Raw genomic sequence first — 57,671 nt, forward strand, 5'->3', positions numbered from 1 at the left:
TTCACACCAATGCAGCATATTCAGCGCATGACCTGATTCTACTTATCACCTCCGTTAAAAATGGGGGGATTACCATTCTGGATAAGACCGGATCGCCCGTTGCAAATCAACAAGAAAAGTCCTGGGTCCATCGCCTCCGTCCGGGCCAATTCTTGAGGCGCGGATCCCTATCCCGACAGAAAGCCTTTTCACCCGGCATCGGATTATGGAATACTGTCGACAATATTACGGTTAAAAGACCTCAGTACTCAGGATAATGGTTGGCTTATGTCTCAATCCAAAGATTCGTTTGCCGTGCTACGCACGGCGACCCTGTCGGGTTTGGTGCAGGAAGAAATTTTGCGACGGATTAAAACCCGGGAATTGGAAGCCGGCATGAAACTCAACGAGATGGAGCTGGCGGAGCATCTGCAAATAAGCCGCAGTCCGGTACGCGAGGCATTCCGCGCGTTGGAGGAAGCCGGCCTGGTTATTTTGGAAAAAAACAAAGGCGCCCGAATCCGCGATATTTCCGATGAAGAGGCGGCGGAGTTGTATGAAGTCAGGGCCGGATTGGACGAACTCGCCGGCCGTCGGCTGGCGTCAAGAATCACTGACGGCGAACTTCAGGAATTACAGAACATGCTGGTGCAACTGGAATCCAGTTCCTGTCACGATGATATCAACAACTATTTTTCGCTGAATATCGCTTTCCACGACCGGCTGGTGGAAATGGCCGGCAACGAGACCTTACTTTGTCTGTACCGCCAGGTCATCAATCGGATGCATCTTTTGCGCCGCCGGGGATTTTCCCTGGCGGGCAGTTCCCAATCCTCCCATACGGAGCATCGCATGATTCTGACGGCACTGGCCGCCCGCGATCCGGATTCCGTCGCGCGGATGATGCGCCAGCATGTACAGCAAGGCTATCAGCGCGCCTGCAACGCTCAGGATGTCGAAAAAGCGCCCCAGTTGACCATCCCGTTACGGGAAAAACCCTAACGCCGGCCCGGCAAGGTTTCGCTGGCGCGCCGGGGCGGGAGGGGAAACGGCGACTACAACGAGTGATTGTCCACTTCGAAAATGTCCCCGTGTTCCAGGCGAAATACGCGATTGCACAATGTTTTGATCAGACCATGGTCGTGCGAGGCAAACACGAAAATATCGGTCCCGGCGATCCAGTCGTTCATCCGCGCCTGGGCCTTTTTCTGAAAACTCTCATCGCCGGTGCCAAACATCTCATCTATCAATAAAATTTCCGGCCTGACGGAAGTCGCCACCGCGAACATCAATCGCATGGTCATGCCGGAAGAATAGGTACGCACCGGCAAATCCAGGAACCTTCCCAGCTCGCTGAAATCCTCGATATCCGGAATTTTGGCTTTGGCCTGTTTTAGGTTATGGCCCAATAGCAACAACATGCGCAGAATATTTTCATAACCTGATAATTCGGCATCCATGCCGGCTCCCAGTTCAAAAACGGTAGCCACTGTCCCCACACGCGCCACATTGCCCGATGTGGGGGGATAAATACCGGCCATGGCGCGCAGCAATGTGCTTTTCCCCGCGCCATTATGACCGATCAATCCTACGGCATCGCCGTCGCGCAGGGTGAAACTTACCCGATTTAGGGCGGTTACCGTCACAACGCCGCCGCCGCCGCCGATTCGGCCCCCCGATCCCATTCTAACCAATTGCCGGCGCAAGGATTGCGAACGGGCGTTATAAATGGGGTAGGCGATCGTCACTTCATTGAAAACAAGCTCGGCCATGGTCAAATCCAGAACGCCAGCCGAGGCGCATAACGGTTAAATAACCACAGCGTTAGCGCCCAACCCAATAAGGCGCTTATTATTGCTGCAAGATAAACAAAAGTGTCAGGCGCATGCCCGAATAACGGATCGCGCACCAGGGTAATGAAATAAGAGAAAGGATTCAGCCAAATGATGACCTGGCTAATACCCAGATGTCCGGCGCGATAAATGACTGGCGTCAAGAAAAACACAATCGGCATCAAAGATTGTACGATTTGTTCCACATCACGGAACCGGGCGCCTATCAGGCCAAATAATAATGTTATCCACAAAAGGTTCAGCATAACAATAATGAACCCCGCCAAACCGAGCAAGGTGAACCAACCCAGTGGCTGTGGATAGACCAGCCATACCGCCAGTAATACCAGTAAATTATGCGCCAAACATATCATTTGCCGCACAATCAATTGAATGGGATGAATTAACAAGGGTAAGCGCAAATTGCGGATAATCTTTGATTGACGGACGAATACGGCTGGGCTTTCCGTGACGCAGCCTGACATAAATTGCCATAATAACAGGCCCACCGTCAACGAAGGTATAAACTCCCGGCGATCCTGATGCAGCAGTTGGCTCCATACCAGCCCCAGCCCCGCCACGCCGATGGCGGCGCCCAGGGTCAACCAGAATGGCCCCAATATGCTGCGTTTATACCGCGCCTTGGTATCGCTGTAAGCCAGATGAAAAATAAGCGGCAAACAGCGAACACTGTTGAGCAGATCTCTCGACATAAAGTCCATTACAGCCACACGTCCTGAATTATCCCTTATTTGGCAGGCCGCCGATAGTCTAATGCGAATCGGACCTATAACGCCAGCCATTGCGCAGGCAGCAAGTCATTTATATCCTTGTTGTTATATCTCATCAGGGTAAATTTATTATTTCCATCATTATCGTGTTAATAACCTATTCCAGCCATGCCGGCGGTTTTCGCATACGCTAAAATAGCTTATCACCGGATTATACTCTAAATAATTCAAGTTGCATCGCGACGGCAAGTGAGTGACAAATTCGTCGGGGACGAATTTAAACCGCCCATGGCCGGCCCCCGGTGAGAGAAAGAATGTCTCTCATAACCCCCAAGGTATAGACGACGAGGTAACTGGGGTGAACGGACGCCGCCAACAAAGAGGCGACTTGAAGTATGACGCGTATAGCCAAATTCATGATCTTTCGATCACCTTTCATGCTATTTCGGGCCATTTGATTTTCGGCCGTTATTTTCTTTACGCCCACGCGTATAGACAGGAGCGCACTTGAACGTCTCGCACCCGCAAGCTCAATCAGGCATGAGCGTCGCTATCCTGATGGGGACATACAATGCCCAGCGTTTTCTGGCGATGCAGTTGGATTCTATCGCAGCCCAATGCTGGCCGAATTGGACTATCTGGATATCCGATGACGGCTCGCGGGATGCCAGTCTGGCCATTATCAAGGATTTCGCGCAAAAATGGGGACCGGAACGGGTCAAACTTTTATCCGGCCCGTGCCGTGGATTCGCTGAAAATTTTCTGTCGCTGGCCTGTAATCCGACGATTCAAGCCGATTATTACGCCTATGCCGATCAAGATGATATCTGGGAACCCGATAAGCTTCGTCGCGCGTTAACCATCCTGGAGGAGAACGGCCGTGAACAACCGATGTTATATTGTTCGCGTACCCGCCTTATTGATGAAAACAATCAGGAGCTGGGCCTCTCGCCACTGTTTCGCAGGAAGCCGAGTTTCGCCAACGCCTTGATCCAAAGCCTTGGCGGCGGTAATACCATGATTTTTAACCGGGCGGCCCGCAATCTGCTGCGGGAAGCCGGCTGCGTCAATATCATTTCCCACGATTGGTGGACCTATCTGGTGGTGACCGGCTGCGGCGGCAGCGCCGTATACGATGATTACCCATCCGTTCGCTACCGCCAGCATGCGGCCAACCTGATCGGCTGCAACCTGGGCCTGCGTAATCGTTTGGCCCGGCTCGGCCAATTATGGCGCGGCGATTTTAGGCGCTGGATAGATTGTAATGTATCGGCACTGCAACTTATCAGCCAAAAACTGAATCGGGAAAACAACCATCTGTTATTCAAATTTATTCGGGCACGCCGGGACTGGCTTTTGCCTCGGCTGTTGGTGCTAAAGCAGTCGGGAATATACCGGCAGACCCTGCTGGGTAATCTCGGCCTGTTATTCGCTGTAATTTTCAGGAAACTTTAAATGAGCATATTCGTCACCGGCGGGGCCGGTTTTATCGGCAGTAATTTCATACAGGATTGGCTGGTCGGCCACGATGAGATCATCATCAACCTGGACAAACTGACTTACGCCGGCAATCGGGATAATTTGGCGGCATTAGCCGGCGATGAGCGCCACATTTTTGTCCATGGCGATATCAATGACCGGAAGTTGATTGCCGATCTGCTGCGTGAGCATCGCCCGCGCGCCGTGATCCATTTTGCCGCCGAAAGCCATGTGGATCGGTCTATCGATCACCCCGATCCGTTCATCCAAACCAATGTGGTCGGAACATTCAACCTATTGGAAGCGGTCCGCCAATATTGGCTTGCCGCCAGCGGATCGCACCAGGCCGACTTCCGATTCGTCCATATCTCCACCGATGAAGTCTACGGTTCGCTGACCCCAGTCGGACCTGCCTTCCGCGAAACCGATCGTTACGAACCCAACAGTCCTTATTCCGCCAGTAAAGCCGCCAGTGATCATCTGGTGCGAGCCTATGGCCACACCTACGATTTACCTGTGATCACCACTCATTGTTCAAATAATTATGGCCCCTATCAGTTCCCGGAAAAATTGATTCCCCTGATTATTCATAACGCCTTGGCCGGCCAGCCCCTGCCTTTATACGGCGACGGCCGGCAAATACGCGACTGGCTGTATGTCAGGGATCACTGCGCGGCTATCCGTTGCGTGCTGGCGTCGGGCCGCATCCGGGAAAACTACAACATCGGCGGCTGGAATGAAAAATCCAATCTGGAAGTCGTTCAGACCCTTTGCTGCTTGCTGGATAAGCTGAGACCCCAGGCCAGCGGCGCCTCTTACCTGGACCAGATAACCTTTATCCGGGATCGCCCAGGCCACGATCGCCGCTATGCCCTGGATGCCTCCAAAATAGAACGGGAGCTTGGCTGGCAGCCGGCGGAAACATTTGAATCCGGCCTGGAAAAAACGTTGCAGTGGTATCTGGCGCATCCGGAATGGACCAATAACATCGCCAGCGGCGCTTACCGCCACTGGCTTGAGCTACACTACTCGTGATGCCCGCCCCGGATGGCCCGCGAAACCGGGGGCGGCGTTATTGCGCTTCGGACAGGCTGTCCTCCGTCGCCGGCGGTGCGAGATGAGACATGACATAATGATAGATATCGTTCATCTGGGATTCCCAACTTAACGTTTCCATGGTGGCCAGACCGCCGTTCGCCAGTTGTTGTCGCAACGAACCATTGTCATACAGACAGGTAAACGCCTCCAGCATGGCTTGCGGCGTCGGATCCGCCAGATAGGCATTACGGCCGTGCTGACAATGCCATTCCACATGCGGGCCGTTATTCGCGATCACCGGTACCCCGCAAGCCATCAGTTCGACCGGCAAATAGGAGAGGTTGGTGCCGGAAAAGGCCATGCCGATATCGCAGCTTCGATAAAGGTCGCCCGTGGCCTGAAGCGACAGATTGCCCATCAGCGTGGCGGGAAAAGGCGGCCGGGCTTTCAGATCCAGACCGGCGATGACAATTTCCACCATCGGGAATTTTTCGGCGATTTTCTTTAGCGATGCCATGCCGAGTTCAAAGCACCGGCGCTCGGTGGACGGTCGGCCATAGAAAAACAACCGCGTTACCTTTTGCCGTACCATGGCGTCGCGTCTGGCGGGGAAAAAGATCTTCCGGTCGGCGGCGAACAGATAGGGCCGCGCGCAACCGCCATGCGCTTCATAGCATCGTTTGAGCCAGCCGCCGCCGGTGATACCGATAAAACCGAAGCCATAGGTGGCGTTGGCCTGCATGGCGGTGGTGCCATAAGCATAAAACAGGCTTTCGTAATCCTGCATGAAGTAGAATTTTTTTTCGGTGAACGTGAAGGCCCGGACATGATAAGCCGACTGCCAGGTCGTGGCCAAGGCCGCGCGGGCGGCGGGCAGTCGGGCCGGATCGATGACAACCTCAAGCTTGCAGTCGGGCAACGCCGAGTCCAGATCTTTTTGTAAGTGCGCGCAAGTGGTATGCCGCCGGTTATCGTAGATGAAGATAAGGTTGCGCGTGCCAAACCCGGCGAAATGATTGGCGAACCGGAACAGCGTATAGTGACCACCGCCCCAAACATTGGTCCAGTCCGGTACAAACCAAATGAATACCGGCCGCTCGTCTTTGGCCGGCACAGGGGCGACAGCGCCGCCATAATCGCGCCAATGCCGGTAATCGAGCACCGTATCGCAGGTCATCGCCGAATCCAGTTGGGCCATTTCCGGCCATACCGTATTGGAACCGGGATTGACCCGATGATGCAACAAGACGAATAATCGCGGACGGCATTTATACATGGCGAAAATCAGGGCATTGCCCCAGCCATATTGTTTGGCGCAAAACCACAGTCGCTTGAAGTGATAAAGCATGATTACGTCAGTTATCCTGGAAAGTCGCCACATATTTTGCCAAATCCTCTTTCCAATAGCCGGGATTCAAGGATGCGTCCAGAGTGGAGAGGTATAGGGATTTGATGCCCTCGGAGAACGGCCGGGGAGCGGATAAGGGGAATAAGGAGGACTGTACCGGTACGATATTACCGCGGTAACGTAGTATTTCGCCGATTTCCCGGGCAATATCAAAACGGCTTATCGTACCGTTGCTGGCATAGTGGAAAGTACCGGTCTGCCGGTCATGCATCGCTCTGATGATAAATTCGCTGAGTTGCGCGGCATGGGTGATGCTGCCCAATCGATCATTTACCGCTTTCAGTTCCGTCGCGCCGGATTTGATTTGCCGTATGATTTTACCGACAAATTTATGATCTTTATTCGGGCCGCCGCCGATCATCCAGCCGGCACGCAAAATCAGATGTTTCTCCGGGCAATAGATCTTTACCGCCTCCTCGCCGTTCAGTTTCGAACGACCGTAATAATTGGTCGGCAAGGGAATATCCAGCTCGTTATAACTGATTTTCCCCTCGGCGCCGAACACATTGGAGGATGAGATGTACAATAACCAGGCGCTGCTTCCCTGAGCGGCTTTGGCGATCTGCTCCGTGGACAAATGATTATAAATACCGGCCCTGGCCGGTTCGCGCTCGCATAAATCCACATCGGTCTCGGCGGCGAAGTGCAGAATGATATCCGGTCTCAATTCAGAGATATACTGATACACGGAACAGGGATTGGCCAGATCGCAACGTCTGCGATCAGCCATCACAATGTCATAACGGCAATGGCTCAAGGCATGAGTGACATACATGCCGAGCATACCGGTGCCGCCGGTGATAACGATTTTTTGTGTCATGGAAATACCTCGGCGACCGCCAGAGTGGTTCCGGCGCTGTCTTTTCTGGAAATCAGAGGGGGAACGCTATCGGCGACATCCGCGGCCATATTTTTCCATTTCACCGCAATATCAGAGTCATCGTAACGGATACAGCGGTCATATTGCGCATACCAGTATTCAGTCACCATATACTGGATTTTCGCCCGTTCCGATATCACCTGAAAGCCATGGGCGAATCCTTCCGGGAGCCAAAGCTGACGCTGGTTCTCGTCGGACAGTAACGCGCCGGTCCATTGACCGAAAGTCGGTGATGAGCGGCGCAAGTCCACGGCGACATCGAATATCATGCCTTCCACGACCCGGACCAGTTTCCCCTGGGGCTTATCGACCTGATAATGCAGGCCGCGGATGACATGCCTTACCGACAAGGATTCATTATTTTGCACAAAGCGCAATTCCCGGCCGATTGCCTGACAAAATTTACCGAGATTGAAACTTTCGCAAAAATATCCGCGTTCGTCGCTAAATACCGGAGGTACTATCAATAGGATATCCGGGATCGAGAGACTTGATATTTTCATTGCACGTTCTCTTTAAGTAAAAATAGCAAATATTGCCCATAACTGTTTTTCACCAGTGGCCTGGCCAAATCAGCCAGTTGTTTATGGTCTATCCAGCGTTGCTTATAGGCGATTTCTTCCGGGCAGGATACTTTCAGCCCCTGTCGGCTTTCCAACGTGGCGATGAATTGACTGGCATCGAGTAGCGAGTTATGCGTACCCGCATCCAACCAGGTGAATCCCCGGCCCATGACCTGGACTTTCAATGATTCACGCTCAAGATAAAGTTTGTTAAGATCGGTGATTTCCAACTCACCGCGCGCGGACGGTTCTAATGTTTTAGCTAAACGGCAGACATGCCTGTCGTAAAAATAAAGGCCTGTTACCGCACAATTCGATTGCGGATGCGTCGGTTTTTCTTCAAGGCTAATGACCTGACCCTCGGCATTGAATTTCGCGACGCCATAACGTTCAGGATCCTGGACATGGTAGACAAAGATGCTGGCGCCATTTTCATGATGCATGGCGTTTCGTAATAATACCGGCAGATCATTTCCATAAAAAATATTATCACCAAGAATAAGAGCACAGGGGCTGTTATCCACAAAAGACTCGCCGAGAATAAATGCTTGCGCCAAACCATCCGGCGAAGGCTGAACACGGTAATGTAATGATATTCCCCATTGTTCCCCGCTGCCCAGCAATTGTTTAAACCGCGGGATATCCAGCTCGGTGGAGATAATGAGAATATCCCTGATCCCCGCCAGCATCAAGGTACTTAAGGGATAATAAATCATCGGTTTGTCGAATACCGGCAGCAATTGTTTGGAGACGGCCAATGTGGCGGGATGCAAACGGGTACCCGCTCCACCCGCCAAAATTATCCCTTTGCGTTTCATGAGTTTTTTCCTCTGGACGTCCCCTACTGACCGCAAACATGTAAAAGATCACCGCTTGACTCGCCAGCCACATCGCCGTTTTGTCTGCGGCATTTGCTCACCCAAATCACGAAATCGGTTTTACTCGCAACTCAATTATATAAGCCCAAGTTGCGGCGCAATGGCGGCTAACGCAGCCAACAAAGAGGCAGCTTGACGTATGATGAGCCAATGTAATAGATATATCTATTGTGCTGGACAAGTCATGTCATAATACCCGGCGCTGACTCAGCGGATTCATCATAACCCAAAATCTTTTTTTGACTATCGGAGAGATGGAAACATGTTTTTAATCATCTCCGTAGACCAGAGTCGACTCGGCGACGACAGACCTTGGCGATGAACCTGAAGACCACGGGTGCTAACCTAATAACCTATCTCGCAAGGCGTTACTGGCGCAGGCGGATTTGGACCCAATGGAATCCACCCATCAGGGGGGCATTAAGGATAGCGGGGACCGCGCTTGGGAAAACACTATGTCACCGGGGTATATATACTCTAAATAATTCAAATTGCATCGCGGCGGCAAGCGAGCAAGTTCCCAGGAGCATAGATAACTATGTGACTGGGGCGAGCATGTGTAGCCAAAAAAGAGGCAACGTGAAGTATGGCGAGTATAACGTTTTGGTGGATAAACATTCTTTAATAATATCCAAGGCAATAACCCCGCACCGCCCCTTGCGCAAGCCGTTAGTAAAGAAAAATTAATTAGAATAATAGGATAGACGCATCCTGCTTTTATTCGCTAACATAAGTAACCCCATTAAAGTAGAGCAACATAGATACATTAATGAAATTAATTTCTCACATCAATACGCTGGATTATTCACATTACCTCGCGGCGGTTAGCGAGCGATGTGCTTCGGACTATGAACGATAAATATCGTCAATATATTGGCTAATACTGTCGATTGCCATAGCGAAGTTAATTTTTAAGGAGAAACAAAGATGGCGCTGACTGATTATATAACAAAGGCACTGGGTTATACCGCCGCTTACGGGTGCCTGATATGGCTGTCACCGTCCGCCGCCTTGGCCGGATCAGCCCGGGATTATCTCAACGCACCCATCGACTCCTGGCTTACATTTTACAATGTGGGATACTCGACTTCGGTTACGCCGGAAGACGGTACCGATATCACATCCAGTGTCCGCGCCAATGTTCTGACACAATCCGTTATGGTGACGAGAACCATGGATTACTGGGGCAGAACCGGCGGCTTGTCGGTTGTTTTGCCCCATCGCTATCTGGAGGCCACCTCCGATGATTTTCGCGCTTCCGGGCGGGGCATTTCCGACGTCGGTTTTTTATGGCAGATGAATATGTTCGGCGCGCCGGCGCTGACCAGGGAACAATTTCATACCTTCACGCCCGGTCCTTTCTCGAGTTTTCATCTCTTCATCGGTACACCGCTTGGCACCTACGATGCCACGGATGCGATGAATCCCAGCAGCAACCGCTGGACCATCAGTCCTACCGTCAACTATAGCTATACCCCTGATCAGGGTTGGACCTGGTATGAAACCTATCTCACCGCGCGGTTTTTCACCGACAACAATGACTATCGGGTTGGCGGCGCCTCGCGGCTAAGTCAAAAACCCTTGTATACCCTTGAGGGACATGCCAGTCGCAATGTCACCCAGCGGTTATGGTTATCGGCCGATGCTTACTACAATTTCGGCGGCGAAACCCGCATTGATAATACCGATCAGGACAATCGGGCCAGCACTCTGCGGTTGGGTGTGGGTTTGGGTTTAAACGCCTGGGCAGGCGGCGATCTTATTTTCAATTACGAGGGCGTGGTGGCCAAACCTTCCGGTCAACCCGACGGTCAGACGGTTAGGTTGACCGTCAGGCAATTTTGGTAATTGCGGCCCACATTTTGCGGAGTGAATGCATTCTCCCCATGACCAGCCTTAAGCCTAAGATCATAAGGGGTATTTTAATAAAAAACCGGCGGCGGCCGACTTCCCGCATGGCTTTATATTCATCGCTCATGGCCGTGCCGGGTCAACGCGATGTGCGAGTGCCGTCGCCAGCCAGATTGCATTGTCCCAAGGTACGCACGGTATTGCCGTGGCGTCCAGGGCGCGCCGCCACCCGGCAAGCAAAGCCGTGGTAAACCTCGGGAAAAGGCTAAAACCCTTATCACATAGCGGATAAAATCCCATGCAGTATTTCGTGAGGGGAAAATTGATATTTACCCCTGTCACCCCTTTTTTTCATTCTCATGGGCGAATGCCGGCCAGCCGGCGCCGGAAGGCCATCGCAACAGAGTTGCTCTGTTGGAAAAGTGCAAAATCGATAGTTTGTCCTGAAAGTGAATATCATATTTATTTCCGGCCTATTCCGACTCCATTCAACCTGAAAAATAAAATGTATGATGATTAACGTTTTGAATAACAATAGTTTTTAAAATATCAACTTTATTTTTAGACCAGCAATGACATTAATTGACAAATGGATTCGAGACCATCACTCTATTAGGGATTTTTATTTTTTGTCACCTTATTAAATCAAGTTATTATAATGAATTTTTGGAGCCATTAAGAATGCCTACATTGCACAAGCCAGCTATTTATCTGCCGGAGCATATAATCACTCTTGAAGACACTATCGCTTTAGCCAGGAAAGACTTCAAGGATAACCCCAATTTAGACAAGGCCATTGAATTAATTACTAATACCGGCGTGAGAAAAAGGCACATCATCCAGCCTATTGAACTGGCCACATTACATCCCGGATTCGGCTATCGCAATGCAGTATTTGAATATGAATCCAAACGGCGAGTTCCTGCTGTTATCGAAGAAGCACTTGGGCATGCCGATATCACCGCCAAAGATGTTTCCGCCATCATATATGTGTCCTGTTCAGGATTTTTAATGCCCTCCCTGACCGCCTGGCTTATAAACAAAATGGGCATGCCCCTGAATACCGTCCAGATTCCCATCTCGCAATTAGGCTGCGCCGCCGGCGGCGCGGCAATTAATCGGGCTCATGATTTCATCCAGGCTCATCCGGGCAGCAATGTACTGATTGTCAGCTGTGAATTTTGCTCACTGAGTTATCAGCCCACCGACGGGGATATCGGCAGTCTGCTTTCCGACGGTTTGTTCGGCGACGCCATCACCTCGGCGGTGGTAACGTCGCGCGCTGGAAATGGGCTTGAGCTATTGAGGAACGCCAGCTACCTGATTCCCGATACGGATGAATGGATTCGTTATGCGGTTAAAGACACGGGCTTTCATTTTCGCCTGGACAAACGCGTACCAGGCACCATGAAACCGTTGGCGCCGGTAATGCAGGAGTTGGCGACGGCCCATCAATGGCAAATCGATAATTTGGATTACTATATTATTCACGCTGGCGGTCCTCGTATTCTTGACGATTTATGCAAATACCTTGGCGTTGCGCGAAATAAATTTTCCTATAGCCGCGATACGCTGGAAAATTGCGGCAACATCGCCAGCTCCGTGGTGTTCGAAGCGTATCGCCGCATGCATGAAGACAGCATCTTCAGGCCCGGGGGAAGAGGTATCATCGCCGGTTTCGGACCAGGCATTATCGCCGAGATGAACTTGTCCCAATGGGGCGACTACGACCTGAAACGGCTAACCGCCTGAGGGGTCTTCAGCCGCCGGCGGACAACCACGCCTAGGGCCGCTTATCCATACCGATATGGGGAATACCGTCTTCAACATACACATCGGTAACCGGCTGGAAACCGAAACGGCTATAGAATTTTTGCAGGTGCGCCTGGGCGGAAAGATGAATGATCCGCTCCGGCCAATTTGCGGCGCATACCGCCAGCGTCTGTTCCATCAGCCGATAACCCAGATTGCATCCTCGGGCGTGCGCCGCCACGATGACCCTTCCGATGACAAGATGCGGACCTTGGGTCAGAATCCGGGCGCAAGCCGCCAGCCGTCCATCCAGATAGCCCGCAACGTGACGATTATCACCGACCAGATCCTGTCCGTCGAGGTCCTGGTAAGGACAATTTTGCTCGACGACGAATACGGCGCACCGCAAAGCGAGGATGTCGTAAAGTTGCCGCGTCGTCAGCTCTTGATGACGCCAGTGGTGCCATACCAAGTTCATTGCGATGCCTTTGATGGAAATAAGCGATATCGAGATATCTACGTCGGCAGTCTATTACTTTTGGTTGCACGAGACAAAATCCTTTTAACCCGGGCAATGTCGTATTTATGCTTGATTCAGTCGCAATTGGTATGGCTCTCATTGCGCACTGTGCAAAGATGAAGTCACGACAACCCTTTTGCGCCGCGACCGAGAGACATACGATGAAAGTAATCGAAACAGCCTGGATTCCTTTACAGGACGGCAACCGCCTTGCGGCGCGAATTTGGTTGCCAGAGGGCGATCGGCCGTCGCCCGCCGTGCTGGAATATCTGCCCTACCGTCGACGGGATCGGCATCGCGGCGATGATGCCCTTTTACATCCCGGTCTGGCCGAATACGGCTATGTCGCCATCCGCGTGGATATGCGCGGTTCCGGGGATTCCGATGGCCTGATGAACGATGAGTATACCCCGCGGGAATGGAATGACGCCTGCGAAGTGATTGCCTGGATCGCCGCACAACCCTGGTGCTCCGGCGCGGTAGGCATGATCGGCATCTCATGGAGCGGTTTTAATTCCCTGCAAATCGCCGCATTACGGCCCCCGGCCTTGAAAGCCATCGTCACCGCCTGTTCCACTGATGATCGTTATGCCGACGATATGCATTACATGGGCGGCGTACTGCTTAACGACAATTTGCAATACGGCGCCACGTTGCTCACCTGGACCCCGACGCCGCCGGATCCCGCCGTGGTCGGCGACCGCTGGAAAACCATGTGGCTCGAGCGATTGCATGGGATGGAAATCCCCCCGGCGGGCCGCTGGATGTCTCATCCGACGCGCGACGCGTATTGGCGCAGCGGGTCGGTTTGTGAAGACTATGCCCTGATCGAGGCGCCGGTATTGGCGGTGGGCGGCTGGGCCGATGGCTATACCAATACCGTCCTGCGCCTGTTGGAAAATCTGCCCGGACCGCGCAAGGGCCTGATCGGCCCCTGGGGGCATGCGTTCCCCCATGTCGCCTCACCGGGGCCGCGTATTGATTTTATTCGTTATGTGGCGCGTTGGTTCGATCATTGGTTGAAGCACGAACCCACCGGTATCATGGACGAACCCATGCTGACCTATTGGCTGCAGGAAGCGGAACCGCCACGGGCGCGCTATACCGAGCGGCGAGGGCGGTGGGCCGCGGAACGGTACTGGCCTTCGCCGGCCATCGGTCCGCGTCTGTTTGCGTTGGCATCCGGGGGCCGATTACGGGAAGACGAAGCGGCGCCAGGGGATATTCTTCAGCAGAAAATATGCTCCCCCGCCGTTACCGGCCTCGCATCCGGCGAATGGTGCCCTTATGGCTGGGGACCGGATATGCCCGGCGATCAGCGGGAGGACGATGCCGGTTCCGCCTGTTTCGATGGACCGCCGCTGTCTGCACCGCTGTACATTGCCGGACGCCCCACCGTGCGGCTTAGGCTGTCGGCCGATCAGGTTGTGGCCATGGCCGCGGTGCGATTGAATGCCGTGGCGCCGGACGGCGTCTCGCTGCGTATCAGTTACGGCCTGCTGAATCTCACCCAGCGTAACGGCCATGACCGGCGCGAACCGCTGATCGCCGGCAAGGCCTACGATGTCGTTGTCCCGCTAAACGCCGTCGCATTCGCCTTACCGGCCGGATATCGCCTGCGAGTGGCGATATCCAGCGCCTACTGGCCACTGGCCGCCCCGCTGCCGGTACGCACCGTTCTCACGTTGTACAACGGCAGTTTGGCATTACCGGTACGCGATAGCCTGGTTGACGCCTGTCCGCCCCCGGATCTGGGCGCGTCGCAAGTTCCCCCCGCCGAGCCCGCCCGTGTCATCACACCACCGGCACGCGGACGTCTGCGTCTTAGCCGAGACATGAATGATGGCGATACCACGCTGGAAGTGGTACGCAACCTGGGCGCATTGTTTCTAAAGGAGACCGGTTTGCGCCTGGATGCATTGGGTCATGAGATTTATACAATCAACGCCCTTGACCCCCGGCGGGCCGACTCGCTGGCGGTGCGCAGCGCCGGCTTTCAACGCGGCGATTGGTGCGCCCGACTGGAAACCCGCAGCCGGCTGAGCGCCGATAACGGTGGCTGGCGGCTGGATTCCAGCCTGGAGGCTTTTGACGGCGACGACGCATTTTTCCACCGTCAGTGGTCTGATTATTATCCTTTTTTTGACGATGCGTTGCCGGAGAAACGCCAATGAAACTCGGCATTGCCCAGATAACCGGCGCTCCCGCCGACGAAACGGATATTGTCGAATGGGTGGCATCCGCCATGGCGGGCCTGCCGGACGCCGATTTGATTGTGCTGCCGGAATTGGCTTTGTGCGGCTATGACGACCCGGAACGCATCCGTCGGATGGCGCTGGACAAAAAGGGGCCGACGCTTCAGAGCCTGGGCGCGCTGGCCGGTAAAAAAAGGCAGGCGTTGGCGTTCGGATATGCTGAGCGCGACGCGGCCGCGAACACCCTACACAACGCGGTGCGGGTCATTGACGGCCAGGGCCGGATATTGGCTGATTATCGCAAAATACATCTCTGGTCAGGGTATGAAACCACCCTATTTGCACCGGGCGATGGGTTCGCCGGTTTTGCGCTGGGCGGCATGCGATTTGGGCTGGCCATTTGTTATGATCTTGATTTCCCGGAAATGACGCGTATCCAGGCCATAGACGGAATGGACTGTCTGTTGTGCGTGAGCGCGACCACCAAAGGCTATGATGTGGTGCCGCGGCATGTGGTGCCGGCCAGGGCTTACGAAAACGGCTGCTTTGTCATCTTCGCCAATCGCGGCGATAACACGGGTCTTTTCCCCTGCATCGGCCAAAGCCGAATCGCCGGACCCGATGGCGCGATTATCGCCGCGGTGCCGGGGGAAGGCGCCGCGCTGATCGCCGGTGATATTGATCCGGCCTTTCTGGCGAACTGGCGCCGGACCCACCCTTATCTGGCGGAGCGGCGAATCAGGTCTGATTTTTCGCCCGTCTGACCCGGCGCATGGCCGAAGGCAGGATACCGAAGGTACGGCGAAACCAGCCGGCGAAGTGCGATGTCGAACCGAAGCCCACCGATACCGCAATGTCGATGATCGATTGATCGGAGTAAATCAGCATTTCCCTGGCTTGTTCCAGCCGGAGTTCCAGATAGAACCGTTGCGGGGATTTGGCGAAATGCCGGGCGAACAACCGTTCGAGCTGACGCTTGCCGATACCGGCCCGCGCCGCGATATCCGGCAGCGTCAGCGGATCCTCGATATGCGCCTGCATAATGCCAATGGCGGCGGATAGCGGCGGCGGCATCGCCGCGACGGCCGGCCGGCCACCCCGTTGATCGTCGTCGGCGCTGCGTATCCGCTCATGGTGAAACTGGTTGGCGACCGCGGCGGCGTGATCGTCGCCATAGCGCTCGGCGATCAGATTGAGCATCATATCCATGGCCGCCGTTCCCCCCGAACACGTCAGCCGTCCCCGGTCGATTTCATAAATTTTGCGGGTACATTCGATATGCGGGTAGGTCTCCCGGAACGCCGAACGGCTTTCCCAATGAATGGTACAACGGTAGCCGTCAAGCAGGCCGCATTTGGCCAGCAAAAAGGTACCGGTGGAAAGCGATCCGATGAGGACGCCGGCTCGCGCCGCCTGACGCATGGCCTTTTGATAACCGCGTTCAAACTTCGGCGCCACCACCCGTTCGCCGCCACAAACGAACAGGTAATGGGAGCCCGCCATAATCTCATCAATCGCCCGGGTGGGAAAAGGGATGCCATTGGCGGCCGTCACCGGCTCGCCGGTCAGGCTGGCCAGATGCCAGACGAAAGCCTGCTTCTCGTAAAGCCGGTTATACGAGCGCAACGGCTCAATGGCCGACGCCAGACTCATCATGGAGAAATCCTGACCGAGCAGGAAGGTAAATACCGTGGGTTCGACAACCGGCATAGCAAATTTAATTCAGCTCATCACATAGATATAAACAATACCCTATTCGGCCGGGCCCGCGCCACTGGGTGGGCCCGGCCGTTCAGCGCCATGGGGCCGGAATGGCATCCCTAAGCCGGAATGAGGTTACGGCCATTGTCCCCAAAGAGCGCCCTTAATCCTCGGCGCCGGCAGACCGGGGGGGAAAACGATGCCGCCACTGGCGATGGAATATCTGTTGTTCATTTTCCCAGGCGGTGTAACGCGATATCAGTACCAGCGCCGTATCTTCCCAAAACAGGCGACTTTCGCTCTGCAAGCGGATATGCCAGCCGGGACGCTGGTAGCGTTGCGTTCGTTCGGCGGACCAACTGGCGGTTGCGGGCGTCGCGCCGATTTCGTGGATCTCGCGGCCGGCGCCATCAAAAGTCAACTCGCCGATACGCACCCGCTGACGCTGCGTTTCCATCGTGAGCCGATGTCGGTGGCGACCGGCATCCCAAACAACCTGCCGGGATGTCGTCTCCGGCGCCACTATTTCGTGTTCAAGGGGCGGCGCCGAGCGGGCCGGGCCGAAGGCATCGGGCACATCATGGCAATCCGCGCTACGCTGTGGTAACCGAAAAATGCCGCTGGCCGGCCAGATCCGCACAGGTCCCTGACCGGGCTCGGCCCAGGCCATTGGCCAGTAGGCGTTGGACAACGCCAACCGCAGACGGCGCCCGGCGGCAAAACGATAAGCGACGCCCTTGAGCGGCAACACCACCCTAAACGATTGACCGGCCGGCACATCCGGGCGGACCAGCCGATGAAGGCCGAAGGTCACCCGCGCGGAAAGGCCGTCTTCGTCCACTTCATTTAAGCGCAGCGCCAGCAACGCCGAAGGGCCGTCAAAAGCGATATCCACCGCCAATTGCGCCTTGCCGCAAAGGATAAGCGGCGCCTGCAGCGCCAGTGTATCAAAACAAACCGATAGACCGTCATCGGCACGCTGATCCGCTTGGAATTCGGGCGCCTGCCCGCCGCCGTCGAGCGGGCACCACTCCCCGCCCATCATGCCGCAATGCATCGGCGAATCCACAAGTAACGGGGAGTCATCCAACCCCGGTTTCTCGCTCAGCCGGCCGTCGGCCAGGAAAAAATCCCGCGTTTCGGCAGACGAAGACCATTGCCGCAGGGCGATCCAATGTCCATCAAGGCCCATCGCCGCGGGATCAGGCCGCAAATTTTCGCCTTGCCAGAGATGCAGCATGGGCTCATCCATAATACCGGTGGGTTCATCCAGCAACCATTGCCGCCAAAAACGCAGGCATTCGCCGAGAAAATCCATCGCCGGGCCGGGCGTGCCCCAATTGGGGTAGATATGGGTCCAAGGGCCGATCAGCGCTTTGCGCGGCACCTCCAGATGCGCCATCATACGCAAAATGGCGTCGCAATAGCCGTCGGTCCAGCCGCCGACCGCGTAAACCGGACAGCGGATCGCCGAATAATCCTCGCAAATCGAACCGTGGCGCCAGAACGCATCCCGTTCCGGATGCGCCAGCCACTGCGCCAAGGGCGGCGCCATGCCCTCAAGCCGGGTCAACCACTGATCGCGCCACGCCCCCCCCGCATAAGCCGGGTCCAGAGGGCGACCCAACTGGGTGAACAGTCCGCTGCCCCATTGCAGGCCGTCGGTCAGCAACGCGCCGCCCATGTAATGCACATCGTCGGTATAACGATCGTCGGTGGAACAACAGGTGATGATGGCTTTCAGCGCCGGCGGACGCCGGGCGGCGATTTGCAAGGCGGCAAAGCCCCCCCAGGAAATGCCGATCATACCGACATTGCCATTGCTCCAGCTCTGCCCGGCTATCCAGGCGATAACATCCACCGCGTCGTCCTGCTCCTGGGAAAGATACTCATCGCGCAGCAAACCTTGGGAATTGCCGCTGCCGCGCAAATCGATACGCATGGCGGCGATGCCGTGGGCGGCAAAATACCCATGAAGCATGGAATCCCCCACCGCGGTATTGTCCGACTGGCGGTAAGGGATCCATTCCAGCACCAGCGGCGCCCGGGCGCCGCCCTCAGGCAGCCATAAGCGGGCGGTCAGCAGCGTGCCGTCCGATAACGGTACGGTTATCTGGCGAAAAGCCGGAACCGCCAGCGAATAATCTATCGAATCAGACATATCGGACACCTTAGAATAAGTAATCAAGCACAGGGGGAGGCGGGATCATGCCGGCCGCCCCCCCATCCCCAACCGGCAATGGCCGCCGCGCCGGCCAGACAAATCAGGCCGCCGATGATCATGGTCAACGGTAACCCCATCAGTTGAGCCACCCCCCCGCAGACAATGGCGCCAATAGGCACCGTGCCTATCAGCATCATTGAATAAAAGGACATCACGCGGCCGCGCAGATGATTCGGTACCTGATGTTGCAATAAGGAATTGGATGTCAGGTTCTGTGTCAGGATGGCGTAACCTATCGGCGCGGCAATCAGCGCGCTCAGCCAAAACAGATGGGATAAACCCAGGCAAATCTGGGAGAGAGCCAGCATGATCGTCGCCCAAAGCGGCCAGGGGCGCATGGGTTCGATACCGCTGCTGTAGGCCAGGCGTAGCGCCGCCGCCAATGCGCCGACCCCGGTGATGCTCATCAGGATGCCGGAACCCGCCGGACCGCCATGCAATACCTGATCGGCCAACATGGGTAAAAACGAAAAGTACGGCACGCTGGTGAGGCTGCAAAGGCCGACCAGCAATAGAATGCGCAATGCGTTTGCATCCTGGCGCAGGAACCGCAAGCCCTCGACCATTTCCTTCAACACATTGCCGGCGCGCTCCGCCGGCGGGCGCTGTGGGATTCGCATGCCGGCCAGGAAAATGATTAACGGCACATAGGACGCGGCAATAAAGGCGAAACACCAGCCCTCGCCCACTTTATCCACTAATATACCGCCCAGGGCCGGGCCGATCAGTCGGGCGCCGTTGAAAATGACTGAATTAAGCGCCAACGCATTGCCCAAATCGGCATACTCCACCAGATCCACCACCAGCGACTGACGCCCCGGCAAATCAAAAGCGCTAATAAGCCCCAGGCCCAGGGCGACGGCAATGGCCGACTTATCGGTGATGAGATTGTTCAGGGTCAGGGCTGACAGCAACGCAACCAATAGGGTCAGACCGATTTGCGTGGCGAGTACCAGCCGGCGCCGATCGCAGCGATCGACAATCACGCCGGTGAACAGCCCGAACAGCAGGATGGGACCCTGGCTGCAAAACGCCAGCAAACCCAGCATAAACGGAGATGATACCCCCAGGCGCCAAATCAGCCAGCCCAGCGCGATGGTATGAATCCAGTTGCCGATGACCGATAGCAACTGGCCGCCGAAAAACCTGCGGTAATTAGGATGCCGCAATGCGCTGCCGGCGGACCGGAAACTTTTTTTGGGCGCAAGGGGAAGACGGGCAGTACTCAAGGGAGCTCCCATAGCATACCGGGCGCGATCAACGGCCGTGCCCGGCTATTTTCGTTCTGGATAAATCGACCCGGCGAAAACGGGCCGTAACCGGGAAATCAGACGGCGGATACCTCGCGGAATAACGGCCACTGACCATCGGGCGTCCAAGCGCCTTTGATATGATCGGGCGTTAACCACGCGTTGCTGCCGTGATAGAGGAAGACATAGGCGCCGGTTTCTTCCAGTTGATCCTGCAACTTGACATACATCGCCGCGCGTTTGGCCTGATCCAGCTCGACAGCCGCTGCGGCGCTTTGCTTATCCCAGTCTTTATCGCAAGTACGCTGGGTATTCCAAATCCCCACCTGGTTACAGGTAAACCAGGCGGTAACCCAGCTGGCGTCCGGCGCGGTGGTGAAGGTCGTGATACGCAGTTGGGAATCTTTCCAGGCGTCCCCTTCCGATTCCTGCCCGGCCGCCACAAAAGCCGCGCTGTCCATCTGATTGATTTTTAGAGAAATACCCACTTGAGCCAGTTGAGCCTGGATAACCTGCGCCACCGTGCCGCCATCGGTGGAGGAATTCAAATCCAACCGCAACTGCAGATTGGATACGCCGGCTTCTTTAAGAAGCTTTTCGGACGTCTGCGGCGAATACGGGTAAATATTCTTGCTGCGGGCGCCGGGCAACGGCGGCGGTACCAGACCGTAGGCCGGCTTGACCGCGCCGCCAAAGGCGGCATCCAGCACAGAGGGGACATCAATGGCTTGCTGAATGGCCCGGCGGACCCGCACATCCTTCAGCAACGGGTGATCGACATTCATGCCAAGCCAGGTATAGGCCAGCGCGGGACGAACGGTCAATGTGACGCCGGGTACGCCCTGCTGGTATTTGGGGATGGCGCTGATATTGATTTTGGTCATATCCAGATCCCCCGCCTCGAAAGCCATCTCGGCGGTGTTGAGATCACCGATAGGCATCAGTTGGATCTGGTCATAGTCACTGTGCGGGCCGGTCCAATGCTCGTTGCGCACCAGGGTAAGACGTTCGCGGGGTTGCCAATCGCCGATACGGTAGGGACCGGACGACGCCAGGGGATCGGTACCGATTTTTTTGTCTTTGGCGGCTTCCACTGCCTTTTTGCAGACGATCAATCCCGACGCATGAGGCAAGGTACTGGTAAATAGCGGCGCGAAAGGATGTTTTAGGTGAATAACGCCTTCATACGGCCCCTTCACTTCCACATGATCCAATGCTTCCCAATCGGAGGCATAGATGGCCGACAGTTTGGGATCCAGAAAACGCTCAAAAGAATATTTTACGTCCTCGGCGGTCAACTCGCCAAAATCGCCAGTCCATTTAATCCCCGGTTTCAGCCGAAAATGCACGGTCAGCGGGTCCACCTGTTCCAGCGACTCGGCGGCATCCAATTTCCATCCCCACTCGGTGCCGGCCTTGTACTGGCAAAGACCGGAATAAACGGCGAACATGACCATTTCGTCATACCAGCCGCTACGATTGGCGGGGTCGAGATTGGTGATATCCTGATCATTTTGCACTCGCAGTCGTTTATTTTTGTTATCGGCGGCGAACGCCAGGGTTTGTCCGCCGATCACCAGCGAACCGGAAACCCCAGCGGCAAGGATCGCCATTGTTTTCAATAGGTCACGTCTGTTCATCGAGGGGCCTTTCATGGATGTATTTCCTTTAGTGAAATTTGGCCGGACCGGGCCGGTAAGGGTGGGTTATCGGTTAACGGGGTATGGCAGCTCACCTGGCGCCCGTCCGCCAATCGCCGCAATTGCGGCGCGGCGCGGCGGCAAAGCTCGGTGGAAAACGGACAACGGGTATGGAATTCACAGCCGGCGGGGCGATGGGACAAGGTTGGAACTTCGCCGCGCAGTATCCCGGCGCCAGGTAGCGAATGGCGACGTTTGGCGCTCAGCAACGCTTGGGTATAAGGGTGTGCCGGATGGCGAAACAGCGTATCGGTCGGACCGGTTTCGACAATCCTCCCCAAGTACATAATGGCTATCCGATCGGTGACATGCCGGGTGATGGCCAGGTTATGGGTAATAATCAAATAACTTATCCCCAGTTCCCGTTGCAAAGCGGTGAGTAAGTTAAGCAATTCTCCCTGTACCGACAGATCCAGTCCCGCGGTGGGCTCGTCGGCGATAATCAGTTTCGGCCGCAACGCCAAAGCCCGCGCCACCGCCACCCGCCTGGCCTGGCCGCCGGAAAGCTGATGAGGATACCGGTCGAGAAATAACGCGGGCAGTCCCACCAGGTCCAGCAATTCGGTGGCCGCGCTGCGGCGCCGATACTCCCGCCCGTTGACCGCGAAGGGTTCGGTAATCAACCGCTCCACCGTCATCCGGGGATCGAGGGCCGCCATCGGATCCTGGAATATCAGCCCGGTTTCCCGGCGGATAGCCCGCCAGGACAAATCACTGGCATCCAGCGGCTCCCGGCCGTTGACCTGGATACTGCCGCGGGTGACCGGCGTCAGGCCAATCACCGCCCGGCCGAGGGTGGTTTTGCCGCTGCCGCTTTCACCGATAAGGCCCACGGTCTTACCCCGCGGCACTTGCAGGCTGACGCCGGCCAGAACATCCACATGACTTACCGCGCCCGGCAACATGCGGCTAAACAGATTGCCTGTCCTGTAACGCACCACTAAATCCCGGATGTCAAGCATGGGCGCCCACCTTATGGCAGCAGACCGTCCAACCGCCGCCGTCCAGTACGGTTTCCGGCGGCGTTTCGCTGCCACAGGGCGCGAACGCGAACCGACAACGCGGCTGGAAAGCACAACCGATCCGATGGACGCTGGGCAACGGCACCGACCCGGCGATAAACGGCAACTCCCGGGTAGCCGTTGCAATCCGCTCCGGATCGCAGGCCAGCAATGCTTGGGTATAAGGATGGGCCGGGCTAGTGAATATCTGTTCGGTGGGACCGGCCTCGACGATCTCGCCGGCGTACATGACCGCCACGTTATCGCACAGCGTGCCGACCAAATGCAGATCATGGGTGACGAAAATAATGGCGCCATCCACCAGCCGCCGGCTGGCCTTCAATACCTCGACCACCTGCATCTCCGTGGTGGCGTCCAGGGCGGTGGTGGGTTCATCGGCAATCAGCAGTTCCGGTTCGGTCAATAATGCCGCCGCGATGGCGATCCGCTGGCGGATGCCGCCGCTTAATTCATGGGGATATTGTTTTAGCCGGCCGGAAGGATCGGCGATACCAACCTGTGCCAGCATGTCCACGGCGCGCCGGATTTTCTCTGCTTTAGAACCGGGTTTATGGTGCTGGAAGGCCAGCAATTGCTTACCTATCGCGATGACCGGATTCAGTGCCGTAAACGGATCTTGGGAAACGGTGGCGATACCGTTGCCTCGCAACCGGCGTTTTTCCGCATCCGGCAGCGCCAGCAAATCCCGGCCGCGATAATATAACCGTCCCGAGGTCTGGGCATGAGACGGCAATAACGTCAGCATGGCGCCGATCAGCGTGGATTTTCCCGACCCGCTTTCGCCCACCAGTCCCAATACCTCGCCTTTTTCCACCCGCAGCGAGATATTGCGCACCGCATTAAGCGGTCCCTTGGCGGAAGCGTAGGTGACTGACACGTCGTCCATTTCCAGTAGCGCCATCATTCGTCCCTCCGCGTTTGCCGGGCGGTACGGGGATCGAGGGCATCCCGCAGGGCTTCGCCCAGGAAAGTAAAGCCCAACGTGGCGATGATGATGGGGATCCCGGCGGCGATGACGATATGCGGCGCCTGCCGGATAAAGGAATAACCGTCATTCAGCACCGTGCCCCAACTGGCATTGGGCGGCTGTACGCCTTGCCCGAGAAAACTCAATCCGGATTCAATGGCGATCACCGCCGGGATATCCATCGCCACCATCACCAGCAGCGTACCGGCCATGTTGGGAACCAGGTGGCGGAATACCACGCTCAAGGACGACGCGCCCATGGCGCGCGCGGCGACAATATACTCCATACGCTTTAGCACCCGGGTCTGGCTGCGCACCACCCGAAAATAACCCGGCACCATAAAGGTCACGATAATCAGAATGAGGGTGGCGACGCTTGACCCGACCAGCGTCACCACCGCCAAGGCAAAGAGAATCATCGGGATCGACATCAACGAATCACAAAACAGCATTAATAAGGTATCGAACATTCGTGGACCGTAACCGGCCAGCAGTCCAAGCAGCGAGCCGATGAGCAAGGCGCCGCCGGTGCCGAGAAAAGCCACCGTCATTGCGATGCGACTTCCGTAAATCAGGCGGGCAAGCACATCGCGGCCAAGCTGATCATTGCCTAACCAATAGGTCATGCTCGGTCCCTTCAGCCGTAGCGCCGCCTTGATGGCGTAAGGATCGTGCGGCGCCAGCCAGGGCGCGAACAACGCGCAGACAATAAGCGCGGTCACGCAAATCAGGGCGAAACGGCCCATACCGCTTGACCAGACCTGCCGCAAAACCCGGAAAGAGTCCGACCTGCGCGGATTGACGGTTTTGTTCTTACGCATTTCGGCGGGGGAAGTGGTTATCAGGGCCATGCTCATAGCTCCTGCCGCACACGCGGATCCAGTAGGGTATTGATAAGATCGGCGATAAGGTTGGCCAGCACGTAAAACCCGGAAGTGACCACCACCGTGCCCATCACCACCGGGAAATTACGGGAAATGACCGAATCAAACGCCAGCTTGCCCAAACCGGGACGGCCAAAGACGATTTCAGCCAGCACCGCCCCGGACAATAGCGAACCGATGCCCACTCCCAGCACCGACACCACCGGCACCACGGCAATGGGCAGGGCATAGCGCAATGCGATCAGGCGTTCGCCGATACCGAAAGCGCGATAAGTGCGGATATGGTTTTCTTTGAGGACTTCCAGCATCGATGCCCTGACCAGGCGGGAAAGATAGCCTATCCAGCTCAGCGCCACCGTCAGCGAGGGCAATACCAAGGCGTGAAGCTGCGAACCGATGTCGCCCTCCCGCCCCGCCCCAATGGCGGGAAACCAACGCAAGGTAACCGAAAATAACAGCAAGGCGTATATGGCCACCACAAATGCCGGCAAAGCGATCACACTGGTGGAAAGCAAACCTATCAGCCGATCGCGCCAGGTGTTGGGCCGCAACGCGGCCCAACAGCCCAACGGAATACCGAGCGCCATCGCCCAGGCGATGGCGCTCAACGCCAGCACAAGCGTATTGGGCAACGCTCGGGCGATAAGCTGCAACACTGGCCGGTGCGTCAGCACATCCTCGCCCAGATCGCCCGTGGCCACATGGGCGATAAAACGGCCGATTTGCACCACCGCGGGGCGGTCCAGGCCCATCTGTTCACGCAGCGCCTGCTTTTGCGCCTCGCTAGCCCGAGGACCGAGGGCCACCGAAGCCGGATCGCCCGGGACCAAAAACACCAGGGTAAACAGTATCAGTATGGCCGCCAGCATGACTGAAACCGCCAGCACCATTCGCCGAAGCAGATAAAAAAACATACGCGCAGCCTGTCTCGAAATCACTGATGGAGAAAAAGCGCCAATGTTTACCGTAACGGAGGAAATAGCGCCCACCCGGCGGCGGAGTTTTCCGCCCCTCCCCCGTCCGGCGCCGTTCTCAACCGACTCGGGACGATGCGCGGTCTGATTGCGCAACGGGAAACGTCAGCAAGATTGACAGCGTTTGCGCATGAGAAACGTCATAATTACGACATTTATTCTTGTCAAAACGACATATAAGAACGTCCTATGTTTCTGTATGAACCCGATGATTCGCATTATGCGGCACGGCAAAATGGAAGAATACGCTTAACTTCCTGATTCATGGCGAATTCCTCCTGAAATGACGTCTTCGTCTTTATTTTATAAAAAAGATAAACTATAAAAATCAATAAGATAAACAAAAAACATCATAGATAAACTGAACGTTAACAGCAGGGGTTATCGAATTTATTTTTTATTATTTTGCGGACAAAAACAGCAAAAAAAAATAAAGTCGGTATTCTCCTTCTCGAAATTTCGCAGCGAAATTCTTGATAAAACATCATCTTTTACTCATTACGATTATAGAATCGCACCACACATTGTACTTCTATCAATGGAATATAAAAATAATAAGATAAGATAAGATATCCCTGGGATAATATTTCAAAGATACATGCGTCTTTTTCTATTAGTCATGTTTCAAAATAGAAAATATTCATATAAACTGCTCTGGTAATGAGTTGTTTTTATTGTTTAACACCATCGCCGGCAAGGGTTCTATTAACGATTCCATTAATACAACCCACCACCATTATTCACCGCGGCTCTCGCTGCGCAGAAAAGGACGTTAACTACCGTTTGTTAAAATTATGTATTTCAGTTTTATAAAGAAGAAGCCGGATTATTTCCTTCGGCTTACCCTGAACCTGCTATCTGCTTGTATCGCGGCGACTGAAGTCGCCTTAATTTCGCAAGAGTAACGATATGGAAAAAGTAAAAGATATTGCCGACACTGTGGAATCCTTATCACGAATCTACCACCGTTTACGAAAAGAAGTGAACGGTCAATTGGTCGGCGAAGGCCTGTCATTGTCGAAAATGAAGATCCTGCAATTGATAACCCATGGCAAAACCAGCGCCACGGACATCAAAAATTATATGGGGTTTTCCTCTCGTACCGTGGTTACCGTGCTGGACGCATTGGAAAGAGATCAGTTGTTGCAGCGTCAGCAAAGCCCCACCGATAGGCGGGTCAAACATGTTTATATAACCGAAAAAGGTATCGACCGGCTGCGTATTGCCCAGCAAATCCATCGCAAGATCCTGGAGCGTCTTCTCGAACCTTTATCCGCCATACAAATGGAAAAACTTGGCGAAATCTGCAATATGCTGGAGCCTCGCCAGGAATAACGGCGATCGGTTTTCAGGAACAATAATTTAGTAGCAATAATAAACCTGATGAACCAGAAACGTAATGTATTCTGAACAGTCTTTACCCATACCCCGCCATGTCATGTCATGTTGCGGATAGACTTTCCCGATGCCTAGACATATCAAAAATATTTGATATACGCAGATGGAAGAAGTTTTTCAGGTGAATCAACTCAGCGTCATAATTAAGCAATTCTCACCGTGTCGTACTGGCAATTTATAGACTGCCAGTACGACCGTTCGCTTAATCCGCGGCGATCTCCGGCCGGAGACATCGGTACTCATTTATATTACTTAAGTTTTTTTTATGTATACCGGGCGACATCGAGTCGCCTCCGGGTCGGCTGCGCGCCCTCGCCACGAAGGCGTCCGAAAGGACATTGGCCGGCATAGCCTTTTCACCGCTGTCGCGTCATTGTACTGATGGGGACGCTATCAGCCCTGCCGAACGGCCCGGTGATGGGGCGAAAATGAAATTTAGGCGTTGCGCGCGGGTCGTGGAAGCTGCAACCATCGCCAATGCCGTGTATAATAGAAGCGTCGTCATCCCTATGCGCCTATTTCAACCACAGCCGAATATTTTCAGATGGTCCAAGGAACGCTTTACATTGTTTCCGCTCCCAGCGGCGCGGGCAAATCGAGCCTGATCCAGGCGTTGCTTAAAACCCAACCCCTTTACGATACCCAGGTTTCCATATCCCACACCACGCGGCCCATCCGCCCGGGCGAAAAGCACGGCGAACATTATTACTTCGTCTCCCAGGCCGAATTCGAGCGCATGATAAAAGAAGATGCCTTCCTGGAGTATGCCAACGTTTTCGGCAACTACTACGGTACCGCTCGCGAGACCATAGAACAGGTGCTTGCAACCGGCGTGGACATCTTTCTCGATATCGACTGGCAGGGGGCGCAGCAAATCCGGTCCAGAATGCCGCAATCGCGCAGTATTTTCATACTGCCGCCGTCCAGAGAGGAGCTTTTACGCCGGCTGCGCGGCCGCGGACAGGATAGCGAGGAGGTCATCGCGCGGCGCATGGCGCAGGCGGTGGCCGAAATGTCCCATTACGCCGAGTATGATTATCTGATAGTGAATGACGACTTCAATACGGCACTGACGGATCTGCAAACGATTATCCGTGCCGAACGCCTGCGTTTGTCGCGACAGAAATTGCGGCATGGCGCTTTAATCACCAAACTGTTGGCGGACTGAGACAACTTTCAGTATGATGCCCAGTCATTTCTTCATCTGTGGAGTAGCTCGCATATGGCACGCGTAACTGTACAAGACGCCGTTGAGAAAATTGGTAACCGTTTTGACCTGGTGCTGGTCGCTGCCCGGCGCGCGCGCCAACTGCAGGTCGGCGGCAAAGATCCCCTGGTCGCCGAAGAAAACGATAAATTCACCGTTATCGCCCTGCGCGAAATCGAGGAAGGTCTGATCACCAATCAGATCCTCGATCTGCGCGATCGTCAGGAACAGCAGGAGCAGGAAGCCGCGGAAATCCAGGCGGTCACCGCGATTGCTGAAGGCCGCCGCTAGTCGCGAAAACGGTTTGCAATTGTATCTGTTTGAAAGCCTGAATCTGCTGATTCAACGTTACCTGCCCGAGGACCAGATCAAACTTCTCCGGCAGGCGTATCTTGTCGCCCGTGACGCCCACGAGGGACAGACACGCTCCAGCGGCGAGCCGTATATCACCCATCCGGTCGCCGTGGCCTGCATTCTGGCGGAAATGCGCCTTGATCATGAGACGCTGATGGCGGCGCTACTGCATGACGTGATTGAAGATACTCCGGCCACCTACCAGGATATGGAGCAGTTGTTCGGCAAGAGCGTGGCCGAGTTGGTGGAAGGGGTTTCCAAGCTCGATAAGCTGAAATTCCGCGACAAGAAAGAAGCCCAGGCGGAAAACTTCCGCAAGATGATCATGGCCATGGTGCAGGATATCCGGGTTATCCTCATCAAGCTGGCGGACCGGACCCACAATATGCGGACCCTCGGCGCTCTGCGGCCCGATAAACGCCGCCGCATCGCCCGCGAAACCCTGGAAATCTATAGCCCACTTGCCCATCGCCTGGGCATTCATCATCTGAAAACAGAGCTGGAAGAGCTGGGTTTTGAGGCGTTGTACCCCAATCGCTACCGGGTTATCAAAGAGGTGGTGAAAGCGGCGCGCGGCAATCGCAAGGAGATGATCCAGAAAATCCTGGCGGAAATCGAGGGCCGATTGACCGAAGCCGGCATCCCCTGCCGGGTCAGCGGGCGGGAAAAGCACCTTTATTCCATTTATTGCAAGATGCACCTTAAGGAACAGCGCTTCCATTCCATCATGGATATTTACGCTTTCCGGGTGATTGTCGGCGAAGTGGATACCTGCTATCGGGTGCTGGGCCAAATGCATAGCCTGTATAAACCTCGCCCCGGCCGGGTGAAGGACTATATCGCCATTCCCAAAGCCAACGGTTATCAGTCGTTGCACACCTCCATGATTGGGCCGCACGGCGTCCCGGTCGAAGTGCAAATCCGCACCGAGGACATGGATCAGATGGCGGAGATGGGCGTGGCGGCCCATTGGGCCTACAAAGAGCAGGGCGAAACCGGCACCACGGCCCAGATCCGCGCGCAACGCTGGATGCAGAGCCTGCTGGAATTACAGCAGAGCGCTGGCAGTTCGTTTGAATTCATTGAAAGCGTGAAATCCGATCTGTTTCCGGACGAAATCTATGTGTTTACCCCGGAGGGACGTATCGTCGAGTTGCCGGCGGGCGCCACGCCGGTGGATTTCGCTTATGCGGTTCATACCGATATCGGCCATGCCTGCGTCGGCGCCCGGGTGGATCGACAGCCTTATCCCTTGTCGCAGCCGCTGACCAGCGGCCAGGCGGTGGAAATCATCACCGCGCCCGGCGCCCGGCCCAACGCCGCCTGGCTGAATTTTGTGGTCAGTTCCAAAGCCCGGGCGAAAATTCGCCAGATGCTGAAAAATCTCAAACGGGACGATTCCATCAGCCTGGGCCGGCGGTTGCTGAATCACGCGTTGGGCGGCAGCCGCAAACTGGCCGGCGTGCCGCCGGAAAATCTGCGGCGCGAGCTGGATCGGATGAAACTGGCCAGCTTGGACGATTTGCTGGCGGAGATCGGTCTGGGCAACGCCATGAGCGTGGTCATCGCCCGCAATCTGCAAGGCGAACAGTCCAACCTGGAGCAAACCGGGCCAAAAACCCTGCCCATCAAGGGGGCGGATGGCGTGCTTATCACTTTTGCCAAATGCTGCCGGCCTATCCCGGGCGACCCTATCATCGCCCATGTCAGCCCCGGCAAGGGGCTGGTGGTGCATCATGAATCCTGTCGAAATATCCGCGGCTACCAGAAAGAACCTGAAAAATTCATGGCAGTGGAATGGCAATTGGACACCGACCAGGAGTTCATCGCCGAAATCAAAGTGGACATGTTTAATCACCAGGGCGCGCTGGCCAATCTGACCGCGGCCATCAACGCCGCTGATTCCAATATCCAGAGCCTGAACACCGAGGAAAAGGACGGCCGGGTCTACAGCGCCTTCATCCGTCTTACCACCCGCGATCGTGTTCATTTGGCCAATATCATGCGCAAAATACGCGTCATGCCGGATGTCATTAAGGTGGCGCGCAACCGTAACTAGCCTGGCGCTTTCTTCTCTTCGCCCGGCAATCCATCAACGGATTGCCGGGCGATGGAAAGGGTGTTCATCGCCGGGGACACGACCGCCACGGAGTGCAAAATGCTGGAAGGCCAACTGCTCAATGCCATACCGCTCAGCTCGCTTTCCGGGGTCGGCCCCGCGCAGGCTGCCCGGCTGGCCCGGCTCGGCCTGGAAAACCTACAGGATATACTGCTGCACCTGCCCTTACGCTACGAAGATCGGACGAAACTGTACGCCATAGGCGATGTGCTGCCGGGTATGTTTGTTACCGTGGAGGGAGAAATCCTCGGTTGCGAGATAAGCTTCGGGCGGCGGCGTATGCTAACCTGCCGGATGCGCGACGACAGCGGCGTGCTCACCCTGCGGTTTTTCAATTTCAACGCCGGGATGAAAAACAGTCTGACCGCCGGGCGGCGCATCACGGCCTATGGCGAAATTCGTCGCGGGCAGCACAGCGCCGAGATCATACATCCCGAGTACCATATCCTCGGCGATGGGCGCGGCGTAGAGCTCGCGCCGGCGCTCACACCAGTTTATCCCGCCACCGAGGGGATACGCCAGGCAACCCTTCGCCATCTCACCGAGCAGGCGCTGGCGATGCTCAATGACCATCCCATCGCCGAATTGCTGCCGGACGAACTCATGCGCGGCTTACCTGGACTGGCCGATGCCTTGCGCACCTTGCACCGTCCCCCGCCGGATGTCTCCCTGGCGGACCTTGAGCAAGGAAAACACCCGGCGCAGCGGCGCCTGATTCTGGAAGAACTGCTGGCGCATAATCTCAGCATGCTGGCGGTCAGGGATGAGGTCCGAAAAGACCACGCCTTGGCGCTCGCATCGGATCCGCGATTAATAGAGCGGTTTCTCGCCACGCTCCCTTTCAGCCCCACCCATGCCCAGCAGCGGGTAGCGGCGGAAATTGAACGCGATCTGGCGCAGTCGGTGCCGATGATGCGGCTGGTGCAAGGCGACGTCGGTTCCGGCAAGACCCTGGTGGCGGCGCTGGCGGCGTTACGGGCCATCGGCCAGGGTAAACAGGTGGCGTTAATGGCGCCCACCGAGCTGTTGGCCGAACAGCATGCCATGACCTTCCGGACCTGGTTTGAGCCCTTGGGTATTGAAGTGGGCTGGCTGGCCGGCAAGCAGAAGGGCAAAGCGCGCCAGGCGCAGCAAACGGCCGTGGCCGAGGGCAATGTGGCGATGGTGGTGGGCACCCACGCGATTTTTCAGGAACAGGTGCGATTCGCCGGATTGGCGCTGGTTATTATCGACGAACAACACCGGTTCGGCGTACATCAGCGTCTGGCCTTATGGGAAAAGGGCCTGTCCCAGGGGTTTCATCCTCATCAGTTGATCATGACCGCCACCCCTATCCCCCGCACGCTGGCCATGACCGCCTACGCCGATTTGGATACCTCGATCATCGATGAACTGCCGCCGGGGCGCACGCCGGTGACCACAGTCGCCATACCCGACACCCGGCGAAAGGAAATTATTGCGCGGGTCAGCCAAGCCTGCCTACAGGAACAGCGGCAGGCGTATTGGGTTTGTACGTTGATTGAGGAATCCGATCAGTTGGAAGCCCAAGCGGCGCAAGCCACCTGGGAAGAACTGCAAGGGGCCTTGCCGGAGCTGCGGGTGGGCCTGGTGCATGGCCGGTTGAAAGCCACGGAGAAGCAGGCCGTTATGCAAGCGTTCAAGGACGGCGCAATCCACCTGTTGGTGGCCACCACCGTCATCGAAGTCGGGGTTGACGTGCCTAATGCCAGTTTGATGATCATTGAAAATCCCGAACGGCTGGGCCTGGCGCAACTCCATCAGTTGCGCGGCCGAGTCGGGCGCGGCGCCGTGGCGTCCCATTGTGTGCTGCTGTATAAATCCCCCCTCAGCAAAACGGCCCAGCGCCGGCTACAGGTACTGCGGGACAGCAACGACGGATTCGCCATTGCCCAGCAGGATCTGGAAATCCGTGGCCCGGGCGAACTGCTCGGCACACGCCAGACTGGCAACGCCGAATTCAAGGTGGCGGATCTGGTGCGTGATCAGGCCATGATTCCCGAAGTACAGCGTCTGGCCCGCCATATTCACCAGCGTTGGCCCGAATCCGCCCGTTTGCTGATAGCGCGTTGGATGCCGGAAAGAACGCGCTATACCCACGCCTGACGGTCGATAGCCGTTGTAGTGGCGATTGCGCGTTATGACTGTTCGCCCTTGCGGCGGAGTGACGCGAATTCGGCGGCGAAACGATGCGGTTGTCGCGGGCCGGACCGGGCAGTTGACTTATATCAAAAAGTGATGGCTATCACGCCAAGCAATCGATTGCTTTTCATTGCGCGATGATTAAAATGCCTTCTTTGCCTGCCGCCCAGGAAGACACCCCATCATGACCATACCCCGTTATGAATTCGACGAAGCGTCGGTTGCCGACGCCAAAAGCGAGCTTATTTATCGGCTCAATGACCGTCCGCCTCTGGCCGAGACCCTGTTCGCCGCTTGCCAGCATCTATTGGCCATGTTTGTCGCCGTTATCACTCCCGGCTTGCTGATTTGCCAGGCGCTGGGATTACCGGCACAGGATACGCAGCGGATCATCAGCATGTCGCTGTTTGCCTCCGGCGTGGCGTCGGTATTGCAAATCAAAACTTGGGGTCCGGTGGGGTCGGGTTTGCTCTCCATCCAAGGCACCAGTTTTAATTTCGTCACACCGCTTATTATGGGCGGACTGGCGTTGAAAAACGGCGGCGCCGATATCCCGACCATGATGGCGGCCTTGTTCGGCACCCTGATGGTGGCCTCTTGCACCGAAATCCTGTTATCCCGCGTATTGCATTTGGCCCGGCGCATTATCACGCCGCTGGTGTCCGGTATCGTGGTGATGATTATCGGTATTTCGCTTATTCAGGTTGGCCTCACCTCTATTGGCGGCGGTTTCGCCGCATTAAACAATCACACCTTTGGCGCGCCAAAAAATCTGCTATTGGCCGGCATCGTATTGGTGGTTATCATTTTGCTTAACCGCCAGCGTAATCCCTACTTGCGGGTGGCCTCATTAGTGATCGCCATGCTGGTGGGCTACCTGGCCGCTTGGCTGATGGGTATGTTGCCGCCGGCGGCCGTCGCCACGCATGCCCTGATCATGTTGCCGACCCCCCTTTATTACGGTCTGGGTTTTGACTGGAACTTGCTGGTGCCATTGATATTGGTGTTTATGGTCACGTCACTGGAGACTATCGGGGATATCACCGCCACATCGGATGTATCAGAACAGCCGGTACGCGGGCCGATATATATGCGCCGGCTCAAAGGCGGCGTGTTGGCCAACGGCCTGAATTCACTGGTATCGGCGGTATTCAACACGTTTCCCAACTCCTGTTTTGGCCAGAATAACGGCGTTATCCAACTGACTGGCGTCGCCAGCCGTTATGTGGGGTTCGTCGTGGCGCTGATGCTTATCGCGCTCGGCCTGTTTCCCGCAGTCAGCAGTGTTGTACAGCATATTCCGGAGCCGGTGCTGGGCGGCGCCACCATCGTCATGTTCGGTACCATCGCCGCGTCCGGGGTGCGTATTGTTTCGCGCGAACGTCTCAATCGGCGGGCAATTATGATCATCGCTTTATCTTTGGCGGTCGGTCTGGGCGTCTCGCAGCAGCCATTGATTTTGCAGTTCGCGCCGCAATGGTTAAAAACGTTACTGTCATCCGGTATCGCCGCCGGCGGTATCACCGCTATCGTGCTGAATTTTCTGTTCCCGCCGGAACACGATTAATTTTTCTGCATGATTACCGGGCCGCCGTTCCAATACGGCGGTTTTTTTTCGTCCCTGCGGCATTGCCTATTGAGAAGCGCGGCTAATTACGGCATAAAACACAGTAACCTTTATGACCGCGATGGATTGGGCGATGAAATTTATTGGAAAACTCCTGTTATCCATATTTTTGCTACTGCTTCTGCTTATCATCCTGATCTACGTTGTGTTGCAAACTTCCTGGGGCGCGGGCTGGGTCGGAAAATACATCACCGGACACAGCGGCTACCAGTTGACCCTTGGCAAAATCGACCACAATTGGACCTCGCCCAGCGAAATTTCACTGGATAACGTGACCTTTGGTTATAAAGGGCGGCCGCCCATCGTCGTCGCCAAACAACTGACGGCCGGCTTCAGCGCCCGCCAATTGACGGACCCCTTCCATTTTTATCGCATTCAGTTGCAAGACGGCACGCTGAATCTGAATTCGACCTCGCCAAGCCTGCCCTTCGCGGCGGACGTTCTGCAACTGAGCGGCATGGCGGTGCAATCTCCGCACGGCGGCTGGCGGCTCAATGGTCAAAATATCAATGGCGGCATTACCCCCTGGCAGCCGCAAGCCGATTACCCGCTGGGGCGCGATGCGCGTTTTCAGTTAAGCGCCAGTTCGCTGACGCTCAATGGTATTCCGGCCGAAAATGTACTGGTGCAAGGCGAGATCAATGATCATCGGCTGCGGCTGGATAATTTGGGCGCGGACATCTCGCAAGGGGAACTGACGGGCAATGCGCGCCGCGACGAGAACGGCGACTGGCAAGTGGACAATTTGCGGCTAAGCAACGTGCGTATGCAGACGGATAAAACCCTGGACGCGTTTCTACGCCAGGTTTCCCAGGTTCCCAAAATCACCATCAATCGCTTTGATCTGATCGATGCCCGTATGGAGGGCCAGAACTGGGCCTTCAACGACCTGGACCTGACGCTTAGGGATGTCACTTTCCAGGATGGCGACTGGTCATCCGATGACGGCTCTTTGTCATTCAACGCCACGGATTTAATCGACGGCGCAATACATCTGGACGACCCCATTGCCGATCTGGCATTTTCACCGCGCGGTATCGAAATTCGCCAATTTAGCGGACGCTGGGAGGGCGGATTGATGAGGACCTCCGGCCGCTGGCTGCGCGACGGCCGGCAATTGGCCCTGGACGAACTCATGGTCGCCGGGCTGGAGTATACCCTGCCGGCAAATTGGCGTGAAAGCTGGATGCAGCCTTTGCCGTCCTGGCTCGCCGGGGTATCGGTGGCCAAGTTTACCGCCAACCGCAATCTGCTTATTGATATCAATCCGGACTTTCCTTTCCAGATCACCGCCCTGGACGGCTACGGCCAGCAACTGGAACTGGCGCGCAATCATCAATGGGGCATCTGGTCTGGCAGTCTGACGCTCAACGGTAGTGATGCCACCTTCAATAAAATCGATATCCGGCGCCCGTCCCTGACCTTGAACGCCGACCCGGCCAAAATCACCATCAGCGAGCTGAGCGCTTTTGTCGGCGACGGTCTGCTGGAAGCCACCGCCGTCATGAATCAGCAGCCCACGCGTGATTTTACCGTTAATTTAAACGGCCGCGCCGTGGCGCCGAATATTCTTGAACACTGGGGCTGGCCGACCGTTCCCTTCTCGGGCAACGGAAATCTGCAACTGACCCTGACCGGACGATTGCCGGCTGATTTACCGTTAAGACCTTCTCTTAACGGCAGATTGCAGGTGCAGGGGAGCAACGGCCAAGCATTGAATCAGGTTATGGAACATGGCGCGTTGGCCGGCATGGAGCCTGCCGCGACGCCGGCGCAGCAATAATTCGCCCGCCCGCCGCACCGCCGCCCCCAGGGGCCTACTCGATGACAAAAGCGCCGCTATGCTCCAGGGGCGCTCCACGTCCCGGCGGCAATACCAGATATACCCCGTTGAAAATGGCGCCTTTTTTATCATTGCCATACAGCTCCACCTGCAACTGCACCCGCGCCTTGCGGCCCCGCGCCAATCTGTCGAGATCCCCGCTCAGGGAACTCAGATCCGCGACGGCGCAGGGACGTCCGGTAATCGGCGTGGTATAGCGGATGTGGGCATCGGCCAGGATAATGGTGCCGCCCAATTGCCGCTCCCGCAGCAAAAGCCAGATCAATCCCCAGCCGGTCAGCGTCGCCATGGAAAACAGGCTGCCGGCAAACAGCGTGTGGTGAGGGTTTTGATTACCGGTTTCCGGCATCGTGGTCATGAATTTCTGGCCGGTATACTGGGTTATTCGCACGCCCATTTTTTCGCTTAGCGGAATATGTTCATACCATGCCTGTTGCAGTTGTCCGCACCAATCAGGCCGGTGCAGGATGTCATCCAGCGTGGCGATGGGTTTTATCATCAGAAAGTGCCGGATGGGCGTGGTGGAAGGCGCCAGGATTTCACCCTGATTCACAAAACCCAGTTTTGCGAAAAAATCCACCGCATCTTCGCGGGCGCTGCATACCACCCGTTTAACGCCTTCCTGCCGGGCCACGGATTCCAGCGTCATGGCCACCAGCGTGCCAAGGCCCTTATCCTGCACTTGCGGATGTACCGCCAAAAAACGAATTGCCGCCTCATTATCGGCGTTGATATACAGTCGGCCCACCGCCACCGGACGACCGTCCTCATCCACCACCATCTGGTGATGAGCCATCGCGTCATAGGCGTCACGCTCGGAACCCGGCGGTTGATGCAGCGGCTTACGTAACATCTCCCACCGGAATTGAAAGTATTGTTTTAATTCTTCTTCGGTTTGAGGAACCCGCAAGTGATACATAACTGACTCTCTTTGTGTAAATCCCAACCGTCTCAGACCTGCAACCAGAACGTCGCCGGACCGTCATTGACCAGTTCAACCTGCATATCCGCCGCAAAACGGCCGGTTTGGGTAACGACGCCCGCCCGTCGGCAACAGTCGGTAAAATATCCATACAGCCGCTCCGCCTCCGCCGGTTTGGCGCCGCGCGAAAAACCGGGCCGCAACCCTTTATCGGTATCCGCCACCAGGGTGAATTGCGAGACCACCAATACGCCGCCGCCGGCCTGGCGGACATCCAGATTCATTTTGCCCTGCGCATCGCTGAAAATCCGGTATGCCAGCACGCGCTCGCATAATTTCGCCGCGCGAGTATCGTCGTCTTGCTTCTCCACGCCCAGCAATACCAGCAGACCCAAACCGATTTCCCCTGCCGTTTCCCGCTCAATAACAACCCTGGCGCGGGTTACCCGCTGAAGCAACGCAATCATTAACCCAATGTCTCCTGTGAAACCGTCCGACGATGTTCAGTCAGTGAAACGGTAATCTCCGCCCCGACCAATACAATACACCAGCTCCAATAAACCCAGAGGAATAAGATGGGAATGACCGCCAGCACCCCATAAATCAGTTGATAGGATGGAAATAAGCTGATGTAGAGGCCGAAAATCTTCTTCCCCGCCTCAAACAACACGCCGGCCACCAGCGCCCCCGCCGCCGCATCCCTGCCCGGTACCCGCACCGTAGGCACCACACTGTACAATAACCAGAAAGAAACGCAGGACAGCAGCAACGGAAACAGCCGCAACGCCAACCCAACCGGCAGCGAGGCGGCCGCGCTATCCAATCGGGCCAGCGACAACAGATAAGAACTGATAACCATACTGGCGCCTATCAGCAAGGGCCCGAGGGTCAATATCATCCAGTAAACCGCAAAAGAAAAAATCAGCGGCCGCTTTTTGGTACTGCGCCAGATGGTATTGAGCGCCGAATCCACGGCATAAATCAACAATAAAGCGGTGACCACCAGGCCGCAGGCGCCCACCACCGTCATCTGCCGGGTGTTTTCCATAAACTGTTCAATATAGTGTTCGATAACATTGCCGGTGGCCGGCATGAAATTGGAAAAAATGAAATGCTTTAGCTGCGCGCCGGCGTCGGAAAAAACAGGGAAAGCCGCGATAAGAGCGAATACCACCGTGGCCAGAGGCACCAGCGATAATAATGAAACATACGCCAGATGGCCGGCCAACACCGTAATATCGTCATGATACATGCGTTTTAGTAAAAACTTGCCGAATCCGTAGTAACGGCCCGTTTTCCAGAGATGCCAACCCATTGTGATCCCGTCCTCCCGATAAAAACACCGGCGTCGGTACCGATCAGGCAAAAAAGGCGGGGGCCACGTCAGGGCCCGTGACATGCACCGTAAGCAGCCCTACGGTTTGAGCGCCGGCGATATTGTCGGCATTATCATCCAGGAAAACCGCCTGTTCGGCGGGGATGCCCTCTTGCTCCAGCACATAGCGGTAGATGGCGGGATCCGGTTTTCGCATGCCTAAATCCTGCGACAGGTAGAGTTTATCCACACTCTGGCGAACTTCGGGGTATTGGCTTGGCCAGTAATCGCAGTGCAACCGGTTGGTGTTGGACAAGATCACGACCCTATGGCCCTGTTCGCGTAAACGGCGAATGATGTCAATGACCTCGGTACGCAAGCCGGCGAAAATTGCCTGCCAGCCGGTGGTAAATTGCGCAAAACTCAGGGCGATTCCCAGCTCATGGCAAATTCTGGCGGCGAATTGCTCATCGCTGATTTCCCCGCGTTCATGCTGTTCAAACGCCTCGCCCATGACGAACTTTTTCTTCAGGGTGGCGAGCGGCACGCCGCTCAGATTGCTCCAAACACCCAATACCCTGCCGAAATCAATGTTAACGACGACATTGCCTAAATCAAAGATATACAGCATGGCTCCCTCCTGATTCTGACTGGTGGTTTCACTGTAGCGGGAAATAACACAACTGAACAGTAATGAACCTGCATTACATTGTCATGGCGGAAGCGAGGGTTGCGCATCGCGACGGGGTAGGGAGATAAGGAAGCCGCGTTTTCCGCTACGTTAGCCGCGGACGCGCCGCCGCGCCATCACTTTCCAGGCGCGGCGGCGCGGCATGACGCCGAGTTTACCCATCCAGGCCGGTGGTCACCTGGAATTCGCGGGTTTCGCCGGCCGCCAGTTGAATTAAGGCGCCGGCACGGCGCGCGGCGAGACGGCCTTCCGGGCGGCAAGTGGCGGGCAGCACGAAGGCCGCGACCCGCTGATCGCCATTATAAAGGATCCAGCGGGTGGCATAATTGAATTGCGCGCTGGCAAAACGGGTCACAAAACGCGGACCGCCATCCGGTGCCTGCATAAAAAATGCCAGTTGCCCGGCATATTGCGCCAGGTTATCTGCGAAAAAGACGATTTCCGGATCATAGAGCTGCGGTTGGTCCAATGCGCCGAACCGGGAAGGATTCTGGGCGAGCATCGCGGTATAATCCCGCCACTGTGGCGTCGGATGCACATGGGCGGGAACGGATGTTCGCAAGGCGAACGCCTCGGCGGGAATATTCTGGCTGAAAACCGCCCCGGGCAGATAAGCGTAATTCATATGGCACATATACTGGAGCGGCATGGCGACGCTGGCGAGATTCGTCACTTTCATGCCGATGGTTATCAGCGTTTCGCCGGCCGCCAGCCGGACCGTCGGCACAGCCCGGTAGTGGTGGCCGAATCCCTTGACGTATTCAACCTCGCCGCCCAGGACGACGCTATCGCCTTCAAGGATAAGACACGCGCTATCCAGCGGCGCGCAGGGCATTTCGCCATGCAAGGGATGATCGTCCTCCGGCCCCGGGCAGCCATTACTGAGCAGGCCGGAATGGAAAGCGAAGCAGCCATAGCTGTCCACCACCGATACGCCTTGTTTGGGTTCGGAAAACGGGTTGGCCATTTTCAAGGTATGGCCGTCAAACTCCGCATCCCAGATCATCTGGCCGAAGTAGGGCAATAACGTGACAAACCCCCGGCGATTGCGCAGCGTAACCGCTTCAATGCCGGAGCGATATTTAAACAACGTAACGCTGTACTCTGCGCTTTCCACCAGGCAGACCGGCAGTTCACTAAATTGATTGCGTTGAAGGTGAATAACGACGGACATAATGCATCTCCTGGCGACTAAAGTTTATGATCCATGGCCGAAGCGGCGGATTCGGCCAACGGTTGCCGGCTACGCAATTCACCCCAAAAATAGTAGCCGACGTAGGCAAAGCACAGCAGCGATACTGAAAAAGCTTGTTTCATTGATCCCAAATGGTCGGAAACATAGCCCTGGATAGCCGGTACCACCGCGGCGCCGACAATGGCCATCACGATAATGGCCCCGGCCACTTCGGTGTATTTTTTTTCCACCGTATCCAGCGTGCCGGCATAAATGGTGGCCCAGCATGGCCCGAATAACACGCTGACCAGCACCGCTGCATACACCGCGGTGAAGTTCGGCGCCAGAACCACATAAGCCAAGGTCGCCATACCCAACAACGAATAAGCCACCAGGACCTTTTGCGGTGTAAAACGGGTCATCAGGAAATTGGCGATGAATTTGCCGACAAAAAAACAGATAAAGCTGTAGATCATGAAATTGGTGGCGTCCCGCTCATTGGCCGCGCCCAGATTTAGCGCCAGCCGAATGGTGAACGACCAAACCGCCACCTGCATGCCCACGTATAAAAACTGGGCGAGGATACCCTTGCGGAAACGTGCATTGCCGGCCAGATAGCCCAGGGTTTCCCACATACCCGGCCGGGCGGCCTGATGATTGTCCGCCATAGGTTTACAATGCGGATAACGGGTCAGCATAAACAAGACCAAAACCACCACCAGCACCATAATCAAGTATTTGTAAGGCTCCAGCGTCAATTCCAGCATATCCAGCCGGAACTGGTGCGCCTGTTGCGCGGTCATGCCCGCCATTTGGCTTTTCAAGCTGCCCCCCGCCTGAAACACCAGGTATTTGCCCAGCACGATGCCCATTAAGGCGCCGACCGGGTAAAATGTCTGGCTGATATTTAAGCGCAACGTGGCGAAGTCGCGATGGCCTATCATGGAACTGTAGGTATTGGCCGCGGTTTCCAGAAAGCTCAGACCGATGGCGATAGCGAAGATCGCCGCCAGAAACATGGTATAGGTGGCCATATGCGAGGCCGGATAAAACAAGACACAGCCGAGAATATACAATGATAGGCCGATCATGATGGCCAGTTTATAACTGCTCTTGCGAATCACCATCGACGCCGGTATGGCTATCAGGAAGTAACCGCCGTAAAACGCGCTCTGTACCAGGGCGCTGGCGAAATCGCTCAGAGCGAACACCGTTTTGAATTGTGTGATGAGAATGTCGTTCAAACTGGCGGCGCAGCCCCATAGCGGGAACAGGCACGACAACAGGATAAACTGGAATCGCGGCGTTCTATTCAGATAGCCGTCGGGCATTTGGATCGTATCGTGACGCATGGTGTTATTCCTGAGTCAGGGTGGCGAGGAAATCCTGGAACTGGGACGCATCGGGATAGGAACGCTGGGTCCCTTTGCCCCTGACGCTGTAGGCGGCATAAGCCGATGCGTATGTCATCGCCCGCCGGACATCGCCGTCGGCGACGTAATAGCGGGCAAAACTGCCGATAAAGGCATCGCCGGCGCCGCTGGTGTCCACGGCGTTTACCGCTACCGGTGCAACCCGGTGAACGCTATCGCCGGTCATCCATACCGAACCACGATGCCCCAACGTAATAATCAGGTTCTTAAGCCCCTGCGACAGCAGGGTCCGGCCGGCTTGCAGGATGTGTTCTTCACTGTCCGCGGGCATTCCGGTGAGAATTTCCAGCTCCGTTTCATTCGGCATGAAAAAATCGCACTGGCAGGCATACCGCATATCCAGTTCGCGACTGGCTGGCGCCGGGTTAAGCATCACCGGCACATGATGCCGGCGGGCGAAATCAATGGCGTGATATACCGTGGGCAGAGGAATTTCCAATTGCAGAATGAAAAGCCGGCAGGTTTTGAGCTGTTCCGCAGCCCGGTCGATATCCGCCGGCATCAGGTAATTATTGGCGCCTTTGATGATAAGGATGCGGTTATGCGAATCTCTATCGACAAAAATCGGCGCCACGCCGCTGGAAACGCCGGAGATCCGTTCAACATATCGGGTATCCACACCGCAACGGCGAAGATTATCCACGGTATTGCCGGCGAAGAGGTCATCGCCGACTTTGCTGACCATCATCACGTCCGCGCCCAGCTTGGCCGCCGCTACCGCCTGATTTGCGCCTTTACCGCCGCAGCCGATTTCAAAATCCGGGGCTTCCCGTGTTTCCCCTATTTTCGGCATGTCGGTGATATAGCTGATCAGGTCCACCATATTGGAACCGATAACCGCAATATCCATCATTGTGTCTCCTGAAATGAACCCTGAAATGTTAATATGCAAACATTAACAACTCACAAATGTTATTAATATGACAAACATCACAACTCAAAACAAAAAAATTTCGTGGGGAATGGCTGTATAAGGGCAATAGACAATGTTATAATATTAACATCTACTAAGCGTCTTATGAGGACACGGTCATGACCAAACCCGCAATAGATTTTCCACGCTATATCGACCATACCCTATTGACGATGGACGCCACCGAGGCGCAAATCGCCGTGCTGTGCGACGAAGCTCGCCGATTCGATTTTTATGCCGTCTGCGTTAATTCCGGTTACGTCCCCTTCGCGGTCCAGGCGCTGCAAGGCAGCAAGGTCAAGGTCTGTTCGGTGGTGGGGTTCCCCCTTGGCGCCTGCCTGACCGCCGCCAAGGTTTTTGAAGCCAAAGCGGCCATCGATGCCGGCGCCGGCGAGATCGATATGGTGATTAACGTCGGCTGGCTGAAAAGCGGCAAGCTGGATGCGGTAACCGCCGATATACGCGCGGTACGCGAGATTTGCGCGGATATACCGTTGAAGGTAATATTGGAAACCTGCCTGCTAAGCGAACAGCTTATCGTGCAGGTATGCCAGATTTGCCGTGAGCTTAACGTGGCCTACGTGAAAACATCCACCGGCTTTAGCACTGGCGGCGCCCGTGAACAGGATGTCAGGCTGATGCGTCAAACGGTGGGGCCGGAAATCGGCGTCAAAGCATCGGGCGGCGTGCGCGATCGTCAGGCCGCGGAGGCCATGATACAGGCCGGCGCCACCCGCATCGGTACCAGTTCCGGCGTTGCCATCGTCACCGGCACGGTTTCCGCCGGCGCTTATTAATCGCGTTATTCGGCGGCTATCAGACTTATCGATGCAGGATGTCCCTATGGAAACGCGGCGCGAAGAAAGGATTAACAAGCTGGTACAGGCCCTAAAGCGGGAAGACAAACTTCACCTCAAAGACGCCGCCGTGCTGCTTGGCGTATCGGAGATGACCATCCGCCGCGATCTCAGCGCCGAACCGGGTCAAGTGGTTCTGCTCGGCGGGTATGTGGTCAACGATCCGAAAATCAGTACCGTTACCCATTATTTCGTTTCGGATCAAAAAGCCAAGCACGTCAAGGAAAAAGGCATGGCCGGCCGGATTGCCGCTCAGTTGATCGAAGCCGACGATACGGTTTTCTTTGATTGCGGCACCACTACCCCGCTTATCATCGACGCCATCGAACAGGATTTATCTTTTACAGGGGTTTGCTATTCCCTTAATACCTTTCTGGCGCTGCAAGATCTTCCCAATTGCAAAGTGATTCTCTGCGGTGGCGAATTCCATCCCGCCAATTGCATTTTCACACCGCTGACGCAATATTCCGTGCTGGATAATATCTGTCCCGACAAAGCGTTTATTTCCGCTGCCGGCGTTGATTTGCGCCATGGCGCCACCTGCTTTAACTTCGACGAACTGACCATGAAGCACCGGGCGCTTGCCTTATCGCAACGCGCCATCCTGGTTGCCGACGGCAGCAAATTCGACAATATCAAGCCCGCCTGTATCGGCGCCCTTACGCTGTTCGATACGCTGATAACCGATCGGTCGCCCCAGCAGAAATTTCACGATTACTGTCAGCAAAACACCATCACGCTGTTGTATCCACAGGAATGAATTTTTCTCGCCTACGGCGAAGCGCAAAAAAAACCGGCCTGAAAGGGCCGGTTCAGGTTGCGACTGAACAAGGATCAAGCGTCCCGATTGGAACGATAAGCCCGTTTGCGGTCGTTTTCGGTAAGATAGCGTTTACGCAACCGAATGGATTGCGGCGTCACTTCCACCAGTTCGTCGTCATCAATAAACTCCAACGCCTGCTCCAGCGTCATCGTGATGGGCGTAACCAGCGTGGTGGCTTCGTCGGTGCCGGAGGCGCGCATATTGGTGAGTTTTTTCCCGGTCAGACAATTGACGGTCAAGTCATTGGAGCGGTTGTGGATGCCGATAATCTGTCCCTCGTAGACTTCCGCGCCGTGCCCCAGGAACAGACGGCCGCGATCCTGCAAACCGTATAGCGCATAGGCCACCGCTTTCCCCTGTCCGTTGGAAATCATGACGCCGTTCTGCCGCTGGCCGATTTCGCCCGGACGAACATCGTCGTAATGGCTGAACGAGGAATACAGCAAACCGGTACCCGAAGTCATGGTCAGGAACTCGGTACGAAAACCTATCAGACCACGGCTCGGGATCACATAGTCAAGACGGACGCGGCCCTTGCCGTCCGGCAGCATATCGCGCATTTCCCCCTTGCGGATACCCATCGCTTCCATTACCGGACCCTGATGCTGTTCTTCGATATCGAGGGTAACCTGTTCAAACGGCTCCTGACGTTTGCCATCCACCGTGCGGTAAATCACTTTGGGCCGGGATACGCCAATTTCAAACCCTTCGCGGCGCATATTTTCGATCAATACCGAAAGATGCAATTCACCGCGCCCGGATACCAGAAAAGTATCCGGATCGGCGGTTTCTTCCACCCGCAACGCCACGTTATGCACCAGTTCCCGGTTCAGACGTTCAAGGATCTGGCGGGAAGTCACGTATTTACCTTCTTTGCCGCAAAACGGCGAAGTGTTCACGCCGAAGGACATGGACACGGTGGGTTCATCCACCGTTAGCGGCGGCAAGGCCTCAGGCTGAGCCGGATCGCACAGCGTATCGGAGATATTCAACTCGCCAAGACCGGTCAGCGCGATAATATCGCCCGCTTCCGCCAGTTTGGTTTCGATGCGCTGCAATCCCAGATGCGCCAGCACCTGACCTACTTTGCCATTGCGTCGTTTGCCCAGGTGATCGATGATTACCACCGTCTGGTTTGGCTTAACCGAACCGCGTTTGATGCGGCCGATACCGATAACCCCCACGTAACTGTTGTAGTCCAACTGCGAAATCTGCATCTGGAACGCGCCGTCAATATCCACTTTGGGCGCTTCGACGTATTTCACGATGGATTCGAACAGCGGCGTCATATCCTCAGCCATGTGCTCGTGTTCGTAGCCGGCCACGCCGTTTAGCGCGGAGGCGTAGATTATCGGGAAGTCCAGTTGTTCATCGGTCGCGCCAAGATTCACGAACAGATCGAATACCTGATCGACCACCCAATCTGGGCGGGCGCCGGGCCGGTCGACTTTATTGATGACAACGATGGGCTTGAGACCGTAGGCGAAGGCTTTTTGCGTCACGAACCGGGTTTGCGGCATCGGCCCGTCCATGGCGTCGACCAGCAGCAAAACCGAATCCACCATGGACATGACGCGCTCGACCTCGCCGCCGAAATCGGCATGCCCCGGGGTATCGACAATGTTAATACGGTAGTCGTGCCAATTAATGGCGGTGTTTTTCGCGAGAATGGTAATCCCGCGTTCTTTCTCCAGATCATTGGAGTCCATCACGCGTTCTGTCACCTCAGTCCGGTCGCCCAGGGTACCGGATTGCTGCAACAGTTTATCGACCAGGGTGGTTTTACCGTGGTCGACGTGTGCGATGATGGCGATGTTACGCAAATTTTCGATCACAACTTTGCCTCAGGCATTAGAAATAGCGCGTTATTGTACACGGAATAGACGAGGGACTAAACAAGATCCCGATGATCTCGACGATTGCCGAACTGTCGGCGTCCAGCTATCCCCCAATCAGTGCAACAGCCCTTGGTTGGGGGTAAATTGCACCAAAATAGTGCCCATGTACCGCGCAAATGCACTAAAATAGCTTGCCCCCACCAATCTGGTGCAGTCCGTGCCGAGGTAAATAACCGTAGCACGGCCCGTTTAAACCTTTTTGACAATGTTGGCACAGTTTTAGCTTTGCTATAGGCAAGTTTAAATAATCAATCAATACGATTTCGTTCCACGACGACAATGGCATATCCGGGAGAATATAAGTATGTCCGCTGAACACGTTTTGACGATGCTGAATGAACACGAAGTCAAATTCGTTGACTTACGTTTCACCGATACCAAAGGTAAAGAACAGCACGTCACTATACCGGCCCACCAGGTTGACGCCGATTTTTTCGAAGACGGCAAAATGTTTGACGGTTCGTCCATCGCTGGATGGAAAGGCATTAACGAATCCGACATGGTTCTGATGCCTGACGCCAGCACGGCGGTACTGGATCCGTTTTACGAGGAAACCACGCTTATCTTGCGTTGCGACATTCTCGAACCTTCCACCATGCAAGGTTATGATCGCGACCCGCGCTCCATCGCCAAACGTGCGGAAGACTTTCTGAAATCCTCCGGCATTGCCGACACCGTACTGTTCGGGCCCGAACCGGAATTTTTCATGTTTGACGATATCCGTTTCGGCTCCTCGATTTCCGGCTCCCATGTGGCCATTGACGACATTGAAGCGGCCTGGAATTCCGATAAAGTAATTGAAGGCGGCAACAAAGGTCACCGTCCGGGCATCAAAGGCGGCTATTTCCCCGTCCCGCCGGTGGATTCGTCGCAGGATCTGCGTTCCGCCATGGTATTAACCCTGGAAGAAATGGGTCTGGTGGTCGAAGCGCACCACCACGAAGTCGCCACCGCCGGCCAGAACGAAATCGCCACCCGGTTCAATACCCTGACCCGCAAGGCCGATGAAATTCAGATTTACAAATATGTCGTGCATAACGTCGCCCATTCGTTTGGCAAAACCGCAACCTTCATGCCGAAACCCATGTTTGGCGACAACGGTTCCGGCATGCACTGCCATATGTCGTTGAGCAAAGACGGCAACAACCTGTTCTCCGGCGACAAATACGGCGGACTGTCCGAAACCGCATTGTTCTACATTGGCGGTATCATCAAGCACGCCAAAGCCGTCAATGCGCTGACCAACCCAACCACCAACTCGTACAAGCGTCTGGTTCCGGGTTATGAAGCACCGGTCATGCTGGCTTATTCCGCCCGTAACCGTTCAGCATCCATCCGTATTCCGGTTTCGCCGAACCCGAAAGGCCGCCGTATCGAAGTCCGTTTCCCGGACCCGGCCGCTAACCCGTATCTCGGCTTTGCCGCGCTGATGATGGCCGGTCTCGACGGTATCATCAACAAAATCCATCCCGGTGACGCCATGGACAAGAACCTGTACGATTTGCCGCCGGAAGAAGCCAAAGAAATCCCGCAGGTTTGCGGCTCTCTGGACGAGGCGCTAAAAGCCTTGGATGCGGATCGCGAATTCCTGACCCGAGGCGGCGTATTCACCAATGACGCCATTGACGCCTACATCGAGTTGCGCACGCAGGAAGTCGACCGCATCCGTATGACGCCGCACCCGGTGGAATTTGAGTTGTACTACAGCGTTTAATTCAGTTGTGTTTTTTGTTGCCGTGGAAACTTTCAGCCCATCTTCGGATGGGCTTTTTTCTCCGGCAAACCTTGCGCGCAGCCAAGCGCAACGTTATTTAATCGACTAAAATGCACTAAAAGAGTGCGGGAGACTGCTTTATGGCTACAGGCTCATTGCCCGATGCTGGGCAGATCCTCAATTCACTGATTAACAGTATCCTTTTGCTGGATAACGATCTCGCTGTTCATTACGCCAACCCGGCGGCGCAGCAATTGCTGGCCCAAAGCTCCCGTAAGCTTTTCGGCACGCCGCTGCCTGAATTGCTGGGGTATTTTTCCCTGAACGTTGAACTGATGCGCGAGAGCCTGAATGCCGGCCAGGGATTTACCGATAATGAGGTCACTTTGGTGGTGGACGGTCGGGCCCATATTCTTTCGCTGACCGTACAGCTTATGCCGGAGAACTGGTATTTGATGGAACTCGCGCCTATGGATAACCAGCGGCGTTTGAGCCAAGAACAAATCCAGCATGCCCAGCAGGTGGCGGCGCGGGATTTGGTTCGCGGCCTGGCGCATGAGATTAAAAACCCCCTTGGCGGGTTGCGGGGCGCGGCCCAGCTACTGTCCAAAGCCTTGCCCGATCCCTCTTTGCTTGAATACACCAAAGTCATTATCGAACAGGCCGATCGGTTGCGTAACCTGGTGGACCGTCTACTTGGGCCGCAGCAACCGGGCATGCATATCACGCAAAGCATCCACCAGGTGGCGGAGCGGGTCTTTCAGCTGGTTTCGCTGGAGAAGCCGGACAATGTCACGCTGATACGCGATTATGACCCCAGCCTGCCCGAATTGGCCCATGACCCCGACCAAATGGAACAGGTGTTATTGAATATCACCCGTAATTCATTACAGGCGCTGGGCGAAGACGGCGGCACCATCACCATACGTACCCGCACGGCCTTCCAGCTAACGCTACATGGGGTGCGGTACCGGTTGGCCGCCAGAATTGATATCGAGGACGACGGCCCCGGCGTGCCGGCGCACCTCCAGGACACGTTGTTCTACCCGATGGTCAGCGGACGCGAGGGGGGGACCGGTCTGGGGTTATCCATCGCCCGCAGTCTGGTCGATCAGAACTCAGGTAAAATTGAATTCAACAGTTGGCCGGGCCATACCGAATTTTCGGTTTACCTGCCTATTCGCCAGTGAGGTCATTATGCAACGAGGGATAGTCTGGATCGTCGATGACGATAGCTCCATACGCTGGGTGCTTGAACGCGCCCTCACTGGAGCCGGGTTAACGTGCGCGACCTTCGAAGGTGGCGGCGATGTGCTGGAAGCGCTGTCCACCCAAACCCCGGACGTGTTGTTATCGGATATACGCATGCCAGGAATGGACGGCCTGGCGCTGCTCAAGCAGATTAAACAGCGCCATCCCATGTTGCCGGTGATTATCATGACCGCCCATTCCGATCTGGACGCCGCCGTTAGCGCCTATCAACAAGGCGCCTTTGATTATCTGCCCAAACCCTTTGATATTGATGAGGCGGTCGCCCTGGTGGAGCGTGCGGTCAGTCATTATCTGGAACAACAGCAGCCGGCGCGGGCCCAGCCGGCCAATGGCGGACCGACCACGGATATCATCGGCGAAGCGCCGGCCATGCAGGATGTCTTCCGTATTATCGGACGCCTGTCCCGCTCCTCCATCAGCGTGCTGATAAATGGCGAATCCGGAACCGGCAAAGAGCTGGTGGCGCATGCCTTGCATCGCCACAGTCCCCGGGCCAAATCCTCGTTTATCGCCCTGAACATGGCGGCGATCCCTAAGGATTTGATCGAGTCGGAACTGTTTGGCCATGAAAAAGGGGCGTTCACCGGCGCCAACCAGGTACGGCAGGGCCGTTTTGAACAAGCGGACGGCGGCACGCTGTTTCTGGATGAAATCGGCGATATGCCCCTGGACGTCCAAACCCGCTTACTGCGCGTATTGGCGGATGGACAGTTTTATCGGGTCGGCGGCTATGCGCCGGTCAAAGTGGATGTTCGTATCATCGCCGCCACTCACCAGAATTTGGAACAGCGGGTACAAGAAGGCAAATTCCGAGAAGATTTATTTCATCGTCTGAATGTCATTCGGGTGCATTTGCCGCCGTTACGGGAGCGCCGGGAAGACATCCCACGTCTGGCGCGCTATTTCCTGCAAGTTGCCGCCAAAGAGCTGGGCGTCGAGCCCAAAATCCTGCATCCGGAAACTGAAACCGCGTTGACGCGTCTGTCGTGGCAGGGCAATGTCCGCCAGTTGGAAAACACGTGCCGCTGGCTGACGGTGATGGCCGCCGGACAGGAGGTGCTCATTCAGGATTTACCGCCGGAGCTGTTCGAAAGCGCCGTCCCCGACGCCGCCGTACAATCCCTGCCGGACAGTTGGGCCACCTTACTGGCGCAATGGGCCGATCGGGCCTTGCGTTCCGGTCATCAAAACCTGTTATCGGAGGCCCAGCCCGAAATGGAAAGAACACTGTTGACCACAGCGCTGCGGCATACGCAGGGTCATAAGCAGGAAGCGGCCCGATTGCTGGGCTGGGGCAGGAATACCCTAACCCGCAAGCTTAAAGAGTTGGGGATGGAGTAAAGCGCATCGCCCTCGATGCGTGCCGCTAAACGCGCCATACTCCGTGATGCTTGTTTGTCGACGTCGTCGGCTTTCCGTCACGGTATGGGCGATAAAACTGAGGATAAGTGAGAGGCTGCCCGTCTCTTATCGAAACCCCGCTCGGGGTTCACCCGCGCTTGCACCGCACTGACCCTCACACGCCGGCGCGCAAAAACATGAATGATGCAGGCTATAAATCAAAAAAAGGCGAAATAACGCGCAAAATGATGCAATGTCACTCTTTACATCCCAGGTTTACACAGTATGATCTTTTCGCTGACTTGGGAGAAAGACCATGTTGAATTCGTTGATCGCTTTGGTATCGCATGGCGCGGACATGACCGCCGCGGCCGGCCACGCGCCTCAAACAGCATTGGCCGCCATACTCTGCGCCGCGCTGATCAATTTTCTCAGTTAACGCTGTTTTGCCGGCGAATGTCTTTACACCGTTATACTATCCGTTGTTCGGCGGAGATTGTGTGACGGCAGCGTTCAGATGACTTGCGAAAATTGGCGCTGGCGCATCTTGTCGCGCAGATAACGGTCAAAGCACATACAGATATTCCTTATCAATAACCGCCCTTTGGCGGAGACGTTCACAGCCCGCTCGGTCACTGTTACCAGCCCGTCACGCTCCATCGGCGCGAGCATGTTCAGATCCTCGGCGAAATACTCGCTGAAGCGGATGCCGTATTGTTGTTCCAGCGGCGCGTAATCAATGGCGAACTGGCAGATAAGACCCTTGATGATATCCCGCCGCAGGCAATCGTCCTGTGTGAGCGATACGCCGCGCCATAACCCGTTGCCCTGCCGGTCCACGCTGTCCGTATAGGACTTGATGTCTTTTTGGTTTTGCGCGTAGCTGTCGCCAATCATACTGATGGCCGACACGCCCATGCCAAGCAGCTCGCAATCCCCGCGTGTAGTGTAGCCCTGGAAATTACGATGTAATTTCCCGGCGCGCTGGGCAACGGCCAACTCGTCATCCGGACGGGCGAAATGATCCATGCCGATAAATTGATAGCCCGCCTCGCACAACGTGGCGATGGTTTGCTGCAAAATCGTCAATTTGCTGGCCGCATCCGGCAAATCCTGCTGTTTAATTTTACGTTGGGCGGCGAACAGGGCCGGCAAATGGGCATAATTGAATACGCTAAGGCGTTGCGGGTTCAATGCGATTACCCGCTTTAGCGTATGGAGAAACGTTGCCGGCGTCTGCTGCGGCAATCCGTAAATCAAGTCAATATTGGTGGATTGAAAGCCGCATTCTTTGGCCCGCGCCATCAGCGTGAAGATAAGGTCTTCATCTTGTACCCGGTTGACCAGACGCTGGACATTTTTGTTGAAATCCTGAACCCCCATGCTGATCCGGTTGAACCCCTGCTCCGCCAGAAAATCGATGATGTCAGGCTCGACTTGCCGGGGATCGATTTCCAGTGAGAGTTCAGCCCCAGGCTGAAAAGCGAAATGTTCGCGCAGACAGCTCACGAGCCGCGTTATCTGTTCACGCGTGAGATAGGTCGGCGTACCGCCGCCCCAATGCATTTGCACTACCGGACGCTGACGAAACAGCGGCGCACGCTGAGCGATTTCCCGCTCCAGGGCCGCCAGATAGCGATCGACCTTTTCCGTCTGGCGGGTAATGATTTTATTGCAGGCGCAGAAATAACACAGCTTGTGACAGAACGGAATATGCAGATATAGCGACAGCGGCCGTTGCGGATAACGCATTAACGCTTGCCGAAACGCCGACTCGCCGTAGCCATCGCTAAATTCCAGCGCAGTGGGGTAGGAGGTGTAACGCGGCCCCGACTGGTTATATTGGCGGATAAGGGCCGAATCCCATTCTATGGTTGGCACTGGCATGGTGGCAGCTTACTCCTTACGGTATTTTCGCCGGCGCGACCTAACCGGCGGCGCCGAACGTCGCACGGCCCCGCGGGCCGAAAGCAACCGGTCTTTACGTCGCGAAAGCCGCCATAGTTTACTCAATAACCACATTAAATAACATGTCAGCGGTAGCACGATAAGCAATAGCAGCATGGGAAACTATAACCCGTCTTTACCGAAGCCCCTTTTGAGCAATTGCAGCATATCCTCATCCTGGGGGGCGTCTTCTTCATCTTCATCCAATTCAATCCCCAGAAGCGCCATCAACTGGTCAATGCGGTCCAGTTTTTCATCAACATAGGCCTGCTCCTCGGTACTCAGGTCGTCGTCCTGTTCAATGCGAGTCAACAAAGCATCAAGCCGGATATCGTTTTCCAGGCTATCCAATTCTTCCTCCGGCGCGAGCGGAACCGGCGGAACGACGGCCCTGGAACTGGCCGGCCTGGATACGGCGCCGGGGACAGACAGCGGCACCGGTTTCTTGCTGCCGATGCGCGGGTCGGCAGCGACTGCGCGCATCGAACGGTTGCCGTTGCCGTCTTTGCTCTCCTGATTACGGGAACCGGCGGCCAGACCGCGGTGTTTCTTTGAACGCTTGCGGTCACGGCCTTCCTCATTGAGTTGCTCGCGGCTTTTACGATTTTTCTTGCGCGCAGCCGTTTGTGTCCGGCCGCTGTGGGTTGTTGGTTTCATCTTGGCTGCTCTCGCGGGAATAGTCTTATGAGTATATCTACCCGGCATACATCAAGTCGCCTTTTTGTTGGCGGCGTCCGCTCACATGCCGCTGCAATGCGGCTCGAATATATTCGTGTATGCCATCGTTTTTTATGTCGCCGTTTGACCGCCAGCAACACAAAAAAACCTTGAGGTTATGGGTTGGGGCGGAATCTACCAGAATCCCGGCAAATAAAAAAGGTGGCGATAAGTCTGCCACCATAACATGAGAATGCTTCGCGAGAAAATGCCACCCGGCGGGGAACTCGCCAGGCCGCATCCTGTGGAGAGAGGACGCTTTTACGAACGCAAAGCGTGATATCCGGCGAAGCAGCCCGATGAGTGTGTATTCCTTTACGCGCTCGTCCTGAGCGGCCTTCTTCCCTGAGAGATGCAGATTGAATTGATATGACATCGTGCGCCGGCGTCGCCGCGCACTCATCCAGGGTTCAAACCTCTTGCAAAAATGTGCCTTCTTTCAGCGCTCCTTGCCTCGTCCGCTAATGTAACTCAGTGAAAATCGCCCGCAAGTGGCCGGGGGATTGGGCAAAGGTCGCATCAACAGTGTTAATTAATTAACTTTATGATTTATAATATATTAATTACTATAAAAACGAGAAGACGTCGCTGGATAAAGGCCGATCTCCTACACTAAAACCATTCTATCCTCTAAATAATGCAAGTTGCGTCGCGGCCAACAAAGAAGCAACGTAAATTAGGATGAGTGTAAAAATATTCTAATCATGCTTCGCTGGAAAAGTCCGGCTCTCAAGACCAGGCAGCGCCGACGTCGACGTCGTGCAAACTAAAATCCGCATTCACGCCGTTTATCCGTATAATCAGAGGCAAGCCATCAGCCAGGGAGAAAACTTTTTGACCACCACCTATAATTATCATATGACGCATTTTGTCATGAGCGCGCCAGATATACGCCATTTGCCCCCTGATACCGGTATCGAAGTCGCTTTCGCCGGACGGTCCAACGCCGGAAAATCCAGCGCCTTAAATACGCTTACCCAGCAGAAAAACCTGGCCAGAACCAGTAAAACCCCTGGTCGGACACAATTGATCAATCTCTTCGAAGTCGCGCCGCAGCGCCGCTTGGTGGATTTACCGGGCTACGGCTACGCCGAGGTGCCGGAAGACGTGAAACGGCAATGGCAGCGGGCGCTGGGGGAGTATTTGCAACAGCGCGATAGCCTTAAGGGACTCGTCATAATGATGGATATTCGGCATCCCTTGAAAGATCTCGATCAGCAAATGATCAAATGGGCGGTAAGCGTGGATATTTCGGTCCTGGTGCTGCTGACTAAGGCCGACAAACTGACTGCCGGCGCCGCCCGGACCCAGCTTGGGCAAGTGCGTAAACAGGCCGTGGCGTTCGGTGGTGATATTCAGGTGGAAACGTTCTCATCGTTAAAGAAAACTGGCGTCGACAGGTTGAGTGAAAAGCTGGACAACTGGTTTGATGCGGCCAAAACGCCTGTGCGCGACTGACATCAATCACCTTCATGAGGGGGCTTTTGGCCGCCTCTTCCCTGGCCCATGCCGTTGTAACCGGTTTCTTCCGCCCAATAAAAAACGCCCCAGACAGTGAAGCCTGGGGCGGCTAATATTTAGCCAAATCCGATTACGTGAAGTAAAAGGTCTGAAAGATAGAACATCTTACCTCTGTACCCTACGACTCTAACTTTACAACAATTTTCGTTCGGGCAAAAGATTTTTTTGTTGTTTATTTTCACTTACCGCTGTCTTGAATGCGATAATAACAATATGTATCACATTTTTATGTAGCTAAATTACAAAAAAAGCTTATTACTTCGCCACTTAGTGAGCTTGATCCCAATTTTCACCCATGCCGACATCAACGCGCAGCGGAACGTCCAGGGCGAAACACCCCTCCATCAACGCCTTGATCCGCTCCGCCGCCGCGGCCGCCGCCGATTGTTCAATTTCGAAAACCAGCTCGTCATGGACTTGCATGATCATCTTGACCGGGGGCTGTTCCTGTTGCAGCCAGTTATCAATAGCAATCATGGCGCGCTTAATGATATCGGCGGCGGTTCCCTGCATGGGGGCGTTGATTGCGGCCCGTTCAGCGGCTTTTTTCCGCGCGCCATTGCGGGAATGGATATCCGGCAGATAAAGGCGGCGACCGTCAAGCGTCGAGACATACCCCTGCTCGTGGGCCTGCTTACGGGTTCGCTCCATATAGTCCAGCACCCCTGGATAACGCTCAAAATACAAGTTCATATAGCGCTGCGCTTCGGTGCGGGATACCGACAGTTGCCGTGACAAACCGAAGGCGCTCATACCGTAAATCAAACCAAAATTTATCGCCTTGGCACTGCGACGCTGCTCTTGCGTGACGTTCTCCAGCGCCATGCCGAACACCTCGGCGGCGGTGGCCCTATGAATATCTTTGCCTTCGGCGAAGGCCTTGAGCAACCCGGCGTCCCGCGACAGATGGGCCATAATGCGCAACTCGATCTGGGAATAATCCGCCGCCACTATCACCGATCCGTGCGGCGCAATGAATGCCTGCCTGATCCGGCGTCCCTCCTCATTGCGCACCGGAATATTCTGCAAATTGGGATCGCTGGACGAAAGCCGGCCAGTGGCGGTGATAGCCTGGTGGTAGGAAGTATGCACCCGCTTAGTGGCGGGGTTGATCATTAAGGGCAGTTTATCGGTGTAAGTGGTTTTCAGTTTGGCCAGACCGCGGTATTCAAGGATAAGCTTGGGCAGAGGATAATCCAGCGCCAGTTCGGCCAAGACTTCCTCATTAGTGGAAGGCGCGCCGCCGGGCGTTTTCTTGAGAATCGGCAGCTTCTGTTTATCATAAAGGATAGTCTGCAACTGCTTGGTGGAGGACAGATTAAAAGGCTCCTCCGCCAGTTCGTGCGCCTCTTTTTCCAGTTCCCCCAGTCGTTGGGTTAACTGCCCGGAATGGGTCGCCAGAATTTTTTCATCAATCAAAACCCCGGTACGCTCGATGCGGGACAAAACCGGCACCAGGGGCATCTCGATTTCTTCAAAAACCTTTTTCAGGCCGCTTTCTTTCTCAATCTGCGGCCAGATCTTCTCATGCAGGCACCAGGTTACATCGGCGTCTTCCGCGGCATAGGGCGCCGCCTCCTCAAGGGCAATCTGATTGAAGACAAGCTGATTCTTGCCTTTACCGGCAATATCCTCAAAACCAATGGCCTTATGTTGCAAGAAACGTTCCGCCAGGCTATCCATATCGTGACGCCCAGCGACGCTATTGAGGACATAGGATTCCAGCATGGTATCAAAGGCCATGCCGACCATCTCAATATCGTACCGTTTCAACACGCCCCGATCGAATTTCAGATTCTGGCCGATTTTCAGCAGGCGCGGATCCTCCAGCAGCGGTTTCAGACGGGCCAATACGTCATCCCGCGGCAACTGTTGCGGCGCATCCAGGTAATCATGGCCCACCGGCAGATAAGCCGCCTCGCCCCGAGCGACGGCAAAAGAAAGTCCCACCAGATTGGCGGTCAGCGTATCCAGGCTGTCGGTTTCGGTATCAAAAGCAAACAGCCCTTTTTCGCGAATCTTGTCCAGCCACCGCTCCAGCGCGGGCATCTCGGTAATCACCTCATAGCCGTCGCGGCTCAGGGGTTGCGCCGGTTCATCGTTGTTTTGTACCGGCGCCGGCGCATTAAACGGATTGCGCGCCACACTTTCCGGCGCCTTGCGTCCTAACCACTTACCGGCCTCAAGATCCGCCAGCCAGCGTTTAAATTCGTATTTGCCGAATAATTCACTTAGCGCCGCGACATCGGGCTCGCTAACGGTTAACCCATCAAAAGCGATTTCCAGGGAGACATCGGTTTTGATGGTGGCCAGCGTATAGGAGAGAAAGGCTAAATCCTTATGCTCTTGCAGTTTCGGCGCCAGGGTTTTCGCGCCGCGAAACGAAAGCGAGGCCACGCCGCCCAAATTGCCATAAATTCCCCGCAGACTGTCCAATCCTTGCAACAAGGCCTGTGCGGTTTTTCCACCCACCCCCGGCACGCCGGGAATATTGTCCGAACTATCGCCCATCAGCGCCAGGTAATCGATGATTCTCTCCGGCGGCACGCCGAATTTCGCTTTAACTTCTTCCGGGCCAAGGACGGTATTGGTCATGG

The 57,671-nt window shown here is 55.5% G+C and carries 49 protein-coding genes (1 of these 49 running past the window's edge); 22 read left to right on the top strand and 27 right to left on the bottom strand.

Annotation, left to right across the window (positions count from 1 at the left end; all coding sequences use genetic code 11):
• Together FCN80_RS26940 and FCN80_RS18565 are read left to right on the top strand one after the other, a co-directional pair.
• On the top strand, positions 1-257 hold a 257-nt coding region (locus tag FCN80_RS26940), incomplete at its 5' end, for a hypothetical protein (protein WP_230492778.1).
• 10 nt (positions 258-267) lie between these two features.
• Positions 268-981, top strand: coding sequence for a GntR family transcriptional regulator (locus tag FCN80_RS18565; RefSeq protein WP_136991662.1), 714 nt, complete (start codon positions 268-270; stop codon positions 979-981).
• 53 nt (positions 982-1,034) lie between these two features.
• Here FCN80_RS18565 and FCN80_RS18570 read toward each other — a convergent pair whose 3' ends face one another.
• Together FCN80_RS18570 and FCN80_RS18575 are read right to left on the bottom strand one after the other, a co-directional pair.
• Positions 1,035-1,751 carry an ABC transporter ATP-binding protein gene (locus FCN80_RS18570; RefSeq protein ID WP_136991663.1) on the bottom strand — a complete coding sequence of 239 codons (717 nt, stop codon included), beginning with the start codon at positions 1,749-1,751 and terminating at the stop codon, positions 1,035-1,037.
• Positions 1,752-1,753: 2 nt separating this feature from the next.
• Positions 1,754-2,524: an ABC transporter permease gene (locus FCN80_RS18575; RefSeq protein ID WP_230492779.1), complete on the bottom strand. Its 771-nt coding sequence runs from the start codon at positions 2,522-2,524 to the stop codon at positions 1,754-1,756.
• A gap of 525 nt (positions 2,525-3,049) precedes the next feature.
• On the opposite strand from FCN80_RS18575, the gene FCN80_RS18580 reads away from it, so the two are divergent.
• Together FCN80_RS18580 and rfbB are read left to right on the top strand one after the other, a co-directional pair.
• Complete coding sequence (locus tag FCN80_RS18580; protein WP_230492780.1) at positions 3,050-3,997, top strand: glycosyltransferase family 2 protein; 948 nt, start codon at positions 3,050-3,052, stop codon at positions 3,995-3,997.
• Positions 3,998-5,056 carry a dTDP-glucose 4,6-dehydratase gene (rfbB, locus tag FCN80_RS18585; RefSeq protein WP_136991664.1) on the top strand — a complete coding sequence of 353 codons (1,059 nt, stop codon included), beginning with the start codon at positions 3,998-4,000 and terminating at the stop codon, positions 5,054-5,056.
• A gap of 37 nt (positions 5,057-5,093) precedes the next feature.
• On the opposite strand, the gene FCN80_RS18590 is transcribed toward rfbB, so the two are convergent.
• Genes FCN80_RS18590 through rfbA form a run of 4 tightly spaced genes read right to left on the bottom strand, consistent with a single transcriptional unit; the run spans position 5,094 to position 8,728 of the window.
• Positions 5,094-6,407, bottom strand: a complete 1,314-nt coding sequence (locus tag FCN80_RS18590) for a rhamnosyltransferase WsaF family glycosyltransferase (protein ID WP_136991665.1) — start codon at positions 6,405-6,407, stop codon at positions 5,094-5,096.
• A 7-nt stretch (positions 6,408-6,414) separates the two neighbouring features.
• The gene (locus FCN80_RS18595) at positions 6,415-7,287 is read right to left on the bottom strand and encodes an SDR family oxidoreductase (protein WP_136991666.1); all 873 of its coding nucleotides are present in this window, start codon (positions 7,285-7,287) and stop codon (positions 6,415-6,417) included.
• Positions 7,284-7,850, bottom strand: coding sequence for a dTDP-4-dehydrorhamnose 3,5-epimerase (gene rfbC / locus FCN80_RS18600; protein ID WP_136991667.1), 567 nt, complete (start codon positions 7,848-7,850; stop codon positions 7,284-7,286). Before rfbC ends, FCN80_RS18595 begins: the two co-directional genes overlap by 4 nt.
• Entirely contained in the window at positions 7,847-8,728 is an 882-nt protein-coding gene (gene rfbA / locus FCN80_RS18605; protein WP_136991668.1) for a glucose-1-phosphate thymidylyltransferase RfbA, read from the bottom strand. Before rfbA ends, rfbC begins: the two co-directional genes overlap by 4 nt.
• A 987-nt stretch (positions 8,729-9,715) precedes the next feature.
• Between rfbA and FCN80_RS18610 the strand changes: the two genes are divergently transcribed.
• Together FCN80_RS18610 and FCN80_RS18615 are read left to right on the top strand one after the other, a co-directional pair.
• Positions 9,716-10,636 (top strand): transporter, encoded by a 921-nt coding sequence (locus tag FCN80_RS18610; protein ID WP_136991669.1) that lies wholly within the window; start codon positions 9,716-9,718, stop codon positions 10,634-10,636.
• A gap of 684 nt (positions 10,637-11,320) precedes the next feature.
• Positions 11,321-12,391, top strand: coding sequence for a type III polyketide synthase (locus tag FCN80_RS18615; protein ID WP_136991670.1), 1,071 nt, complete (start codon positions 11,321-11,323; stop codon positions 12,389-12,391).
• Between the two features lie 31 nt (positions 12,392-12,422).
• Here the strand turns inward: FCN80_RS18615 and FCN80_RS18620 are convergent, their stop codons facing one another.
• Complete coding sequence (locus FCN80_RS18620) at positions 12,423-12,869, bottom strand: GNAT family N-acetyltransferase (protein WP_136991671.1); 447 nt, start codon at positions 12,867-12,869, stop codon at positions 12,423-12,425.
• Positions 12,870-13,072: 203 nt separating this feature from the next.
• Between FCN80_RS18620 and FCN80_RS18625 the strand changes: the two genes are divergently transcribed.
• Together FCN80_RS18625 and FCN80_RS18630 are read left to right on the top strand one after the other, a co-directional pair.
• Positions 13,073-15,085: a CocE/NonD family hydrolase gene (locus tag FCN80_RS18625; RefSeq protein WP_136991672.1), complete on the top strand. Its 2,013-nt coding sequence runs from the start codon at positions 13,073-13,075 to the stop codon at positions 15,083-15,085.
• Positions 15,082-15,870 (top strand): nitrilase-related carbon-nitrogen hydrolase, encoded by a 789-nt coding sequence (locus FCN80_RS18630; RefSeq protein ID WP_136991673.1) that lies wholly within the window; start codon positions 15,082-15,084, stop codon positions 15,868-15,870. Before FCN80_RS18625 ends, FCN80_RS18630 begins: the two co-directional genes overlap by 4 nt.
• Here FCN80_RS18630 and FCN80_RS18635 read toward each other — a convergent pair.
• The 8 genes from FCN80_RS18635 to FCN80_RS18670 all read right to left on the bottom strand — a co-directional run bounded on the left by FCN80_RS18635 (position 15,845) and on the right by FCN80_RS18670 (position 25,768).
• Positions 15,845-16,816, bottom strand: a complete 972-nt coding sequence (locus FCN80_RS18635) for a GlxA family transcriptional regulator (RefSeq protein ID WP_136991674.1) — start codon at positions 16,814-16,816, stop codon at positions 15,845-15,847. The genes FCN80_RS18630 and FCN80_RS18635 overlap by 26 nt on opposite strands.
• Before the next feature lie 154 nt (positions 16,817-16,970).
• Entirely contained in the window at positions 16,971-18,968 is a 1,998-nt protein-coding gene (locus tag FCN80_RS18640) for a CocE/NonD family hydrolase (protein WP_136991675.1), read from the bottom strand.
• A gap of 23 nt (positions 18,969-18,991) precedes the next feature.
• Positions 18,992-20,260, bottom strand: coding sequence for an MFS transporter (locus tag FCN80_RS18645; RefSeq protein ID WP_170975451.1), 1,269 nt, complete (start codon positions 20,258-20,260; stop codon positions 18,992-18,994).
• A gap of 98 nt (positions 20,261-20,358) precedes the next feature.
• Positions 20,359-21,921 (bottom strand): ABC transporter substrate-binding protein, encoded by a 1,563-nt coding sequence (locus FCN80_RS18650; RefSeq protein ID WP_230492781.1) that lies wholly within the window; start codon positions 21,919-21,921, stop codon positions 20,359-20,361.
• A gap of 11 nt (positions 21,922-21,932) precedes the next feature.
• A complete protein-coding gene (locus tag FCN80_RS18655; protein ID WP_136991678.1) occupies positions 21,933-22,943 on the bottom strand; it encodes an ABC transporter ATP-binding protein in 1,011 nt (336 codons plus the stop codon).
• Complete coding sequence (locus FCN80_RS18660; RefSeq protein WP_136991679.1) at positions 22,936-23,907, bottom strand: ABC transporter ATP-binding protein; 972 nt, start codon at positions 23,905-23,907, stop codon at positions 22,936-22,938. The genes FCN80_RS18655 and FCN80_RS18660 overlap by 8 nt, the downstream gene beginning before the upstream one ends.
• Positions 23,904-24,821 carry an ABC transporter permease gene (locus FCN80_RS18665; RefSeq protein ID WP_170975452.1) on the bottom strand — a complete coding sequence of 306 codons (918 nt, stop codon included), beginning with the start codon at positions 24,819-24,821 and terminating at the stop codon, positions 23,904-23,906. The genes FCN80_RS18660 and FCN80_RS18665 overlap by 4 nt, the downstream gene beginning before the upstream one ends.
• 2 nt (positions 24,822-24,823) lie before the next feature.
• Positions 24,824-25,768 (bottom strand): ABC transporter permease, encoded by a 945-nt coding sequence (locus tag FCN80_RS18670; protein ID WP_136991681.1) that lies wholly within the window; start codon positions 25,766-25,768, stop codon positions 24,824-24,826.
• 969 nt (positions 25,769-26,737) lie between these two features.
• On the opposite strand from FCN80_RS18670, the gene FCN80_RS18675 reads away from it, so the two are divergent.
• The 7 genes from FCN80_RS18675 to FCN80_RS18705 all read left to right on the top strand — a co-directional run bounded on the left by FCN80_RS18675 (position 26,738) and on the right by FCN80_RS18705 (position 36,476).
• Positions 26,738-27,163 carry a MarR family winged helix-turn-helix transcriptional regulator gene (locus tag FCN80_RS18675; protein WP_136991682.1) on the top strand — a complete coding sequence of 142 codons (426 nt, stop codon included), beginning with the start codon at positions 26,738-26,740 and terminating at the stop codon, positions 27,161-27,163.
• Between the two features lie 607 nt (positions 27,164-27,770).
• Positions 27,771-28,394: a guanylate kinase gene (gene gmk / locus FCN80_RS18680; RefSeq protein ID WP_136991683.1), complete on the top strand. Its 624-nt coding sequence runs from the start codon at positions 27,771-27,773 to the stop codon at positions 28,392-28,394.
• A gap of 54 nt (positions 28,395-28,448) precedes the next feature.
• Positions 28,449-28,724 (top strand): DNA-directed RNA polymerase subunit omega, encoded by a 276-nt coding sequence (gene rpoZ, locus FCN80_RS18685; protein ID WP_132924177.1) that lies wholly within the window; start codon positions 28,449-28,451, stop codon positions 28,722-28,724.
• Entirely contained in the window at positions 28,705-30,846 is a 2,142-nt protein-coding gene (spoT, locus tag FCN80_RS18690; RefSeq protein ID WP_230492782.1) for a bifunctional GTP diphosphokinase/guanosine-3',5'-bis pyrophosphate 3'-pyrophosphohydrolase, read from the top strand. Before rpoZ ends, spoT begins: the two co-directional genes overlap by 20 nt.
• 51 nt (positions 30,847-30,897) lie before the next feature.
• The gene (gene recG, locus FCN80_RS18695; protein ID WP_230492783.1) at positions 30,898-33,030 is read left to right on the top strand and encodes an ATP-dependent DNA helicase RecG; all 2,133 of its coding nucleotides are present in this window, start codon (positions 30,898-30,900) and stop codon (positions 33,028-33,030) included.
• A gap of 220 nt (positions 33,031-33,250) precedes the next feature.
• Positions 33,251-34,633: a uracil-xanthine permease family protein gene (locus FCN80_RS18700; protein WP_136991684.1), complete on the top strand. Its 1,383-nt coding sequence runs from the start codon at positions 33,251-33,253 to the stop codon at positions 34,631-34,633.
• A gap of 133 nt (positions 34,634-34,766) precedes the next feature.
• Positions 34,767-36,476: an AsmA family protein gene (locus FCN80_RS18705; RefSeq protein WP_136991685.1), complete on the top strand. Its 1,710-nt coding sequence runs from the start codon at positions 34,767-34,769 to the stop codon at positions 36,474-36,476.
• A 34-nt stretch (positions 36,477-36,510) separates the two neighbouring features.
• Here FCN80_RS18705 and fabY read toward each other — a convergent pair whose 3' ends face one another.
• The 7 genes from fabY to rbsK form a co-directional block, all read right to left on the bottom strand.
• A complete protein-coding gene (gene fabY, locus FCN80_RS18710; protein WP_136991686.1) occupies positions 36,511-37,455 on the bottom strand; it encodes a fatty acid biosynthesis protein FabY in 945 nt (314 codons plus the stop codon).
• Positions 37,456-37,487: 32 nt separating this feature from the next.
• A complete protein-coding gene (gene dtd / locus FCN80_RS18715) occupies positions 37,488-37,925 on the bottom strand; it encodes a D-aminoacyl-tRNA deacylase (RefSeq protein WP_136991687.1) in 438 nt (145 codons plus the stop codon).
• Entirely contained in the window at positions 37,925-38,773 is an 849-nt protein-coding gene (locus FCN80_RS18720) for a virulence factor BrkB family protein (RefSeq protein WP_136991688.1), read from the bottom strand. The genes dtd and FCN80_RS18720 overlap by 1 nt, the downstream gene beginning before the upstream one ends.
• Before the next feature lie 43 nt (positions 38,774-38,816).
• Entirely contained in the window at positions 38,817-39,404 is a 588-nt protein-coding gene (gene yihX / locus FCN80_RS18725; protein ID WP_136991689.1) for a glucose-1-phosphatase, read from the bottom strand.
• A gap of 214 nt (positions 39,405-39,618) precedes the next feature.
• Positions 39,619-40,638, bottom strand: coding sequence for an aldose 1-epimerase family protein (locus tag FCN80_RS18730; protein WP_136991690.1), 1,020 nt, complete (start codon positions 40,636-40,638; stop codon positions 39,619-39,621).
• Positions 40,639-40,655: 17 nt separating this feature from the next.
• Positions 40,656-41,990 carry an L-fucose:H+ symporter permease gene (gene fucP / locus FCN80_RS18735; protein ID WP_136991691.1) on the bottom strand — a complete coding sequence of 445 codons (1,335 nt, stop codon included), beginning with the start codon at positions 41,988-41,990 and terminating at the stop codon, positions 40,656-40,658.
• Positions 41,991-41,994: 4 nt separating this feature from the next.
• Positions 41,995-42,924, bottom strand: coding sequence for a ribokinase (gene rbsK / locus FCN80_RS18740; protein ID WP_306767900.1), 930 nt, complete (start codon positions 42,922-42,924; stop codon positions 41,995-41,997).
• A 179-nt stretch (positions 42,925-43,103) separates the two neighbouring features.
• Here rbsK and deoC point away from each other — a divergent pair, with 179 nt between their 5' ends.
• On the top strand, positions 43,104-43,781 hold the full coding sequence (gene deoC / locus FCN80_RS18745) for a deoxyribose-phosphate aldolase (RefSeq protein WP_136991692.1): 678 nt from the start codon (positions 43,104-43,106) through the stop codon (positions 43,779-43,781).
• A 46-nt stretch (positions 43,782-43,827) separates the two neighbouring features.
• The gene (gene deoR / locus FCN80_RS18750) at positions 43,828-44,601 is read left to right on the top strand and encodes a DNA-binding transcriptional repressor DeoR (RefSeq protein ID WP_136991693.1); all 774 of its coding nucleotides are present in this window, start codon (positions 43,828-43,830) and stop codon (positions 44,599-44,601) included.
• A gap of 74 nt (positions 44,602-44,675) precedes the next feature.
• On the opposite strand, the gene typA is transcribed toward deoR, so the two are convergent.
• Positions 44,676-46,499 carry a translational GTPase TypA gene (gene typA / locus FCN80_RS18755; RefSeq protein ID WP_136991694.1) on the bottom strand — a complete coding sequence of 608 codons (1,824 nt, stop codon included), beginning with the start codon at positions 46,497-46,499 and terminating at the stop codon, positions 44,676-44,678.
• 367 nt (positions 46,500-46,866) lie between these two features.
• Between typA and glnA the strand changes: the two genes are divergently transcribed.
• The 4 genes from glnA (at position 46,867) to FCN80_RS18775 (ending at position 51,328) form a co-directional block, all read left to right on the top strand.
• Entirely contained in the window at positions 46,867-48,276 is a 1,410-nt protein-coding gene (glnA, locus tag FCN80_RS18760) for a glutamate--ammonia ligase (RefSeq protein WP_136991695.1), read from the top strand.
• A gap of 140 nt (positions 48,277-48,416) precedes the next feature.
• Positions 48,417-49,466, top strand: a complete 1,050-nt coding sequence (gene glnL, locus FCN80_RS18765) for a nitrogen regulation protein NR(II) (RefSeq protein ID WP_136991696.1) — start codon at positions 48,417-48,419, stop codon at positions 49,464-49,466.
• Between the two features lie 7 nt (positions 49,467-49,473).
• Entirely contained in the window at positions 49,474-50,889 is a 1,416-nt protein-coding gene (glnG, locus tag FCN80_RS18770; RefSeq protein ID WP_136991697.1) for a nitrogen regulation protein NR(I), read from the top strand.
• Between the two features lie 316 nt (positions 50,890-51,205).
• Positions 51,206-51,328 (top strand): YshB family small membrane protein, encoded by a 123-nt coding sequence (locus FCN80_RS18775; RefSeq protein ID WP_136991698.1) that lies wholly within the window; start codon positions 51,206-51,208, stop codon positions 51,326-51,328.
• 74 nt (positions 51,329-51,402) lie between these two features.
• On the opposite strand, the gene hemN is transcribed toward FCN80_RS18775, so the two are convergent.
• Together hemN and yihI are read right to left on the bottom strand one after the other, a co-directional pair.
• Positions 51,403-52,776, bottom strand: coding sequence for an oxygen-independent coproporphyrinogen III oxidase (gene hemN / locus FCN80_RS18780; protein WP_136991699.1), 1,374 nt, complete (start codon positions 52,774-52,776; stop codon positions 51,403-51,405).
• A gap of 183 nt (positions 52,777-52,959) precedes the next feature.
• Positions 52,960-53,493, bottom strand: coding sequence for a Der GTPase-activating protein YihI (yihI, locus tag FCN80_RS18790; RefSeq protein ID WP_136991701.1), 534 nt, complete (start codon positions 53,491-53,493; stop codon positions 52,960-52,962).
• An 819-nt stretch (positions 53,494-54,312) separates the two neighbouring features.
• Between yihI and yihA the strand changes: the two genes are divergently transcribed.
• Complete coding sequence (gene yihA / locus FCN80_RS18795) at positions 54,313-55,011, top strand: ribosome biogenesis GTP-binding protein YihA/YsxC (protein ID WP_373880347.1); 699 nt, start codon at positions 54,313-54,315, stop codon at positions 55,009-55,011.
• A 119-nt stretch (positions 55,012-55,130) separates the two neighbouring features.
• Here yihA and spfP read toward each other — a convergent pair whose 3' ends face one another.
• Together spfP and polA are read right to left on the bottom strand one after the other, a co-directional pair.
• Complete coding sequence (spfP, locus tag FCN80_RS27615; protein WP_071892919.1) at positions 55,131-55,178, bottom strand: small protein SpfP; 48 nt, start codon at positions 55,176-55,178, stop codon at positions 55,131-55,133.
• 163 nt (positions 55,179-55,341) lie between these two features.
• A protein-coding gene (gene polA, locus FCN80_RS18800) for a DNA polymerase I (RefSeq protein ID WP_136991703.1) crosses the window boundary here: on the bottom strand, positions 55,342-57,671 show its 3' portion. Its footprint extends 460 nt past the window's final position; the window shows 2,330 of its 2,790 coding nt (coding positions 461-2,790); its start codon lies beyond the right edge, outside the window — the gene reads right to left on this strand; its stop codon occupies positions 55,342-55,344.

Origin of the sequence: Martelella alba, assembly GCF_005217455.1 — a bacterium.
Classification (GTDB): Bacteria; Pseudomonadota; Gammaproteobacteria; order Enterobacterales; family Enterobacteriaceae; genus Acerihabitans.

Excerpts from the sequence above, each read along its gene's own strand:
- FCN80_RS18565 (WP_136991662.1), top strand. The coding sequence starts at position 268 with ATGTCTCAATCCAAAGATTCGTTTGCCGTGCTACGCACGGCGACCCTG.
- FCN80_RS18570 (WP_136991663.1), bottom strand. The coding sequence starts at position 1,751 with ATGGCCGAGCTTGTTTTCAATGAAGTGACGATCGCCTACCCCATTTAT.
- FCN80_RS18575 (WP_230492779.1), bottom strand. The coding sequence starts at position 2,524 with ATGTCGAGAGATCTGCTCAACAGTGTTCGCTGTTTGCCGCTTATTTTT.
- rfbB (WP_136991664.1), top strand. The coding sequence starts at position 3,998 with ATGAGCATATTCGTCACCGGCGGGGCCGGTTTTATCGGCAGTAATTTC.
- FCN80_RS18590 (WP_136991665.1), bottom strand. The coding sequence starts at position 6,407 with ATGCTTTATCACTTCAAGCGACTGTGGTTTTGCGCCAAACAATATGGC.
- FCN80_RS18595 (WP_136991666.1), bottom strand. The coding sequence starts at position 7,287 with ATGACACAAAAAATCGTTATCACCGGCGGCACCGGTATGCTCGGCATG.
- rfbC (WP_136991667.1), bottom strand. The coding sequence starts at position 7,850 with ATGAAAATATCAAGTCTCTCGATCCCGGATATCCTATTGATAGTACCT.
- rfbA (WP_136991668.1), bottom strand. The coding sequence starts at position 8,728 with ATGAAACGCAAAGGGATAATTTTGGCGGGTGGAGCGGGTACCCGTTTG.
- FCN80_RS18610 (WP_136991669.1), top strand. The coding sequence starts at position 9,716 with ATGGCGCTGACTGATTATATAACAAAGGCACTGGGTTATACCGCCGCT.
- FCN80_RS18615 (WP_136991670.1), top strand. The coding sequence starts at position 11,321 with ATGCCTACATTGCACAAGCCAGCTATTTATCTGCCGGAGCATATAATC.
- FCN80_RS18620 (WP_136991671.1), bottom strand. The coding sequence starts at position 12,869 with ATGAACTTGGTATGGCACCACTGGCGTCATCAAGAGCTGACGACGCGG.
- FCN80_RS18625 (WP_136991672.1), top strand. The coding sequence starts at position 13,073 with ATGAAAGTAATCGAAACAGCCTGGATTCCTTTACAGGACGGCAACCGC.
- FCN80_RS18630 (WP_136991673.1), top strand. The coding sequence starts at position 15,082 with ATGAAACTCGGCATTGCCCAGATAACCGGCGCTCCCGCCGACGAAACG.
- FCN80_RS18635 (WP_136991674.1), bottom strand. The coding sequence starts at position 16,816 with ATGCCGGTTGTCGAACCCACGGTATTTACCTTCCTGCTCGGTCAGGAT.
- FCN80_RS18640 (WP_136991675.1), bottom strand. The coding sequence starts at position 18,968 with ATGTCTGATTCGATAGATTATTCGCTGGCGGTTCCGGCTTTTCGCCAG.
- FCN80_RS18650 (WP_230492781.1), bottom strand. The coding sequence starts at position 21,921 with ATGAACAGACGTGACCTATTGAAAACAATGGCGATCCTTGCCGCTGGG.
- FCN80_RS18655 (WP_136991678.1), bottom strand. The coding sequence starts at position 22,943 with ATGCTTGACATCCGGGATTTAGTGGTGCGTTACAGGACAGGCAATCTG.
- FCN80_RS18660 (WP_136991679.1), bottom strand. The coding sequence starts at position 23,907 with ATGATGGCGCTACTGGAAATGGACGACGTGTCAGTCACCTACGCTTCC.
- FCN80_RS18665 (WP_170975452.1), bottom strand. The coding sequence starts at position 24,821 with ATGGCCCTGATAACCACTTCCCCCGCCGAAATGCGTAAGAACAAAACC.
- FCN80_RS18670 (WP_136991681.1), bottom strand. The coding sequence starts at position 25,768 with ATGTTTTTTTATCTGCTTCGGCGAATGGTGCTGGCGGTTTCAGTCATG.
- FCN80_RS18675 (WP_136991682.1), top strand. The coding sequence starts at position 26,738 with ATGGAAAAAGTAAAAGATATTGCCGACACTGTGGAATCCTTATCACGA.
- gmk (WP_136991683.1), top strand. The coding sequence starts at position 27,771 with ATGGTCCAAGGAACGCTTTACATTGTTTCCGCTCCCAGCGGCGCGGGC.
- rpoZ (WP_132924177.1), top strand. The coding sequence starts at position 28,449 with ATGGCACGCGTAACTGTACAAGACGCCGTTGAGAAAATTGGTAACCGT.
- recG (WP_230492783.1), top strand. The coding sequence starts at position 30,898 with ATGGAAAGGGTGTTCATCGCCGGGGACACGACCGCCACGGAGTGCAAA.
- FCN80_RS18700 (WP_136991684.1), top strand. The coding sequence starts at position 33,251 with ATGACCATACCCCGTTATGAATTCGACGAAGCGTCGGTTGCCGACGCC.
- FCN80_RS18705 (WP_136991685.1), top strand. The coding sequence starts at position 34,767 with ATGAAATTTATTGGAAAACTCCTGTTATCCATATTTTTGCTACTGCTT.
- fabY (WP_136991686.1), bottom strand. The coding sequence starts at position 37,455 with ATGTATCACTTGCGGGTTCCTCAAACCGAAGAAGAATTAAAACAATAC.
- dtd (WP_136991687.1), bottom strand. The coding sequence starts at position 37,925 with ATGATTGCGTTGCTTCAGCGGGTAACCCGCGCCAGGGTTGTTATTGAG.
- FCN80_RS18720 (WP_136991688.1), bottom strand. The coding sequence starts at position 38,773 with ATGGGTTGGCATCTCTGGAAAACGGGCCGTTACTACGGATTCGGCAAG.
- yihX (WP_136991689.1), bottom strand. The coding sequence starts at position 39,404 with ATGCTGTATATCTTTGATTTAGGCAATGTCGTCGTTAACATTGATTTC.
- FCN80_RS18730 (WP_136991690.1), bottom strand. The coding sequence starts at position 40,638 with ATGTCCGTCGTTATTCACCTTCAACGCAATCAATTTAGTGAACTGCCG.
- fucP (WP_136991691.1), bottom strand. The coding sequence starts at position 41,990 with ATGCGTCACGATACGATCCAAATGCCCGACGGCTATCTGAATAGAACG.
- rbsK (WP_306767900.1), bottom strand. The coding sequence starts at position 42,924 with ATGATGGATATTGCGGTTATCGGTTCCAATATGGTGGACCTGATCAGC.
- deoC (WP_136991692.1), top strand. The coding sequence starts at position 43,104 with ATGACCAAACCCGCAATAGATTTTCCACGCTATATCGACCATACCCTA.
- deoR (WP_136991693.1), top strand. The coding sequence starts at position 43,828 with ATGGAAACGCGGCGCGAAGAAAGGATTAACAAGCTGGTACAGGCCCTA.
- glnA (WP_136991695.1), top strand. The coding sequence starts at position 46,867 with ATGTCCGCTGAACACGTTTTGACGATGCTGAATGAACACGAAGTCAAA.
- glnL (WP_136991696.1), top strand. The coding sequence starts at position 48,417 with ATGGCTACAGGCTCATTGCCCGATGCTGGGCAGATCCTCAATTCACTG.
- glnG (WP_136991697.1), top strand. The coding sequence starts at position 49,474 with ATGCAACGAGGGATAGTCTGGATCGTCGATGACGATAGCTCCATACGC.
- FCN80_RS18775 (WP_136991698.1), top strand. The coding sequence starts at position 51,206 with ATGTTGAATTCGTTGATCGCTTTGGTATCGCATGGCGCGGACATGACC.
- hemN (WP_136991699.1), bottom strand. The coding sequence starts at position 52,776 with ATGCCAGTGCCAACCATAGAATGGGATTCGGCCCTTATCCGCCAATAT.
- yihI (WP_136991701.1), bottom strand. The coding sequence starts at position 53,493 with ATGAAACCAACAACCCACAGCGGCCGGACACAAACGGCTGCGCGCAAG.